The following is a 55,360-nucleotide window of genomic DNA, read 5'->3' as shown; positions in this document are numbered from 1 at the left end:
CAAGGCTACCGCGGTTTGGTTGGTGGATAACACCACGCTAACCTTTAAACAGATTTCTGATTTTTGTGGCTTGCACGAACTAGAGGTCAACGGCATCGCTGATGGCGAAGTGGCCCAAGGCATTAAAGGATTCGACCCGATTGCCAACAATCAGTTGACAGCCGAGGAGATTAAAAAGGGTGAAGACAGCCCATTGTACAAGCTACAATTGATGTTCAATGCCGCCGCCGAAGGCGAGCAAAAGCGCCGCGGCCCGCGCTATACGCCTTTGTCAAAACGCCAAGATCGCCCCGCATCTATCCTATGGTTGGTTAAATTCCACCCAGAGCTATCCGATGGGCAGATTTCCAAACTGGTTGGCACAACCAAGCCAACAATTCAGGCCCTGCGTGATCGCAGCCATTGGAATATCGCCAATATTCAGCCGATCGATCCCGTGGCACTTGGCCTGTGTAAACAGATCGAGCTAGACGCCGCCGTTCAAAAGGCCGCCAAGAAGGCCGCCAAAGATGGCGTAGCCATTAGCGATGAAGAGCGTTCGAAGCTGGTGAGCACCGAGCAGTCATTGAGTATGGATACGGAGCCAAAAATGCCAGCCAGCATGTCTGGCCTTGAGAATTTCTCGCTGGCGCAAGAAGAGCCCAACAAGGAAGAGGCGATCCTGGACGCCGAGAGCTTGTTTAATCTACCGGCCAGCGACGACGAGGACTAGGCAAACAGATCGTGGATCAGTCACATCCAACATGGGGGGTTGTTACCACGGTTAAGACAACACGTGATGTGTTGGAAAAATTTATTGCCTATCATCTTGATTTGGGGGCAGATCACATTTGGGTTTTCTTTGATGATCCAAATCTGGTCTGCCCCCAGTCGTTTCAACACCTGCCACAGGTCAGCACGATAATCTGCGATCAGACCTATTACCAAAGCCATGGCCGCACGGGCGCCGAGCGGTTAGAATTGCGCCAAAGCTTTAATGCGCAATTGATCCGCAGAACCTGCGCGTTGGATTGGCTGTGCCATATTGATGTAGATGAGTTCGTGGTGACGGATGGGAATGTGGGGGCATATTTGGCGGCTATCGCGCCCAGCGAAATCGCCCTGCGTCTGAACCCCTCAGAGGTGTTGTCTACGCCCGCAAATGCTCCCCTGCCAGCGGGGCAATATTATTGCAAATCCCCCGTGCCCAAGGGGCGTGATGATTTGGCCGAGGATATCTATGGTGAATATGGCGCGGTGGTTCCTCAAGGGTTTCTAAGTCATCGAATCGGTAAATTGTTTCTACGCACATCAACCAAAAATATCATCCACCGCATTCACAATATTTATCACCGCCGCCCTGGGCAGGAGCCGCAGATCATCGATGATTTGCCCAGCAATTCTACCCTGCGGCTGGTACATATGCATGCGCCCAATTGGCAGGCATGGCGGGGGCATTTGGATTGGCGCCACGCGGATGGTGCGTATCGCGCCGATTTGGATCATGCGGGGAACCAGCTGAATGCGGTGCTAAACTTGCTGAAAGCCGAGGCAGGAGAGGCGGGTTTGCGCGCTTTTTATGATGCGATGCATTTGGCCACGCCAACGTTGTTGTCAAATTTAGCGAATGCAGATTTGTTGCGTGTAGAGACCTTGGATTTAGATCAAAAACAGGCACGGTATTTTCCGAATTCGCCCTAGTGAACGGCACTGTCCAGTGGGTCGATCAGAGTGCGGCCACCGTCTACGGTAATGATTTGGCCGGTGACGAAACTGGAACTGCCAGAGGCTAGAAACTGCGCCACCTCGGCCACTTCGCGCGGTTGTGCTATGCGCCCCAAGGGGGTGGCCTTGATCATATTCCCGCGCAAATCTACGTCGTCTTCTAGCACATAGCCTAGGTTTGCGCTCTCGACGGAACCGATGGCGATGGCGTTTACGTGGATCTGTTTTTGGGCAAAGCTCACGGCCAAGGATCGGGTCATCTGGTTCAATGCCGCACAGCTAACGGAATAGGCTAACAGCGATGGGTGGGTGCGTTCTGATGCGATAGAGCTTAGGTTTACGATTGTGCCTGCGGATCCGGTGTTTTCATCCTCTTCAGCCTGCTGGATCATGCGTTTTGCCACCAATTGACTTAGACGTAGGTTAGACAGAACATTCTGCTGAAACAAATCTTCGAATCCATCGGCAGAGGGCTCTAGCGGGTTAGAGGCCGTCACTTGGCGTGATGCATTTATCAAGATATCGACCCGATCATAGGCGTCGATGGTGGCGGACAATAGGTTTGCTAAGGTCAATTTTTGGCGTAGGTCGCCAGCGAAATAACCCACATCCTTGAAATCTTTGCACAGTTCTTTGGCCTCGCTTTCTAGTTTATCCTCATCGATATCAGCCATCATGACATTTGCGCCTTGTGCCGCGAAATGCTGAGCAATGGCCAGACCAATCCCGTTGGCCGCACCAGTTATGATGGCAGTTTTACCAGAGATAGAAAACGACATGGCGATTCCTTGTTGTTGATCGCAGGCTAGCGGATTACTGCGCGCGCTGCGCTTTTGGTTTTTGGGGGCGATCTGCGCGGATCACCTTGAACTGTGGGGTTTCTTGCAGAATTTGGCTGTTGATGAAACAGGCCTCTAGCGTAGACTCGTATGCCAGTTGCCTATTGGCAACCATCCATAATTGGCCTTTTGGCTTCAACAGCTGAGCGGCGCGTTGAATAAAGGCGCGACCAATTTCGGGATCCGCAAGGCGGCTGTTGTGAAACGGGGGGTTCATCACCACAAAATCAAGGGGCGGTGTTTTGAATTCGGTGGCGTCCTGCCAGTGGAAGGATGCGCGGGTATCGGTGACATTTAATCTTGCGCAGTCTAGAGCGTTTAGATCGGCCTCGACCAAATCTAACCCCAAGATTTTAGGGTATTGCGCTAGTATCTTGGTAGAAAGATAGCCCCAGCCCGCGCCAAGATCGGCACCGCGCCCAGCCAATGTTTTGGGCAGGTTATCCACCAAAAGACGCGATGCGGGATCGATATGATTGGCGCTGAAAACACCTGCTTGGGTCATGAACCCATCTTTGTTTTTGCTGGGGATCAGGGTGTCTTGCCATTGTGCCACGGGGTTTTCTGTGCCTGTCCTAGTAAACCAGAATGCCTTGCCGTGGGCCTTGGAAACTACTCCGTCAATTTCTAGCAGTTTGCGCAGATTCTTAAGGTGGCTTTCTATACCATCGGTTTTTGCGCCGTTCACCAAAATCAAACCACCCTGTGCCACATGATCAATCGCGCGCGCGATCAGTGCCTGTGTTTGAGGCTTGAATCTGGTGATCTCGACGACTGCGATATCCTGCCCGCGCGGTAAATCCTCGCCACAATGTAGGCCTAGTGCGGACAGCTGGTCACAATATGGGCGAAAGCTCTGCTGGCAATGCGGTGAGGGCAGGTCTGGGTATTTATGGGGCTGGGCGTTAAGCACCAGTGCATTTTCTATAGGTGCAGAGATTTGATCAAGGGCCAAGGATAGACGAATGTCGTGGGTCATAACGGGGGCTGGGCCCTATTCCTTTTCCATGGTGCATTGCAGGGGGTGCTGTTGCTGGCGGGCCAGTTCCATTACCTGCATGACTTTGGTTTCTGCCACATCGTGGGAAAACACCCCCACCACGGCCATGCCTTTTTTGTGCACGGCCATCATCAACTCGTGGGCCTGTGTGCTGTTGATGCTGAAGAACCGCTCTAGCACATGGATCACAAATTCCATTGGGGTGTAGTCATCGTTTAACAGGATCACCTTATACATCTTAGGTTTTTCTGTCTTGGGGCGGGTTTTGGTCGCCAATCCCAAATCGTCGTCTGGGTCTTGGGCCATTATGATCTTTGCAAGGTCTGACATGTTGAGGAATCACCGGTCATTCAAATTAAGCGTAACTATATATCGCCCAGAGGGTATTGATAAAGAGACAAGATGCCCAACATCAATCCCATAACTTGTGCCGTAGCTCCCTATCAGCACCCTATATCGTGGTGTGGCCTTGTTACGCCAGTGCTAATGGATTGAAAAATATTCTGTTTTCGCAAATCGAGTTGCGTGCTACAGATTATTCTATAACAGAGTCGCGGTAAAAATTGCGACCACAGGCAGTAGACAAGATATCGGGGTTAACCGATGCAAATTCAGGCATTTCGCGGGGCAGTTCTCGCAACAATTCTCATGTTTTTTTCCGGCATTTCGCTGGCCGCACCCTATGCGGCATTGGTGATGGATGCGCGCACTGGCGAGGTTTTGCATTCGCGCAATGCTGATACACGGCTGCACCCAGCATCTCTGACCAAAATGATGACGCTGTATATGACCTTTAAGGCCGTAGAGAGCGGGCAATTGCATCTGGATCAAAAGATCAAGGTCACAAAACATGCGGCATCAGAGCCGCCATCGCGCTTGGGTTTGAAGGCGGGAATGAAAATATCTGTGCGCCATCTGATCCGCGCGGCGGCTGTGAAATCCGCCAACGATGCCGCCACGCTGTTGGGCGAGGCGATCGCAGGGTCTGAGGCGAATTTCGCCAAGCGCATGACCGCACAGGCCAAGGCGCTGGGCATGAGCAAGACCAGCTTTAAGAACGCCCATGGGTTGACCTCTTCTGGGCATATGTCCACGGCGCGTGATATGGCGTTGTTGGGGCGGCGAATTATGTATGATTTCCCTGATTACTATAATCTATTCTCACGGCGCAATGCCGATGCGGGTCTGCGGGTTGTACCCAATACCAATCGTAAACTGTTGGCCAATTATCGCGGGGCGGATGGTATCAAGACCGGCTATACCAATGCGGCTGGATTTAATTTGGTGGCCTCGGCGCAGCGCGGCAACAAGCGTGTGATCGTGGCGATGTTTGGTGGGCGGTCATCTGCCACACGCAATGCGCGGGTGGCAGAATTACTGGATATGGGATTTAACCGTGTGCCTAATCGCTATGCGTCTAATGCTATGCCTGCGACCCCTACGCGGGGTGCGCGATTGGCAGCGGCGGCACCTGTTCCAGATAGTCTCACGTTGAAAGCGCCGCGCGCGCCCAGCTTTGCCTCGCGCCCTAAATCGCGTCCAGCCTTTGATGATGGGCCGCTATTGGTTGCAAGCGCATCGCAAGACGATCTAGAAGCGCAAATTCTAGCAGCGGCACAAGCGCAGGCAAACTCGGCGGCGAAACTGGCTGCCAAGGCCGAGCAAGAGGTTGCTGTTGCCCCTGCAAAGCGGCCCGAATTACACGCCAACAACAGCGCACAGGCCGCATTGGATACCGAAACAGCTATCGTAAATTCCGTAGCATTGGTTAGCGCAACCGCTGGGTATATAGAGCCAGAACCAGAAGTGCGCCGCATTGTAACACGTCAAACCGGTGCGCAGGGCGGCGGATGGTCGGTGCAGTTGGGCGCATATGGATCACGCTACAAGGCGGAGAAGATTTTGCTGCGTACGGCATTGGCTGATCTACAGGCTCTGTCTGGGGCTTTGCGTAAAATTTCCCCTGCACAGATCGATGGACGCACAATGTATCGTGCGCGTTTTGTGGGGATCAGCAGCGGCAGTGCGCAGCGCGCCTGTGCACGCCTGAATGCGCGTAATCAGCCCTGTACGGCGATTGGCCCGGGGGCCTAGGGGCTAGAACCCTAGGCTAAAATCCGCAAGGTTAAGTTCGGTCATCAGATCGCGCAGCTCTTGGCGGGCGGCCACGTTCGAGAGACTAGAGGCCAGTTTGGTGGCGGATTGCGGATCAGCCACTGTTAGGCCTCTGGGGAATAATTCCTTAAATACCACACGGTCGCTAAGGCCTGGACACAGGCGAAACCCAATCCGCTTGGATAGATTATCCAAGGCTTCTGCGACTTTGCGTTTATTGTGCATGTTTTGGGATGCCAAACGGTTACGCGCCACCACCCAATCTATGGGCTTTCCACGGGCCAAACTGCGCGCCTTGCGGGCATCCCAGACCATTTCGGAATAGATCGAAGGGCCTTTGACCTGATTGGTTTCGCCATCAAGGCGGGCCAACAGATCAAAATCGATAAAGCTATCGTTCATCGGCGTCACCAATGTATCCGATGCCGCGTGGGCCAGTTCGCTGAATCGCGTCAGGGCGCCCGGGCAATCGATCAACACAAAATCATTTTGCTCTTTGAGCGCGGCAATGCGGGTTGCAAACTCGTCGGCCTCCCAGTTCTCGCCAGTTTTGGTTAGGTCAAGTTCCCCGATCTGGGCCATAGGAAGAGCAAGGTTCTGGGCCGCACTATGGGCTGCGCGATTTTCGAAGAATCGCTGTAGAGACAGCTGACGCAGATCCAAATCCAGCACGCCAACCCGTTTGCCACTTTGTAATAGGGCACAGGCCACATGCATGGACAGCGTGGACTTACCCGCGCCACCCTTCTCATTTCCAAATACGATTAAATGGGACATTGTACCTGCCTTTTTTGGGGTGTTTTGTCTTATGTTTTGACTGAATTCAATATGATAATCTACACCATAAGAACCCTCATTGGTCATTTTTCGTGACGGCAATGCCCTATTTTTCTGTATCATGTTCGGTGACTATAATTGGTGGGAAATTTAACCAGATCGTTGAATCCCTTGGCGGTAAAACACTGAGGCCCATCACTCTTGTTATAACACCGTAGCGGATGTCCGGGTGGTGAAGAACCAGCTGGTTTTCAACCACCGCGAAGCCAGCGGCGCTCAACGATACCCCAAGCACATGATCTCTGACATTTATCAGTAATGCCCAGAAAGCAGTGGTGTGTGATCAAGTGCCTTCTGTGAATAAGGTAGTTGTGTTATAGTATTTATAAATAAATGGGGTTCAAATGCGATACTTTGTAATAATTTTCGCGCTGTTTTCCGGCGCCCAATCTGCGTTATGCGATACAGAGCGTGGGATCCAGCTGTACAATAATTCGAAATATGCCGAGGCTGAACAACAGTTTCTGGGCCCAGTGGCGGCAGGGGATCCGGTGGCAATTCGATATTACGCGAATATGCTGTACACTGGGCGGGGCGTGGCCATCGATCGATTTAGGGCCAAGCAGTTGTTACGTGATGCCTATGCGCAAGGGGATCGGGCCTCAGGGGTATATCTGGCGGGGTTGTTGACAGAATTTATGTTACATTTTGGCAGAGATGAGCAACCCGCCGATGAGATAGCTCGCCTGAAAGAGGCCACAGCTCTTTATGAGGAAACCTATACCGGCCCCAACGGGCAAAAACCGGCCACAAAAATTGTGAACAATGCCTCCTCTACCAAGGGCGTAGTACAGCCCAAAGAGAGCATCCTAATTTGGTTCGAACGGGCAGTCCAAGAGGGGCACGGCGATTCAGCTTGGTTTTTGGCACAGGCGCATGGCAACGGGAATGGCGTGCCGAGGGATATGGGAAATTCGTTTTATTGGGCCGAATTCGCGGCATTTTTGGGACACGCAGAGGCACAAGCCGTGGTGGGGCAGGCCTATATTGAGGGACGCTTCGATGCGCCCAACCCCGCCTTTGGTATGGGGTTGATCATGCAATCTGCCAAAGAGCGCCACAACCCGGCGATGCTGATGGTGGCCGAGTATTATGCCAGTGTAGAGCAGAATTTCGGAATGGCATGGCGGGTTCTGCATCTGGCCTATGATCGTGGTATGGAAAAGAGCGAACGATCAAAACGCCTAGAAGATTACTTGCGCGGCGAATATGGCAACAGCCACGCTGAGTCTATCGACGATTATGCATATAGTGGATATTTCGAGACGCTGATTCAAAAGACCGAGCCCGATTACATTGCCGCAAGAGATTTGTTTAGCGCACGCATCAGGCCATTCACAAAATAGCGCCGCGTGATGGTGTAATAAAAAACGCCGCTGATTTCAACGGCGTTTTGAAATTTTTCACTGTGGTTTGGATTAAAATCCAAGACCAGCGTATTTGTTTTTGAATTTTGAAACACGTCCGCCAGCATCCATCAGTTTTTGGTTGCCGCCAGTCCAAGCTGGGTGCGCAGAGGGGTCAATTTCCAGCGCCAATACGTCGCCTTCTTTGCCGTATGTTGAACGCGTTTCGTATGTTGTACCGTCTGTCAACTTAACAGTGATCATGTGGTAATCAGGGTGCAAATCTTTTTTCATTGCTCTGTTCCTTATTTCTTAGGACGGTAGTTTGTCTTCTCGGCGATACGAGCAGACTTACCACGACGCTCACGCAAGTAGTACAATTTCGCGCGACGCACACGGCCACGACGTACAACTTCGATGCTGTCGATGTTTGTGGAATACAGCGGGAACACACGTTCTACGCCTTCACCAAATGAGATTTTGCGAACAGTGAAAGATGCGGCAATAGTGTCGCCACCTTGGCGCGCAATGCAGACACCTTCGTAGTTCTGTACACGAGAGCGAGAGCCCTCGGTCACTTTGTAGCCAACACGGACAGTATCACCTGCTTTGAAATCAGGGATATCTTTGCCCAAGCTTGCAATTTGTTCAGCTTCTAGCTGTGCAATCAAGTTCATAACGTTTTCCTTTACGCGTCTTTATGACGGTTTTGATTTTTCTACCCAATTGCTCTTGGTCTTTATCCGGGTCCGCAATGCGCCCGCCAGAGATAGGATCGACGTTTCATTTTTGGGAATGTTTCCCATAAAACCAGCCGCTGAACGCGGTCTTTGCTGGATCAGGGCAAAAGAAATCCCATCACGCGGCAATCGGTTATACAACAGACAAGCCCGCCACCGGCGACTCGCATCACTGGTAACTGGGGTCGTATAGGCGTAAAATTGCTTGGGATCAAGGGGCGCTGGGTGGTTTTCGATGCGCTTCTTTTGGATATTTTAAAGATTTGGATCGGGGCCTTTACGCCTGATTTGTGGTTATGTGTCCTTGCGGGCCTGATAGGCCTTCCACATGTCTGGGCGGCGCTCTTTTGTCAGCTTCTCTGCCATGCCGCGGCGCCACTTATCCACGTTTCCGTGGTGCCCTGACAAGAGAACCTCGGGGATTTTACGCCCCTGCCATTCTGCGGGTTTGGTGTATTGAGGATGTTCCAGCAATCCGTTGGAGTGGCTTTCGTCTACGGTGCTATCGGCATTGCCCAGTACATTGGGCAGCAGGCGCACCGTGGCATCGATTACTGCTTGGGCGGCGATTTCACCGCCCGTCAACACGAAATCGCCCAGCGATACCTCTTGGACATTGTATTCCTCTAGCACACGCTCATCTACGCCTTCGAACCGACCGCAGAGAATGGTCATGCCCTGTGCTTGGGAAAATTCCTGTGCCATAGCTTGTGTCAAAGGTTTGCCGCGCGGGGACATATAGACCACGGGCCATGCCTTGGGGTCGACAGGCGTTGCGCGGCGTGCATCAGCCAAGGCGGCGCCGACCACGTCAGGTTTCAGCACCATGCCAGCGCCACCACCGGCAGGGGGATGATCCACATCCTTGTGTTTTCCAATGCCATATCCGCGCAACTGGATTGTTTCCAATTGCCACAGCCCATCTTGTAGCGCCTTACCCGTGAGAGAACGATCCAGAACTCCGGGGAAGGATTCAGGAAACAGGGTGATGACCTTGGCTTTCCACACACCGACGATATCGGGTGTATTGGTCATTAACTCGCGGGCGCGCAGTGTCGGGCGGATAGCCAAACGGCCATGGGATTTGTTTGTCTTGCTCATGGGCGGTGTTTAACCAAAAGAGAGGGGGCTGTCTAATGCCTTGGGGTGGGGGATTTTAGGATGCGCTCCTTGCGCCGCTTTAGTTCGGCCTTGTCTTTGATCTGGCGGTTCAGTTGTAGGAACTGTTGCTGTAGATCGGCGGATTGGCCTGTATTGGCGGGGCGGTGGATGGGCTGTAGGGTTTCACGGATATCATCGGGCAGAGAGATCAATTGCAGAAGTGCCTCGGCGGGGCCGAACCTGTGGGTGCCATAATCTTCTAGTGCTACGCTGATCAATTCTACGGGTGCGATTTTTCGGGCCAACACTTGTGCTTGCTTGGCGGGGCTTTGCAGATTTTTCAGGCTGGTGCGGAATGTATCGAAATCATCGACGAGGCGCCGAGAACGTAGCAGATGGCCGTACACCGATTTAATCCACGGCTCTTTATCCCGGGTTGTCATCAGATAGGTGATGCGCGTTTCGGGGCCAAAGCGGCGGAGTAGCTCTTGGATTATCACCCGTGCCAAGGCTGCGCTGGGTGGGCCGTAGGATTTCACCAATCCGCCATGCCACTTACGATGGCCGGGCATATTGCCAGCGAAGGTTTCGCGCGACAGCACAATCACTGGGTCTGGATCGATCTGAGCAAGAAAGCGGCGAAACGAGCGGCGAAATCGGTACAGCCGCCAAGGAAAGGGGCGTTGCGCATAAATGCGGGCATTGGCTCCGGCGGATAGGAAATCTGCCTTGCCATAGTAGCTGCAATAGGGTCGCAGGGTCTCTTTGTTGCGGTTCATAAAATTTTGCAGGCTGGTGGTGCCGGTTTTATGATAGCCCGCATGTACGATGACCAATGGGCCTGTGGGGCGACTGGGCATCTGGTGCACTAATCTAGGTCGACATAGGATGTGGCCTGTGGCTCTTGGGCCGATACCTCGTTGGGCATATCAACAATTACCTTACCCGCAGCCAAATCCACCGTGGGGACCGCCACCTTGGTAAAGGGGATCAGCACAGGGTTTTTCTGGCCCTTGGCCTGAATTTCTAGGAAATCCCCTGCGCCGTGATCGTGCACGGCCAAGACATGACCCAGACTAACCCCCCCTGTGTCCAGCACCGATAAACCGATCAGGTCAGAGTGGTAAAATTCATCATCTGGCAGGCTGGGCAATACATCGCGTGGGGCAAAGAGGGATATCCCCTTTAGGTCTTCGGCCTGATCGCGGTAGCGAATGCCCTCGATGCGTACTGCGAACCCGCCCTTGATTGGGCCGATGAATTTTAGCTCGAATTGTTGGGTTCCGTCCTCGGTGCTTAGGGGGCCATAATCGGCGATGGCGGCAGGGTCTGCACAGAATGATTTCACCCGCAGCTCTCCTTTGATACCAAAGGCGCCAATAATTGCGCCTACACAAATGCGGTCTTGGTTGCTCATCGTGAATTGCCTCTGAAAATCTGCACGGTTGCCTTCCTTTTTCGAACAATTCGCGCAAAAATACCAGAGCCAATAGCGCCCTTGATTGTGGGACTAGCGCTTGATCAAGGTGCTGGGCTGTTGGGCGCGCTGTTCCCAGCCTGCGGTTTCTAATTCTGGTGTTTCGGTATCCTGTGCAGCGATGCCAAGGCATAGATAGCCAACCAAGGCCCAATCCGCGGGCAGGTCTAGGTCACGGCGCAATTGATCAGGATCTAGAATGGATACCCAGCCAAGCCCCAACCCATGGGCGCGAGCCAGCATCCAAAAGCTCATGATCGCGCAGACGACGGAATACCGGCGCATTTCGGGCATGGTATTGGCCCCTAGGCCAGCGCCCTTGGGGGTGGTCTCGTCACAAAAAACCGCCAGTTGAATTGGTGCATCCTGCATGCCGGTCAATTTTAGTGATGCATAAAGTTCTGCGCGCGATCCGTCATAGCCTGATAGGGCGGTTTGATTGCAAGCTTTGAAGTTTTCCAATGCTTTGGCGCGGGCATCTGGACTGCGTAGGTCAACAATACGCCAAGGCTGTGATAACCCCACCGAAGGGGCGGTATCAAATGCGGCCAAACAGGTGGCCAATATGTCTTCGTCCACGGGATCTGTGGTGAAATGGCGCACATCGCGGCGCCATTCCAGTAGCTGTCTCAGCTCTGCTTGGAAATCCGCCCCGAAATCTGGGGCGGTATCCATGCGGGACTGTGATTTACTCTTCTGCAGGAGCTTCAGCGGCCGCTTTGGCTGCTTCTTCTGCTTCGGCTTTAGCCGCTGCTTTTTCTTCCACGCGTTCCTGAGCTTTCTTGCCCAATTTCGCTTTGTTTGGGTTGTTGCGCTCGGTCTTTGGCAATGTGCCATCGGCCTCTAGGAAGCGAGCAACGCGGTCTGTTGGCTGTGCGCCTTCGTTCAACCAGTACTGAACGCGTTCCATGTTTAGCTGTACGCGGTCTTCGCTGTCTTTTGCCAACAATGGGTTGTATGTGCCCAATTTTTCAACATAGCGGCCATCGCGTGGCATGCGGCTGTCTGCGGCAACTACGCGGTAGAATGGACGTTTTTTTGAACCGCCTCGGGCGAGTCTGATTTTCATAGCCATGATATTTCTCCTAAAAAGCTAAATGTGGGGAATTCCCCAGTTATTTCTGTTGTTTCTTGTGGTGTTGGATAACTTCGCTGATGATAAAGTTTAGAAACTTTGTCGCGAATTTCGGGTCGAGATCGGCGCGTTTTGCCAGATCTTCGAGACGATCGATTTGTTGCGCTTCGCGCTTGGGGTCGGATGCGGGTAGGTCGTAGGTGGCCTTTAACTTGCCGACGGATTGCGTGTGTTTGAAACGTTCGCCCAATGTATAGATCAAAATGGCGTCGAGACGGTCAATGCTCTCGCGGTGCTCTTTTAGGATCAATGCGGCTTTCTCGGAATAATCGGTCATGGTGCCTCCGGTTTTGGGTGTCTGTAGATCCAGCATGTTTCACCCTTGTAGGGCTGGGGGGCTGTTTCATCGCGCTGGGCCCCTAGTTTTTCCGCAAGAGCAGCAGAGCGCAGATTGCCAGCGCCAACATAGCTGACAATTGTATCCCAACCTAAAACGCCGTAAGCATGATCAATGGCGGCACGGGCCGCCTCGGTGGCGATGCCTGTACCCTCTAGAGCAGGGTCAAAGACCATCCAGCCGATCTCTTTTTCGGGCCAGTCTGCGGGGGTCCAAGGGCCGATCATGGCCAGCGCGGTATCATCACCCTTGCGGGTGACAATCCACATCCCATAGCCAAAGATCGCCCAGTGTCCCATTTCGGTGGCGAATGTGCGCCATGCTTTGCCCAGATCAAATGGGCCACCAATACCCTTCGCGCGTTCAGACAGGGCAAAGGGGCGAAAGGCCTCCCAGTCCTGTGGTACTGGCGCGCGCAGGATCAATCGATCCGTGCTGATATCTGGTGTGGGGGTGATCATCTATTTCTTCTTCCCGAAACCAGATAGGCCGGGGGGCAATTGCAATCCGCCACCGCCAAGACCCGGAAGGCCGCCCGGAACAGCACCTGGGGTTTGGCCCAATTGCTTCGCGGCTGCTTCCATTTGCTTGGGGTCAATGTTGCCCATATCGGGCATGCCGCCTGCTGGCATGCCGCCACCCTTGCCGAACATCGCGCCCATGGCCTGTTTCAGCATGCCGCCTTTGCCCATCTTTTTCATCATGTCCGCCATCTGACGGTGCATTTTCAACAGCTGGTTCAGCTCTGATACCTCTAGGCCCGCACCGCGTGCCACGCGTTTTTTACGGCTGGCTTGCATCAGTTTTGGATTGGCGCGTTCTTTTTTAGTCATTGAATTGATTAATGCGATTTGGCGGGCGAAAACCTTTTCGTCGATACCACCGGCATCATCGATTTGTTTTTGCATTTTCTTCATGCCGGGCATCATGCCCATGATGCCTTCCATGCCGCCCATTTTGGACATTTGTTCCAGTTGCGCTTTCAGGTCGTTCATATTGAACATACCTTTTTTCATGCGCTTCATCATCTTTTCGGCCTGTTCGACCTCGATAGATTCTTGGGCCTTTTCCACCAAAGAAACGATATCGCCCATGCCCAAAATACGGCCCGCGACACGCTCTGGGTGGAATTCCTCTAGGGCGTCCATCTTCTCGCCAAGGCCCACGTATTTGATCGGGCGACCGGTAACCGCGCGCATGGACAATGCCGCCCCGCCGCGGCCATCACCATCCATACGGGTTAGGACGACGCCTGAAATACCGATGCGGGCATCAAAATTTTCGGCGGTATGTACGGCGTCTTGGCCTGTTAGGCCGTCGACCACCAATAATGTCTCGCGGGGGCTGGCGACATCGCGTACCGCCTCGACCTCGGCCATTAGTTCATCATCAATAGACAGGCGCCCAGCCGTATCCAACATGAATACATCATAGCCACCCAATAGGGCCTGTTGTTTGGCGCGCTTTGCGATTTTTACAGCATTCTCGCCTTTGACGATTGGCAAAGTGTCCACGCCGATTTGGGTGCCTAGAACCGCCAACTGTTCCATGGCCGCGGGGCGTTGGGTATCCAGAGAGGCCATCAAGACCTTCTTGCCGTTTTTCTCGGTCAGTCGTTTGGCCAGCTTTGCGGTGGTGGTGGTTTTACCTGAACCTTGCAAACCAACCATCAAGATCGGAGCAGGCGGGTTATCGACCTTTAGTTCACCCGCATTGGCATTGTCGCCCGCCAAAAAATGCACCATTTCGTCGTGGACGATTTTCACTACCTGCTGGCCGGGAGTTACGGATTTGGTTACCGCTTGGCCCGTTGCCTTGGCCTGAATTGCCTTTACAAAATCACGTGCGATTGGCAAGGAAACATCGGCCTCTAGCAGGGCAACACGCACCTCGCGCAGGGCAAGGGAGACATCCTCTTCGGATAGGGCACCCTGTTTGGTAAGTTTGTCAAAAACGCCGGACAGGCGATCGGATAGATTCTCGAACATATGTCTGGCTCCTTTAGCCGATAGTGTTAGCCAAACCACAAGCGCACCAGTGGGCGAAACTCGCTGACTGGTGTCGATCCTAGGACCGGAAGTTTGGCACTTCCAATGATTAGATGTGCATGTACGCGGCGAAGACCCGAGAGTCAAGACATCCGAGATGTGGAGTGTGTTTGGGATTAAGGGCTGTGAAAGTGGCCATGGCAGTGTATACGCCAGCAGAGTTCAACGGGGTATTCATCCCGCAATGATAATAGGATGTGTGAAAATGGCCGATAAATCAGAAGACAAGCCTGTGAAGAAAACCATGAAGCAGATGTTAGAGGAAAAGGCTAAGCATCAGCCGCATTACCAAACGTTGAAAAATACGGTAAAAGGGCGCAAGGGTATCCATAACAAAAAGAACCCATGGGACGATCATAACAAAGCATAAAAATAAATTGGTGCGTGTCGCCACGCACCAATCGAGACTATTCTGCGATCTTGTCTTGGGTTTTCAATTCAAAATCACTGGCATCGTGGCGCTCGTGCAATTGCTCGTGAGGTTCACCCCACGCACGGTTCACCATTTTTCCGCGCAAATACGCAGGGCGGTTCATTACCGTATCGGCCCAGCGGTTTACGTTTTTGTAGCTGGCGGTATCTAGGAATTCAGCGGCCTCATAGGTTAGGCCCTTGACCACCGATCCATACCAAGGCGCTGTTGCGATATCCGCGATGGAATAGTCATCGCCGGCCAAAAACTCGCGCTCTGCCAAATTGCGATCCAGAACATCCAGTTGGCGTTTGGCCTCCATGGCGAAACGGTTAATCGGGTATTCGAATTTTTCGGGGGCATAGGCGTAGAAATGACCAAAACCACCGCCCAAATAGGGGGCAGATCCCTGTAGCCAAAACAACCAGTTCAGCGTTTCGGTACGGCCTGCAGGGTCAACGGGCAAAAATGCCCCAAACTTTTCCGCAAGGTACAAGAGAATTGCGCCGCTTTCGAATACGCGTGTGCCTGTGGTGGTATCCATCAAGGCAGGGATTTTCGAATTTGGGTTCACATCTACGAACCCGCTACCGAATTGATCACCTTCTTGGATGTTGATCAACCATGCGTCATATTCCGCATCGGTATGACCCGCGGCCAATAGCTCCTCTAGCATTACGGTTACCTTCACGCCATTTGGCGTGGCCAGAGAATACAGTTGTAGAGGGTGTTTGCCGATCTGAAGCTCTTTGTCGTGGGTAGCGCCAGCGATTGGGCGATTGATACTGGCAAATTTCCCGCCGCATTCGGCATCCCATTTCCAAACCTTGGGGGGGGTGTATGACATAACATTCTCCTGTAAATTTAGACACATTGGTACCTATACCTGTGGGAATGGCAATGGGGGCGGGGGCTGATGTTGTCAATTTTCCGCGATGTGGCATGGCGATGCGCTGGGTTTGGGGGCGGAAAATGGGACATGGAAAAATAATGCAAAGCTTGAAATACTCGCAGAAACCCCAATATTAACCCTCAGCGCCATGAGCGCAGGAAAAAAAGGGGATAAACTATGATCAAAGAATTCAAGGATTTCATCGCCAAGGGCAATGTTATGGACATGGCGGTTGGTATTATTATTGGTGCTGCCTTTACGGCGATTGTTGGATCGCTGGTTGCTGACCTAATTAACCCGATTATCAGCCTATTCACGGGTGGGGTTGATTTCAGCGCCCTATATGCCGTTTTAGGCGAGGGTGACTATGCATCACTAGCCGCCGCAGAAGAGGCAGGAGCCGCGGTATTTGCCTATGGTCGCTTCATCATGGCCGTTATCAATTTCTTGGTCATCGCCTTTGTGGTCTTTATGCTGGTAAAGGCCGTGAATAAAACCAAGAAAAAAGAAGAGCCAAAGCCAGAGGCCCCAAAGGGCCCAACCGACAGCGAGCTGTTGGCCGATATTTTGAAGGCTTTGCAAAAATAAACCAAATGCCCATCGGGCAGTTGGCTGTGATTGGGCGCTCCTTTTGGGGCGCCCTTTTGTTTGGCAGGCGCTATATTTTTAGCGCAAGGTTTGGCGCGATTGTATCAATACCCAACGCTTTGCCCACCGCAAAATAGGTCAGCTTTCCTTGGTGGGTATTCAGGCCGTTCAACAGATGGGGGTCGTCTTCGCAGGCCTGTTTCCAGCCTTTGTCAGCCAGCGCTAAAACAAAAGGCATGGTGGCATTGCCCAACGCAATGGTAGAAGTCCGCGCCACTGCGCCAGGCATATTGGCAACACAGTAATGAACCACCCCATCCACCTCGTAGATCGGATCATCATGTGTGGTGGCGTGGGATGTTTCAAAACAGCCGCCCTGATCGATGGCCACGTCCACCAGCACGGCCCCTTGTTTCATGGTGGAAAGTTGTTCGCGGGTGATCAGTTGTGGGGCCGCCGCACCGGGCACCAGCACCGCCCCCACAACCATATCCGCCGTTTTAATCAGGTTTGCCGTGTTTTCGCGGCTGGCATAGCGGGTCTTGAATTTATCACCAAATACATCGTCTAGATAGCGCATGCGCGGCATTGACATATCAAGTACCGTAACATCGGCCCCCATACCCGCCGCAACGCGCGCCGCATGAGTGCCCACAACACCACCACCGATAACCACTACCTCGGCAGGGCCAACACCTGGAACACCGCCCATTAATGTACCGCGCCCGCCATTGGCCCGTTGCAGGGCCCAGCTGCCCACTTGGGGGGCTAATTTCCCCGCAACCTCTGACATGGGGGCCAAGAGGGGTAGGCCGCCGCTGGCATCTGTTACGGTTTCGTAGGCTATGGCGGTAACGCCCGCATCCAGTAAATCCAACGTTTGTTGTGGATCTGGTGCCAGATGCAGATAGGTGAACAGTAGCTGATTTTTGCGCAACATCTTGCGCTCTTCGGCTTGCGGTTCTTTGACCTTTACGATCATCTCGGCCTGTTCAAATAGCGCGGGTGCATCGACAATCAGTTCCGCGCCAGCGGCAAGGTATTCATCATCAGGGAAGCCTGCGCCCGCACCTGCACCAGCCTGAATTAGCACGCGATGACCTCGTGACACTGCTTCGGATACGGCGCTGGGAGTTAGGCCTACGCGATACTCTTGGTTTTTGATTTCTTTGGGGCATCCAATAATCATCACTTGCTCCTACTGTTGTGATTTTCAACATCATGGCAGGGAACCGGCAGTAGTGGATTGCAAAAATTTGTGCTAAATGTAAAAATCTTCGGAACTATACCGCTAATTAGTACCTTTATTAGAAGGAAATTCAATATTATGGAATTGGACGCTACGGATCATCGGATTCTACGGGATTTGCAGACCTCTGGGCGCTTGTCGAATGCTGATCTGGCCGAACGGATAAATTTGTCGGCCTCGGCCTGTCATCGTAGGGTGCAACGCCTGGAAGCAGAAAAGGTGATCAAAGGATATGTGGCGCTGTTAGATCCGCGCAAGGTGGATCGTAAAACCACCGTTTTTGTCGAGATCACATTGTCTGGTCAGGCAGACAGCATTTTGGATGCATTTGAAAAATCTGTGGCGCGTATTCCAGATGTGCTGGAATGCCACTTGATGGCGGGTACGGCGGATTACCTGTTAAAGGTGGTGGCCTCGGATACCGAAGATTTTGCGCGTATTCACCGCCAGCATCTGTCGCGTCTGCCGCATGTTAGCCAAATGCAGAGCAGTTTTGCCTTGCGCACGGTGTTTAAAACCACCGCTCTGCCGCTTAGCTGACGACAAACAGCATAAAATACAGAACGCCAAACCCGATGCTGACAGACCAAAGTGCCGAACGAAGGGCCAACCCAGCCGCGAGAGCGGCAAGTGCGGCCAACAGGCGCGGCGCATCCAGCGCGCCGCCCGTTGCCTCGGGCCAGACAACCAATGGTGCAACCAGTGCGGGCATAACAGCCACGGCTACATAATTCAGGTGCAGAGTGATCCAGCGGGGCAGTTTGCGATCGCCGATCAACCCCAAGAAGGAAAACCGGATCAAAAAAGTGCCAAGACCCAATAGGATGATAACGATCCAAATCGTACTGGTTTCGATCATGATTTTCCCCCGCGGCGCTTTAGAAACATCTCTGTTTGCACCCCTGCGATCATCGCAATGACCGAGGCAAGCAATAGTCCACTGCTGTAGGGCATATTCACAAACATCAGCGCACCGATCACAGAAACAACCGCCGCAACAAAATGCGGCAGGCTACGCATCAGCGGTGCAGATAGAGCGATGAAGCAGATCGGTATTGCAAAATCCAAGGCAAAGTAATCTGGGATAGTGGCACCAAAAACCGCACCACAGACCGATGCGATGACCCAGCCGATTACCAGCAATGTGGCGGAACCCAAATAGTATTGTGCCTTTTCCGCCCCCTTCATTTCTGGGGCATCTTCGAACTTTTTAATCGACAACGCAAAATTCTGATCAACCATGAAATAAGAGGTTAACAGGCGCATGCCCAGACGTTGGCCGCCCAAATGGGGGGCCAATGCGGCCGAATACATAACCATGCGCAGATTAACCGCCAGTGCTGCCAGTACCGTAATGAATAGGGGGGACTGTTCCACCATTAAAGAGGTGGCCGTGAACTGGGCCGCGCCAGCAACCACAATCAGCGACATGGCGATAACCGCCGTCAGATCAAAGCCTGCCTCGGATCCAACGACCCCCCACAACAATCCAAAGGGGATGATGATCAACAGAAACGGCACTGTGTCACGCAAGCCAATCCAATAGTAGGAATGCACCGATTGTGTCGGTTTGTTCATTTCAAGGTTCCAAATTTTCAGGTATATAGAGCGGCAACGCTAGGCCAATACTGGCAATGCGACAATGGAATTTTTGTAATGGTACAATACATACTTCAGCCCGACCCCACCGCCGCCGGCCTGACCCGCCGCCTGTCTGGCGTCGACCAAAATGGGGATACTCAACAGGTTAATGTGGTCGAAGAGCGGCCCCTGACCATTTTCCTAAATGGGCAAGAGATCGTTACCGCCATGACCATCGGGGATTATCCTGAATATCTGGCGATTGGCTTCTTGAAAAACCAGGGCATGTTGGCGGCGAAGGAGACGGTGCATGCGGTGGATTACGACCAAGAGCTGGAAACCGTGGTGGTACGCACCGATGGCACTACAAAATATGAAGAAAAGCTGCGCAAAAAGACCAGAACCTCTGGCTGTGCGGTGGGTACTGTTTTCGGGGATATGATGGAAGGGCTAGAGGGATTGCGCCTGCCCACCACGCCGTTGCGCGTCAGCTGGCTATATGCGCTGTCAAAAACCATCAATACCACCGACAGCCTGTATTTAAATGCGGGGGCAATTCACGGGACCGTTCTGTGCCAAGAGGACAGCCCGTTGGTCTATATGGAGGATGTGGGCCGGCACAATGCGGTGGATAAAATTGCAGGTTGGATGCATCAAACACAGGCAAATTCAGCGGACAAAATCCTGTATACAACGGGGCGATTAACATCCGAGATGGTGATTAAATGCGCGCTGATGGGGATACCCGTTTTGGCGTCGCGTTCTGGGTTTACTGCATGGGGGGTTGAGATTGCCAATCAAGTGGGCCTGACGTTGATCGGGCGGTTTCGCGGCCAGCGGTTTATGTGCCTGTCTGGCCAAGAGCGATTGATTTGGGATGGGGCGCATGACTGATCCGTTGGGGGTAGTACTGGCGGGGGGGCAATCGCGGCGCATGGGCGATGCGGATAAGGCTCAGATGCGCTATCCTTGGGGCGCGCGATTGGTGGATCATGCGGCGGATCGATTGGCAAGACAAATACCGTGTGTCGCCGTAAACAGCACGATTGATTACACTACGGGCCATGCGTGGATTCGCGACAGTATCGCGGATTTTGCAGGGCCCCTGGCCGGGGTGTTGGCGGGGTTAGATCATGCCGCCGCCAAGGGCTTCTCGCGGATTGTGACTGTATCTGTGGATGCGCCGTTTTATCCAACAGACTTGGCGGCATCCCTGTGCGCAGAGGCTGGGCCTATTGTCTTGGCCAAATCCAGCACTGGCGAAAAGGGGCGTAATCTGCAACCTACCTTTGGGGCTTGGGATGTGGATCTGCGCCATGATCTACGCCGCGCTCTAAATGGCACAACGCGCAAGGTTTTGGCATTTGTCACCCAGTATGAATGGCAAACGGTTGAATGGGATACCGAGGATTTAGATGTGTTTTTCAATGCAAACCGCCCTGAGGATCTGCTAGAGGTGCATCGCTTGGCCTCGCTTTATTCAGGTGAATGGGAATGAAACAGAAAATCTTTGGCATCACCGGCTGGAAAAATTCCGGCAAGACAGGACTGATGGAACGTTTGGTCGCGCATATAACTGGGCTGGGGTATACGGTGTCTACGATCAAACATGCCCATCATTCATTTGATGTGGATCACCCAGGGCGCGACAGCTATCGTCACCGCGCCGCCGGTGCATCCGAGGTGATGCTGGCTTCTAAGAACCGCTGGGCATTGATGCAGGAATTGCGTGGCGCACCTGAGCCGAGCTTTGATATGCTCTTGGCGCAGATGGCGCCGGTGGATTTGATTTTGGTCGAAGGGTACAAACGCGAGAGCCATGCGAAGCTGGAATGCTATCGGGGAGTGGTCACGGATGCCTTGCGCGCAGGCGATGATCCCACGATTTGCGCTGTGGCCAGCGATGTGGCGCTAGATATCGACATTACACAGTTTGATCTGGATAACACCGCACAGATTGCCGCGTTTATCCTAGACCACCAAGGGCTATCAAAATGAAACCACCCCCATTGCGCGATGATTGTTTTGCCATGCCACGCGGCGTTGATTGGACACCTGTGGATCAGGCCTTGGCGCAGTTGCGCGCAGTGTTGCGGCCGGTAGTGGCGCAACATGATGTACCGCTACACGGGGCGGTTGGTGATGTTCTGGCGGCGGATGTGATCGCGCCTGCGGATCATCCCCCCTTTATGAATGCGGCGGTTGATGGTTACGGGTTTAATCACGCCAACCTCCCTACAGGGGAAGAAATTGCGTTGCCGCTGGTGGCGGGGCGCTCGGCCGCGGGGCAGGTGTATAGCGGCACAGTGCCTATGGGTCACGGGGTTCGTATTCTTACGGGGGGGGCGATTCCGCAGGGGGTTGATACTGTGATTTTACAGGAAGATGTGAACCTTGACGGGGATCACATCTATTTTCGCGCGGGCCTAAAGAGGGGGGCGAATACTCGCCCCAAGGGCGAAGATATCACCAAGGGCGCGGTTGTTCTGCCCAAAGGTCGTAAGCTGTCGGCAGTTGATATTGGGGTTTTGTCGAGTGTGGGCGTGGCCAGGGTGCGTGTTTTTCAACGCCTACGTGTTGGGGTGCTGAGCACGGGGGACGAGCTGGTGGACAGCGCGACACCGAAGCAAAAGGGCCAGATTTTTGATGCCAATCGTCCGATGTTGCTAGGTGCTCTGCGCCAGTGGGGCTACGACGCCGTTGATCTGGGTATCCAAGCGGATGATAGGGGCGTTATTCGCCAAGCATTGAATCATGCCGCGCAACAGGTGGACGTGATCCTAACCTCTGGCGGGGCCTCTGCGGGCGACGAGGATCACATATCAAAATTATTGGGTGATGAGGGTAATCTGCAAAATTGGCGTATTGCGATCAAGCCTGGACGTCCGCTGGCGCTAGCGCTGTGGCGGGGTGTTCCTGTGTTTGGCCTGCCGGGGAATCCGGTTGCGGCGATGGTCTGTGCGGCGCTGTTTGCTTGGCCTGCGTTTTGTGCCCTATCAGGGCAGGGCTGGCGTCAGCCGCAATCTTATTTCGCGCCGGCGGCATTTAGTAAAAACAAAAAAGATGGGCGGCGAGAATACCTGCGCGCGCGGCTGAATGATGCAGGTGATGTCGAGGTTTTTGCATCCGAAGGCTCTGGGCGGATTTCAGGGCTAAGCTGGGCTGATGGGCTGATAGAGCTGGGGCATGGGGCAGAGAATATTCAGCGGGGCGATCTGGTAAAATTCATCCCCTTTGGCAGTCTGTCCACCTAGTCGAAGGCGCCACCAATACGGGCCAAGATCATAAACACCCGCGCCGAACGTGTATCGGCAAGGTCGGTGATCTCGTGATTTTTCAGCTGTGGTTCATAATCAAACAACATGCGATCAAACATCTGTAGAAAATAATGCGCATGTTCACGGAAATCTGGATCGGTTTTCATTCTGGCTCGGGTAATGGCCAAAACGGCCTTGTCACGGGCCCCGCCAACGGTCGTTACGGATTTGCCCCGCGCGCCTTTTGCAAAATCGCGCCATGCAGATGCGACGGGGCGATCGGGTGACAGATCATCCATAAATATCCCATCAGAGGTCAGCATCGACATCACGCGCTGGGCATGATCCAGCATTTCGCGCAATTTGCGATCCTCCATTGCGCGGCGCAGGGCACGAAACCCATCCTTGTCTGCAGAGCCATTTGGAAAATTAATTGCCTTGATCAAATCGGCCACCGGCATGGGGGGGAGCTCTTTTTGGGCGGCGGTTGCGCTAAAAGGTAGGGCGATCTGCACCTCGTCTTCGCTGGTTTGAAAATCGCCAAAGACCGTTTGGGTTAGATCAAGTACCTCTGGGGGGGCGGTATTCCCCTTGGCCAGCGCCTGAAGGCGCTTGTCATTTTGCACGGTCATTTCAGCGATCAGTTTTAGCTGAGACATGATCTGCGCTGTTTCAACCGTTGGTTCTGGTGTGTGCGACTGTTGGGGAATATTGCGCAGATTTTGTGAAATTTGACCTAGTTCGCGGCGCAAAATTTTGGCCTCGGATTTTAGTTTCTGTGCCGTACCAGCGGTGACAGCCACTGTCCAAATCAAAACCAGTGGCAGGATAATGGTTAACAGCGTCAATAACCCCACCAGCGGGGTGTTAAACGCATCTGCGATGGCTTGGCCGCTGATCAAGAAAAACAACACCACCAATACAGCCCAAATCATGCTGACAACGACACCGATAGTGATGGCGGCTGGAATGACTATGGGCTGTTTTTCGGACATGCGTAGGGCGCTAGATGTATTGAACGGTCAGAATTTCGTAATCCTTAACGCCACCGGGGGTGCGAACCTCTACGCTGTCGCCTTCTTCTTTGCCGATCAAGGCGCGTGCAATAGGGGAATTGATATTCAATAGGTTCCGTTCAATATCGGCCTCTTGCTCACCAACGATCTGATATGTTTTCTCGGCATCGGTTTCCTCGTCAACCAATGTGACGGTAGCGCCAAATTTAACCGAGCCGGACATTTTTGTTACATCAATGACCTGTGCCTTGCCAATTAGGGCATCCAGTACTTTGATTCGGCCCTCGATGTGGCTTTGTTGCTCGCGCGCGGCGTGGTATTCAGCGTTTTCTGATAGATCTCCGTGTTCGCGGGCTTCGGCGATGGCGCGGATTACCGCGGGCCGATCAACGGATTTCAATTGTTTTAGTTCATCATCTGCGGCCTTAAAGCCTGCAGGAGTCATTGGAATTTTTTCCATAGGGGAAACTCTTTGCTACTCTTTTTAAGGGGCTAACATAAATTCACGAATTGTAACTGGCAAGGCATCAAATAAGTTGAGGAATATATTCGAATAACGACAAAAAACGTGGAGTTATCATTGTTTCGGTTTTAGATATCTGATTATTGTGCGTAAATTGTAAGATTGACGAGCTAGGAGGTTACCATGAGCCAGATCGAACGAGAATCAATGCCCTATGATGTAGTGATCGTTGGGGCGGGGCCAGCGGGGCTGTCTGCGGCGATCCGTTTAAAGCAAATGAATGCCGATTTGGATGTTGTTGTTCTGGAAAAAGGATCCGAGGTTGGTGCACATATCCTGTCTGGCGCGGTGTTGGATCCGGTAGGGCTGAACAAGCTGATCCCTGATTGGAAGGAAAAAGGCGCGCCGATTTCTGTGGCGGTGAAAGAGGATAATTTCCTTAAGCTCAGTGAAACTGGCGCGACGAAATTGCCCAATTTTGCCATGCCGCCGCTGATGAACAATCACGGAAACTATATCGTATCCATGGGTAATGTATGCCGTTGGTTGGCCGAACAAGCCGAGGGCATGGGCGTAGAAATTTTCCCAGGCATGGCCTGTTCCGAACTGGTTTTTGATGACAGTGGCGCGGTCAAGGGTGTGATTGCAGGGGAGTTTGGCAAAAACCCAGACGGCACCCCCAGCAGCAGCTACGAACCCGGTATGGAGTTGCATGGAAAATATATCTTCCTATCCGAAGGTGTGCGGGGGTCCCTGTCCAAGCAAGTGATTGCGAAGTATAATTTAGATGCAGAGTGCGACGTTCCCAAATTCGGTTTAGGGATGAAAGAGATTTGGGAAATAAAGCCTGAAAACCACAATGAAGGCGAGGTTACCCATACAATGGGATGGCCATTGGGGGATCAAGCAGGTGGCGGGTCTTTCTTGTACCACATTGATAACAATCAGGTTTATGTCGGATATATCGTTGATCTGAATTATAAGAACCCACATCTTTTCCCCTATATGGAATTCCAACGCTGGAAGCATCATCCAAAAATTGCCAAGGTACTAGAAGGCGGTAAACGCGTGGCATATGGTGCGCGTGCGGTGACTAAGGGCGGGTTGCAATCCATCCCTCAGGCCGCATTCCCAGGAGGCGCATTACTGGGTTGTTCTGCGGGGTTGGTGAACCTGCCGCGTATTAAGGGCAATCATAATGCAATGTTGTCGGGTATTGCCGCTGCAGAGGCTGCGGTAGCGGCTCTTGCTGATGGGCGCGCCAGTGATACATTATCCGCTTATGATGCGGAGTTGCGCAGCGGGCCGGTGGGCCAAGATTTGAAAACCGTGCGCAATGTAGCGCCCCTGAACAGCAAATTTGGACCCAAGCTGGGGATGATTTTGGGGGGCTTTGATATGTGGTGTCAGACGCTGCTGAAATTCAGCTTCTTTGGAACCGTAAGTCACGGGAAAACCGATGCTGAAAGCACCGGCAAGGCGGCGGATTATGCACCGATCGAATATCCTAAACCCGATGGCAAGCTTAGCTTTGATCGCCTGACCAACGTCAGCTTTTCGGCAACGAATCATGCTGAGGAACAGCCTTGCCATCTGCAATTGGCAGATCCGGAGCTGCCGATTTCTGTTAATTTGCCAGAATTCGCAGAACCTGCACAGCGGTATTGCCCAGCAGGGGTTTATGAGGTTATCCGCAATGACGATGGGTCGGATCCACGGTTTCAAATCAACGCGCAGAACTGTGTGCATTGCAAAACCTGTGACATCAAAGACCCATCTGGCAATATTACTTGGGCAACACCACAGGGCGGCGAAGGCCCCAATTACCCAAATATGTAGACCACACGGGCGATAACATTGTTGGTATATTTACGATTCTCGCGTTGTCTCAGGCAACGCGGGGCGCTACGTTTCCTGTAAATCGCGGGGTGCCTATGAATAAATTTTTGAAATCAACAATACTGACTTTGGCAATGATTGCTCCTGCGCAAATGCAAGCACAGGGCTTGGCCGGGGCATATCTATCTGGCTCATCCGCCAGCTATCGCAGCGATTACAAAGCGGCGCGCCATTACTTTACACTGGCCTTGCAGAAGGACCCCGACAATAGTTCCTTGGTGCAAAATGCCATGTTGGCGGCCTTGGGGATGGGCGAGTTAGATGCTGCATCTGAACTTGCTCGTCGCCTTGATGATCCAAATCATGTGAACCAGCTAAGGTCGTTGATCTTGCTGGCTGATGCCCTGCGTATGGAAGATTTTGAGCGGGCGGCGGTTGTTTTAGCGGATGCCAAAGAAGGGTTAACCCCGATTCTCAGCGACTTGATCGCTGGTTGGATAGAGCTGGGGCGCGGGAAAATGGGCGCGGCGATTGCGGCCTTTGATGCGATGGATACCCCAGAGACCCTGCGCTTGTTTGGCCAATATCATAAATCTTTGGCGTTGGCCGCGGTTGGGGATTTCGAAGAGGCGGATCGCTTGCTAACGGGCGATGAGCGGGGAAGTTTGCGTCTGTCACGTGGTAGCCTATTGGCACATACGCAGATTATGGCGGAGCTTGGGCGCAAGGACGAAGCGCTAGAGCTGTTGGATTCTGTGTTACGCGGGGGCCAAGACATAGAAATCGAAGCTTTGCGCGCCGCAATCGCTAATGACAGCTCGCACTACAATTATATCACCACCGCCCGCCAAGGTGCGGCCGAGGTGTTTCGGATGCTAGCGGGGGTACTGGCAGGGCCAGATAATCAACAATCCAACCTGTTGTATGTGCGCATTGCACAGGCTCTGCGCCCAGACAATGGCGAAACAACATTGTTGGTTGCGGATATTCTGCGCGCGCTAGAGCAAAACGAGCTGGCGATCGAGACCTACGCCACGGTGCCTATCGACAGCGCACATTATTTGGATGCAGAATTTGGCCGCGCCGATACATTGGTTCAATTGGGTAAAGGCGATGCGGCGGTCGAAGTTTTACGCAGCCTTACGCGCAGCCACGGCGATAATCCCCGCGTGCACATGACGCTGGGGGATATCCTGCGCGTCGCGGGCAAGTATAGCGCATCTCGGGCCGCCTATGACCAAGCGGTTAAGATGATTAAAGAACCCGCCCGCAATCACTGGTTTTTGTTCTACGCCTTGGGTGTTTGTAACGAGCGGTTGGATAATTGGCCCCGCGCCGAAATGAACTTTAACCGCGCGCTAGAGCTGGAGCCCAATCAACCAGATGTTCTCAATTATCTAGGGTATTCATTGGTTGAAAAGGGGCTGGATTTAGAGCGCGCACAACAATTGATCGAAGATGCGTTAAAAGCCCGTCCAAACAGCGGCGTAATCACCGATTCTCTGGGCTGGGTGCGCTATCGTTTGGGCAAGTTTGAAGCCGCGGTAGAGCCCATGGAAATGGCAGTAGAGCTGTTGCCTGACGACCCTGTGGTCAATGATCACCTTGGGGATGTCTATTGGAAGGTCGGGCATAAACGCAGGGCTGAATTCCAATGGCGTCGCGCTCTATCGTTTGAACCAGAGGCCAAGGACGAGAGCCGCATTCTCCTAAAGCTAGAGCTGGGTCTGGACGAAGTGTTAGACCGCGAAGCCAAAAAAGAAGTCCAAACCGGTGCACAATAAGCGGATCGCCCGCGCCAAGATAAACCTGAGCCTGCATGTGGTGGGTCAGCGTGAGGATGGCTATCATCTGTTGGACAGTATTGTGGCCTTTGCCGATTTTGGTGATGAGTTAACCTTTGCTCCCGCTGAAAAGCTTGACTTACGGATCAGCGGCCCGTTTGGTTCGGGGCTGTCTGATGGCAAGGATAATCTGATATTGCGCGCCGCACAGCGGCTGTCAACGGGGCAGGGTGCACAGATTGATCTGCTTAAAAATCTGCCTGTGGCGTCAGGGATCGGGGGGGGATCAGCAGATGCCGCCGCCACCCTGCTGGGCTGTGCTGAGCTGTGGCGGATGCCAAATAGTTTCGATTTTGCCCTGGATTTAGGGGCTGATGTCCCTATCTGTCTGCGTTCACAAACCCTACGAATGCAGGGGATCGGGGATGTGATTTCCCCTCTTTGGTGTTTGCCTGCCCTGCCAATGGTGCTGGTAAACTCAGGAGATGCGGTATCAACACCAGAAGTGTTTTCCCGCTTGCGCAGCAAAGAGAATGCACCACTTGGCAAGATGCCAAACGCGGAAATGACCATAGGCGCGGCAGTCGCGTGGATTGCACAGCAACGCAATGATTTAGAACAGGCCGCAACAGATATCGTGCCACGCATTGCCGATGTACTGGCAACGCTACATGGGAGCGGGGCAGAACTGGCGCGGATGTCTGGATCTGGGGCCAGTTGCTTTGGTTTGTATCCAAGTATCGATGCGGCGGAAATGGCCGCGATGGAAATATCAAAACGGCAACCTAATTGGTGGGTGCGTGCGGGGGTTCTGGGGGATTAAACCGCGCGGCTAACCACATAATCGGGCAATGCGATCAAGGTATCACGGATCTCGGATTGTGGCAGGACTTCCAGCGCAGATTTAGATTTTTCGGCCCAGAACGTGGCATCCGCACGGGTGGCATCGATTACGCCATATTTCGCGATAATCTCCAAGGCCTGTTCCAGATCACCGTCGCGCTGATCGCCTTTGGCGATTGTACGTTTCCAAAAGTCCAGCTCAGACGCATCGGATTGTGCCAGCGCCTTGATCAAGGGTAGGCTCATTTTCCGTTCGCGGAAATCATCGCCCACGTTTTTACCCATGGTGGCCGCATGGCCGGAATAATCCAGTAAATCATCCGCGATTTGAAAGCTGATTCCCAATGCATCGCCATAGCTTTCTAATGCCGAGACGATCTTTTCATCCGCACCAGCAATTACCCCGCCAACCTTGCAGGCCGCAGAGAATAGGGCGGCGGTTTTACCGCGCACAACCTTGATATAGGTATCCTCGGTTGTTGCCAGATCTTGGGCCACAGTTAGTTGCAGAACCTCGCCTTCGGCAATTGTGGCCGATGCATTGGCTAAAATATCCAAAACCCGCATATTGCCCGTTTCAACCATCAACTGGAAAGACCGCGAGAACAGATAGTCGCCAACCAAAACAGAAGATTGATTGTCCCACAATAGATTGGCGGTGGGGCGGCCACGGCGCTGTGCGCTTTCGTCTACGACATCATCATGTAGCAGGGTTGCAGTGTGGATAAATTCCACCGTCGCAGCCAAGTGGATGTGATAGGGTGATTCATTGTTGCACAAAGCAGCAGAGGCCAACGTCAACATGGGGCGCAATCTTTTTCCGCCGGCATTCACCAAATGGGCAGTGACCTCGGGGATGCGCGGTGCGTTTTCAGAGGCCATGCGCGCCTGGATCAATTCATTCACTGCGCCCATTTCATCAGCCAGAATTTGACCCAGCCGGTCATGTGGTTTCGGTGCAGACATTTTATCCCCTAACATATTCGTGTGGCCCCTCGACAGGCGATGCTTATCACGGTTAATTGGCAGTATGAAAGAACTACTTCGCACCAACGACCCGACTATTGTAACCTTTGTCACGGCTCTACTTAAGGCTGAAGATATAGAGTGCTTCGCATTGGACGTCCATATGAGCGTCCTTGAGGGGAGCATAGGCATAATGCCGCGCCGTTTGATGGTGGCGGATGCGCATTTGTTTATGGCCGAGGCGATTTTGCGCGACAATAATGTTGAAATGTCGCGTGTATGAATGACCCCGAGCATACGCGCGATGCATTCTTGGGTGGGGCGGTGCAGATAACACAGCCACGCCAAGGGTATCGTGCTGCGACAGATCCAGTTTATTTAGCGGCGGCCGTGCCTGCAAAGGCGGGTGATTGCATATTGGATGTTGGGTGTGGTGTTGGTGTGGCCAGCCTGTGTTTGGCGCACCGTGTGCCTGAGGCTAGAATCACTGGGCTAGAGTTACAGCCATCTTATGCGAAACTGGCCCAGGAAAATGGGCTTAGGGATGTGGTTATAGGGAATTTGGCCGCAATGCCTGATGGTCTGCGTGATACCAGCTTTGATCATGTGATGACAAACCCGCCGTTTTTCAGTGCCAGCGATCATTCCCTACCCGCGTCCAAGGGAAAAGCGATGGCGCATATGGAAAGTATGGATTTGGGGCGGTGGATATCGCTTAGCCTGCGGCGGCTAAAGCCTAAGGGGAGCTTTAGCATCATTCATCGGGCCGATCGGTTGGGCGAAATTCTAACTGCGTTGGAGAAAAGTTGTGGCGATATTCGGGTTTTACCTATTGCGCCGCGTAGTGGGCGTGCGGCCAAGAGGGTTTTGGTCAGAGCGCGGAAGGTCAGCCGCGCGAGATTACAGATTTTTGCGCCCTTTGTTGTGCATGAGGGTGCGGATCATGGCGTGGATGGAGATGATTATTCACAAGATGCGCAAGCGGTTCTGCGCCATGGAAAGAGTTTGCTAAGCAAATTAACAGATGCTTAAGCCTTGCGCGGTTTAGTGGATTGGTGCCACAGGAAGTTTTCAGCCCATTGAAACGTTTTTGTAAAAAACACGTGACAGAAACTGTGCTTTGTGGCCCACTGTTGCTAGGTGCGGTTTCGCGCTTAGGTAGTTATAGATAAAGAGGAGAATAAAATGACAGTGAGTTCCCATGTGACTGAGCTGAAGAAGAAACACGCCAACCTCTCTAGCCAAGTAGAAGCATCACAGCGAAATCCGGCCGCTGATACGCTGGAGCTTAGCAATCTAAAACGGGAAAAGCTGAAGCTGAAGGAAGAAATTAAACGATTATCAAGTTAAATATGGCGCCTTAGGGCGCCTTTTTTATGCATTTACGGCCTTGCGGTACATGGATTCTGTCCACTCTGGAATGATTTCGGGCATACCGATATGATAGCCTTGTAGGCAATCCACCCCTAACTTTTGCAGATACTTGAGCTCTTCCTCGGTTTCTACGTGTTCAGCAACGGTGAACATATCAAACTGTTTAGAAATGAGAATCAATGCCTCGGTCAGCACCTGATTGTCAGGATCTTGGTCAATATTGCGAATGAACTGTCCATCAATTTTCACTATGTCAAATTGGAAATCCTTGAAGAACCGAAATGCGGTGTAACCAGCACCGAAATCATCAAGCGCAAAAGATATCCCATAGCGATGCAGATCGGCCATAAAGCTGGTGACCAATTCTGGTACCGCCATGGCGCTGGATTCGGTGACCTCTAGGATCAGGCGCTCGGCGACTGTTTTATCGGCCTCCATGCCTTGGTGCAGGGTTTGGATCCATTTTGGATAGCCTATACTGCGGGCCGACATATTTATGGATAGGCGCAGGGTTGGTTCCTCGGCGAGGGCGCGCAGGCCTAATTCTAGGGCGTGGCAATCCAATATTCGCCCCAGTTCCATTGTTTCGACAACGGGCATGAAATCCTTGGCCGCGACCACCTGTTGCATGCCATCCAATACCCGCACCAAACCTTCGTAGAAGGCAGGTTTTTCTGGATGTTTGGCATGAACCACGGGCTGATAGGCCAACATGACATGTTTGTTTTTAATCGCCCTACGGACAGTTTCCAGTATAGGTTCGTTATCTTTGCTGGCCGCATATTCCAGCGGGTCTGCGGGGGCGGTAGGGATTTCGAACAAGTCAGGGGTTCTCACGCGACAGTCTCCGTTAGTTGGTTACACAGAATTTAGAACTGTTCTCCTAAGAGCGTATTAACTGTTCTCATTTTGTTCAAATTTGTATAAAGGTGTAATGATATGTGTAGAGAGCTAGTTTATAAGGATATTTCATGACACAAGGATGTACATGGTATGGTGAAGATCCAATTTATATAAAATACCACGATCATGAATGGGGCGTGCCGGAATATGATGGGCGCGCGCTGTGGGAAAAACTGGTTCTAGATGGATTTCAGGCGGGGCTTAGCTGGATAACGATTCTTAAAAAGCGTGACGCGTTCCGCACGGCATTCGCTGGCTTTGATCCGGTGAAGGTCGCCGCCTTTGGCGACGATGATGTGGAACGTTTGTTGCAGGATGCAGGGATCGTGCGCCACCGCGGAAAAATTAATGCGGCGATCAAGGGAGCGCAGGCCTATCTACAGATTGAACAAGAGATCGGGTTCTCCAAATATTGCTGGGATTTTGTTGGCGGTGCGCCGATCCAGAATAATTTCACATCCTTGGATCAGGTGCCAACTTCAACCCCGCTGTCCACCGCATTCTCTAAGGATTTGAAAAAACGCGGATTTAACTTTTGTGGGCCCACGATCGTCTATGCATGGATGGAGGCCTGTGGTATGGTGAATGATCATATGGTCGGCTGTCCCCAGCATAAGGCTGTTCAGGATTAGTCCCCAGAGATGGCATCGATATGCAGCAGATAGGCCGCGATAGCGGTGCGATCGGATGCGGGTAGCAGGGCCATGTTCTCCTGAACCGATACCATTGATCCCCCTACTACATCAAATTCTGGAGTGAAGCCTGTTGCTAGGTATTCTGCTATTTCCTCGGCTGACCATGTCAGGGCGTGGGGTGTGATATTCGGAATGCGTCCTGGACCATCGGGATTTTGGCCGCCTGCCAGCCACTTACCCATCAGCAATCCGCCAAGTGGATTACGCGGCGTATGGCATTCTGCACAATGCCCCGCACCCTCTACCAAATATTGTCCGCGCGCCAAAATTGGATCATCAGGGATTTCTGCCACAAACCCATCGCGCATGAACAACAGCTTCCACCCGCCCATCGCGCGGCGAATGTTGAACGGAAAGCCAACTTGATGTGGCGCGCTGGGCACGGATGATTTTGGAAGGTTTTGCAAATAGCTGTGCAGGTCTACGATATCTTGTGGGCTCATTCGCGTATAGGATGTATAGGGAAAGGCCGGATAATAATGCGCCCCATCTGGTGACACCCCGCGTTGCATGGCATTGGCCAGATCCATCACCGACCAGCCACCGATACCCTCATCACTGGGAGAGATATTTGGGGCGATAAAGGTTCCAAAGGCGGTTTCAAAGTGGATGCCGCCGCTGAGGATCATCTTGTCGTTGCCCTTGGCCTTATGGGCTGCATGACAAGAAGAGCATCCAGATGCGGCAAATACCAATGCGCCATTTTCGAGGTTTGGGGTTGCTTGGTCAAATGGGGCGGGATCTAGAAATTTGGGTGCTGTTAGGACCCATGCGGCTAAAACGCTTAGCACCACAAAAATCAACAGCGATTTTGCAAATTTTCTCATATCTAGTCCCTGGATTGAACAGCTGTTGGGATTTAGACTACATGATTTTTGTGAACTCACAATATTGTGTTATGATTTTGGGGTTTTGTTTGCATTAGCTGTGCCGTAAGGTTTGATAAACTTGCTAGGAAAAGTTCATGTTATTACCCATTAAGCTGTCTTTGTTCGCCCCAACCGCGCTGATGGCATTGCTGGCGGTTCAGCCGGTGAAGGCTGAGATGACTTCGGAAGAGGTCAAGAAGTTGGCGCTAGAAGCGATCATGGAAAATCCACAGATCATCATGGATGCAGTGGCGCTATTGCGTGAGCAAGAGGCCGCCGAGACCGAGGCCGCACAGGCACAGGCAATGCTGGATAACAAGGAATTGCTGACACAGGATGCAAATGCACCGGTGCTGGGCAACCCTGATGGGGATGTAACCATTGTGGAATTTTTCGACTATAACTGCGGTTATTGTAAACGCGCTGTGCCAGCCCTACAGGCGTTATTGGACGAAGACCCCAATATCCGCCTTGTGTACCGCGAATTCCCGATCCTGTCCGAGGGATCCGTTGTCGCGGCGCGGGCCTCTTTGGCTGCACGCAAGCAGGGGAAGTATGATGATTTCCACTGGGCGTTGATGGCGGCTCGGTCATTGGATCAGGCATCTGTGATGCAGATTGCTGAACAGGTTGGTTTGGATGTGGAACAGCTGGCTGTGGATATGCAGGCAGACGAGATTGACGAACATTTGGCCACCAGCCGAGAGCTGGCAGCTGCGATGCAATTTTCTGGTACGCCATCCTTCGTTATCGGTGATAGCATTGTGCCGGGGTTTGTCCCGAAAGAGGCAATGGAAGAGATGATCGCAGAAGCGCGCGCCGCGACACAGTAATTTATGGCGATTGTCGGAAATCAGTCTCTATTGCTTGAATTCCCAGCCGCGCCGCTGTAACACAGCCCTTGATCAAGTAAAGGAATACCTTATGGCGAGTATTAATCCCCTGCAGTTTGCACAGCAAGTGCGCGCAGAAGTGTCCAAAGTTGTTTGGCCGACGCGTCGGGAAACAGTGATTACCACAATTATGGTTTTCATCATGGCAACGATCGTGGCGATCTTTTTCACATTGGTGGATTTGATTATTAAGGCTGGATTGTCAGGAATTATTGGCTAAAGCCCTTGAAAACATTGGTTTTCAACGGTATCAGCCCGTATCAATTGGTGAATGGCGTGCGACGATTCGGTATGCGCGCCGTTTTCTTATCAGTTTAGCATCGATTAAGGTGCTGATTTTAAAGATTTTCTGGGCGGGTTTTCTGCTCGAGTAAAGGCGCAACGTAGCATGGCAAAACGGTGGTATTCAGTAAGTGTTCTTTCGAATTTCGAAAAGAAGGTTGCTGAGCTGATCAATGAAGCGGTTATCCAAGAAGGCTTGGAAGACGAAATCGAACAGGTTTTGGTGCCTACCGAAGAGGTGATCGAAGTGCGCCGCGGTAAAAAGGTAACGGCCGAGCGTCGCTTTATGCCTGGCTATTTGTTGGTGCGCATGGAAATGACCGAGCGCGGATACCACCTGATTTGCAATATCAACCGCGTCACTGGGTTTTTGGGCCAGCCCGGCAAGCCCAGCCCGATGCGTGACAAAGAGGTTGCCTTTATCCTGAATCAAGTTGAAGAGGGTGCCGAGAACCCACGCAACCTGATCACATTCGATATTGGCGAACAAGTGAACGTAACTGACGGCCCATTCGAGGGCTTCGCCGGCATGGTCGAAGAGGTGGATCAAGAGAATTCACGCCTGAAAGTGACCGTATCAATTTTCGGACGGGCAACGCCTGTTGAATTAGAATTCACGCAGGTTAATAAACAAACCTAAGTGACGACTTCGTGGGAGGCGCGCGCCACGCGTGGCGCAGACCAGACCACGACCAAACAGCCCCGCGGCACGCGGTCTTGGGGCGGATAAAAAGGAGGCCATTATGGCTAAAAAAGTAGCTGGCACAATGAAACTGCAGATCCCTGCAGGCGCTGCCAACCCCTCACCACCCGTAGGCCCAGCATTGGGTCAACGCGGCATCAACATCATGGAATTCTGTAAGGCGTTCAACGCTAAAACACAGGAATTGGATAACGGTGCGCCTTGCCCGACAGTTATCACATATTATGCTGATAAATCTTTCACTATGGATATCAAAACGCCACCTGCGTCTTATTTCCTAAAGAAAGCTGCCAAATTGAAATCTGGCGCCAAAGAGCCTAGCCGCGAAATCGTTGGTTCGGTTACTGAGAAGCAAATCCAAGAAATCGCAGAAGCGAAAATGAAGGATTTGAATGCGAACGACATCGAAGCGGCTAAATTGATCATCAAAGGATCAGCACGTTCGATGGGTATCGAGGTGAAAGGTTAAGACTATGGCGAAACTAGGTAAAAGAACCACTGCTGCTAAGGCGGCATTTGAAGGCCAAGCAAACCTGTCCATCGCGGATGCGGTTGCCTTGATCAAAGCTAATGCGAATGCAAAATTCGATGAAACCATCGATGTTGCGGTAAACTTGGGTGTTGACCCGCGTCACGCTGACCAAATGGTACGCGGTGTTGTTTCCTTGCCAAATGGCACAGGTAAAACAATGCGCGTTGCTGTTTTTGCACGTGATGCGAAAGCTGACGAAGCGAAGGCCGCGGGTGCAGACATCGTTGGTGCAGAAGACCTGATGGAAACCGTTCAGGGCGGCACAATCGATTTCGATCGTTGTATCGCAACACCTGACATGATGCCGGTTGTTGGTCGCTTGGGTAAAGTACTTGGCCCACGTAACCTGATGCCAAACCCCAAGGTTGGTACCGTGACTATGGATGTGAAAGCAGCCGTAGAAGCAGCCAAAGGCGGTGAAGTTCAGTTTAAGGTAGAAAAAGCCGGTGTTGTACATGCTGGTTTGGGCAAGGCATCTTTCTCTGCTGAGAAATTGGCCGAGAACGTGCAAGCATTTGTAACTGCCGTACAAAAAGCACGCCCAGAAGGTGCTAAAGGTACATATGTTAAGAAAATCGTCCTAAGCTCTACAATGGGCCCTGGAGTTACGCTTGACGTTGACGCCGCGATTGCTGGCTAAGGTATCGTAAATACAGATTTGAAAAGGCCCTCGCAGAAGCGGGGGCCTTTTTTGGTTTGGGGTTTTTCTTATCTGTATTTCGTGTTACGAACGCCGTTCATAGAGGGGATCTCAAATGAATATACGTGAAGAACGGCGCAGGGTTCTCAGGGAGAAACTCATTGATATTGCTGAGGCAAAGATCGCAGCCGATGGGCTGGCATCTGTTTCTGCGCGCTACTTAAGTGGCGAAGCTGGATGTGCATTGGGGGCCATATATAACATCTTCGATGACCTGAATGAGTTGTTCCTAGCGGTTAACTTGCGAGGGTTTCAGAGAATGGCCGAATATGTGCAGGGTGCGGTGGATGTCCATGCGGGTGGATGCGAGCAACTGAATGTTATGGGACAGGCCTATCTGCAGTACGCACTGGATAATACGCAATCATGGCGCGCTCTATTCGAGGTAGATTTACCTGAGGGGCAGGATATTCCCGAATACTACCAAGCCAGCCTTCTAGGTTTGCTGTCGTTCATTAAGGATCCGGTTCGGCTGATTTACCCCTGCCGCGCGGATGAAGAGATTGCCCTGATCGCCAACACTATATTTTCTAGCATTCACGGAATTGTTCAGCTTGGTGTACAGCGGCGCGTTTCGGTTCTGGATCAAGAGCATCTGGTTCAAATGATTTCATTTATCACGTTTCAATTGCGTGACGCTGCGTAAATCTGAACGATGTTCATTTTTGTGATTGAACATCGTTCATGTTTGCTCTACACAGTCCATATGAACGTTGTTCAATATGGAGATTGTAATGTTAGAAATATTAAAAACCTTGATTTCTGGTGCCAATGCGCAGGCCCAAGGCCATTTGGAAAGTAAATACTCGATAGAGTTGATCAATCAAAAGATCCGAGAGTCTGAGGCAGAGTTGAATGCGGCCAAGTCAACATTGGTTACGTTAATTCAGCGTCAAAGAATCGAGCAAAAGCAATGCGACACAGTAAAAAATCGCAAACAAAGCCTAGAGGTGCGCGCAAAGGATGCCTTGATGTTAGGTCGCGAGGATTTGGCAGCGGAAGCCGCAAAGGGTATTGCGGATCTGGAGAATGAGTTGTCAGTTCGCCAAGAAACGGCATCGCGGGTTTCTGGACGAATAGAGCGTTTGCGAACCTCCTTGGATACTATGGCGCGCCGCCTTGTGGATCTAAAGCAAGGCGAAATTGCTGCGCGTGCTTATCGGAACGAAGCAGATGCGCAGCGCGGTTTGAATAAGGTCTTGGGTGGTAGCAACAGCTTTGCTGATGCCGAAGTCCTAATTGGCAAGGTGCTAGACGAAACCGATCCTTTCGAGCAGGCAGAAATACTTGAGAAAATAAACTCTGATCTGACCACCGGTGGGATCGAGTCGCGCCTCGAGGCTGCGGGTATTGGCGACAGCGGCAAAGTAACCGCGTCAGAGGTATTGGCGCGTTTGAAATCTAATTGAAAATTGAAGGGATAGAAAAATGAATTCTACAACAAACCAAACATTGATTATCGGATTGAATGCAGTCGGCGTAATCGCCGCATATGTTCTGTTGGGTGCATCTTTGTACTTATCTACGGATGTGCCACTTGCCACCAAGGGCTATTGGGGGATGGCAATCCTATTGTTGACCATTAGCCTGATCAACGTGGTTAAGTACCGTTTTGATAGCATAGCAATGGAGGATCGTATCAATCAGTTAGAGGCTGCTAAGAACGAGAAAATCCTTGCGGGCTTTGTGAATGAGGTTGATAAATAATCCGGTGACCTATCGGGGGTGTGGTCTCGGATGCGACGATTTTTAGGGTTGCTGGTATTTGAATTCAAATCTGGTTTCGTAAATCCCCATTAACCCCTTCACAACCCACGGTTTCCCCCCTATACAACCCTCACGACAAAGGGTGCGCGATTCGCGTGCCCTTTTCGTACTGTCCAAGATGGTGGGTGTTGCTACAAACAACATAATTCCTGCCTGAGATGGGAACCGAGTATTTCGCCTTCGGGTGGTTTTGCGCGGGGACCGTAATGAGGACCCTAACTGCTGGCCCTGTACCTATGGGTTGGTGAAAATGAGCCGGGGGGCGCAAGTCCCCTAATTTTGGAGAAACACTGTGGATAGAGCCCAAAAAGAAGCCCTGGTCGATGAACTAGGCCAAATCTTCACGGACTCTGGTGTTGTTGTAGTATCTCACTACGCCGGCATTACAGTTGCAGAAATGCAAGACTTCCGCGCGCGCATGCGTGAAGCGGGTGGTTTTGTACGTGTTGCCAAAAACAAGCTCGCCAAAATCGCTCTTGAAGGCAAGCCATGCGAAAGCATTTCAGGCATGTTGGATGGAATGACTGTTCTTTCTTACTCAGAAGATCCGGTTGCCGCTGCGAAAGTAACGGAAGCCTATGCCAAAGATAACGAAAAGCTCGTTATCCTTGGGGGTGCTATGGGTGAGAATGCATTGGACCGCGCTGGTGTTAAGACCGTTGCTGCCATGCCATCTCGCGAGGAGCTTATCAGCTCTATCGTTGGATGTATTGGTGCTCCTGCCTCTAACATCGCTGGTGCAATTGGCGCGCCTGCTTCGAATATCGCATCCCTTGTGGAAGCGGTCGAAGAGAAAGCTGCATAAAGCAAACGTAATATCGGTGTCGTGATTGCGGCATCACTGGAAACAGAACTAAAAACTGAACTGGAACATATCAAATGGCTGATATTAAAAAACTTGCAGAAGAAATCGTAGGTCTTACGCTTTTGGAAGCTCAAGAACTGAAAACATTGCTTAAAGACGAGTATGGCATCGAGCCAGCTGCTGGCGGCGCTGTTGTAATGGCTGCTGGTGGCGACGCTGGTGGTGCTGCTGCAGAAGAGAAAGACGAATTCGACGTAATTCTGAAATCTGCAGGCGCTAAAAAGATCAACGTGATCAAAGAAGTTCGCGCGATCACAGGTCTTGGCCTGAAAGAAGCTAAAGAGTTGGTAGACGCTGGCGGCAAAGCCGTTAAAGAAGGCGCTTCAAAAGCTGAAGCTGAAGAAATCAAAACCAAGCTTGAAGAAGCTGGTGCTGAGATCGAACTGAAGTAATTCAGCGGGCGGTAACGCCCAGATTTTTAGGCTGGCCCTGCGCAAGTGGGGTCAGCCGAACCTGTCTTTTCAGGGGCCTCTTGCGATATCATCAAAGGAGACCCCTTAAAAGACACGGTTCATTCGGGAGCGATGGGTGGCACCATGGCAAGAATAGGATGAACAGTGGCTCATGTGGCCAAATTGTATGCGATGCCCGCGCAATACAAGGAGGTGGACATTAGAAAAGGTGAAGACGAGCATGGCTCAGACGCATTCAGGTATTAAGCGTATCCGCAAGTATTATGGTAAAATCCGTGAAGTATTGGATATACCAAATTTGATTCAGGTTCAGAAAAGCTCTTATGATCTGTTTTTGAAATCTGGTGATCAAGCCGAGCCGTTAGACGGCGAAGGTATCAATGCAGTATTTCAATCTGTATTCCCCATTAAGGATTTCAACGAAACAGCTGTGCTGGAGTATGTGAAATATGACCTAGAGAAGCCCAAGTACGACGTTGAAGAGTGTATGCAACGCGACATGACCTATGCGGCACCTCTAAAGGTTACTTTGCGTTTGATCGTGTTTGATGTGGACGAAGATACAGGCGCGCGTTCTGTAAAAGACATCAAAGAACAAGATGTGTTTATGGGTGACCTGCCTTTGATGACCCCAAATGGTACCTTTGTGGTAAACGGTACCGAGCGCGTTATCGTATCTCAAATGCACCGCTCGCCTGGTGTGTTCTTTGATCATGATCGCGGTAAAACGCATTCATCGGGCAAATTGTTGTTCGCATCACGGATCATTCCATATCGTGGCTCTTGGTTGGATTTTGAATTCGACGCCAAGGATGTGGTTCATGCACGTATTGACCGTCGTCGTAAATTGCCAGTTACGACACTGTTGTATGCGTTGGGTCTGGATCAAGAAGGTATTTGCGATGCCTATTATGATACGGTGAACTACAGCTTCGATAAGAAGAAAAATTCATGGAAAACCAAATTCTTCCCAGAGCGCGTGCGTGGCACAAAGCCAGTAGAAGATATTGTGGATGCAAAAACGGGCGATATTATTGCAGAAGCAGGTAAAAAGGTAACCCCACGTACGGTTAAGAAGCTAATCGAAGAAGGCACCGTTACCGATGTATTGGTTCCATTCGAAGGCATCTTGGGCCGTTATGTAGCCAAAGATATCATCAACGAAGAAACCGGCGAAATTTATGTAGAAGCTGGCGACGAGCTGACTGTTGAATATGACAAGAACGACGAGATTTCCGGCGGCACCATCCCAGCATTGCTTGCGGCTGGTGTGACCGAGGTTCCGACGCTTGACATCGATAACGTGAATGTTGGCCCCTATATTCGCAACACAATGGCGATTGATAAAAACCTGGGCCGCGATACGGCCCTGATGGATATCTACCGTGTGATGCGCCCGGGCGAGCCGCCGACCGTTGATGCGGCGTCTGCCCTGTTTGATACATTGTTCTTCGATTCAGAGCGCTATGATCTGTCTGCCGTTGGCCGTGTGAAAATGAACATGCGTCTGCAACTAGATGCCGAAGATACACAGCGTACCCTGCGCAAAGAAGATATCATCGCCGTCATTAAGGCCTTGGTTGATCTGCGCGATGGTAAGGGCGATGTGGATGATATCGACCACCTTGGTAACCGTCGTGTTCGCTCGGTTGGTGAGTTGATGGAAAACCAATACCGCGTAGGTTTGTTGCGCATGGAACGCGCGATCAAAGAGCGTATGTCGTCGGTAGAAATCGACAACATCATGCCACAAGATTTGATCAATGCAAAACCAGCTGCTGCTGCGGTACGTGAATTCTTTGGCTCTAGCCAGCTGTCACAGTTCATGGACCAAACCAACCCCTTGTCAGAGGTCACGCACAAGCGTCGCCTATCTGCGCTTGGGCCAGGTGGTTTGACCCGCGAACGCGCTGGTTTTGAGGTGCGCGATGTGCATCCAACACACTATGGTCGTATGTGCCCGATTGAAACACCCGAGGGGCCAAACATTGGTTTGATCAACTCTTTGGCAACATTCGCACGTGTGAACAAATATGGCTTCATCGAAACACCCTATCGTCGTGTAGATGACGGCAAGGTAACGGATGATGTTCAATACATGTCCGCAACCGAAGAAATGCGCTACACGGTAGCGCAGGCAAACGCGACATTGGATGCCGCTGGTAAGTTCGAGAATGAATTGGTGTCTACCCGTCAGGGCGGCGAGTTCATGTTGAACCAACCAGACAACATTGATTACATCGACGTTAGCCCGAAACAGCTGGTGTCTGTTGGTGCCTCTTTGATCCCATTCTTGGAAAACGACGATGCTAACCGCGCGCTAATGGGTGCCAACATGCAACGTCAGGCCGTTCCATTGCTAAAGGCTGATGCGCCTTTCGTAGGAACGGGTATCGAGGAAATCGTAGCACGGGATTCAGGCGCGGCCTTTACCGCGCGCCGCGGTGGTATCATCGACCAAGTCGACGCCATGCGTATCGTTATTCGGGTAACGGATGAAATGGAGGCAGGCGACCCCGGTGTTGATATTTACCGTCTGCGCAAATTCCAGCGTTCTAACCAAAATACATGTATCAACCAGCGCCCCTTGGTGAAGGTTGGCGATCGTGTATCTGCTAACGAAGTGATTGCCGATGGCCCCTCTACCGATATTGGTGAATTGGCGCTTGGTAAAAACGTGTTGGTGGCCTTTATGCCATGGAATGGGTACAACTACGAAGACAGTATCCTGATTTCAGAACGCATTGTTAAAGACGATGTATTCACATCCGTACACATCGAAGAATTCGAAGTAGCGGCTCGTGATACCAAGCTTGGCCCAGAGGAAATCACCCGCGATATTCCAAACGTTGGCGAGGAAGCTCTGCGTAATTTGGATGAGGCTGGTATCGTGTATATCGGTTCCGAGGTTGGCCCTGCGGATATTCTGGTTGGTAAAATCACCCCCAAAGGTGAAAGCCCGATGACCCCAGAAGAGAAGCTATTGCGCGCCATCTTTGGTGAGAAAGCATCCGATGTGCGTGACACATCCTTGCGTTTGCCACCGGGGGATTATGGTACTGTTGTAGAGGTTCGCGTTTTCAACCGTCATGGTATTGAGAAAGACGAGCGTGCGCTACAGATCGAGCGCGAAGAGGTGGAAACACTGGCCCGTGACCGTGATGACGAAGTCGCAATTCTGGATCGCAACACCTATGCCCGCCTAAAGGCTGTATTGTTGGGTAAAACAGCAGTTAAGGGCCCCAAAGGGGTAAAAGCTGGATCAACCATTGACGAAGAAATGTTAAACGCATTGTCTCGTGGCCAGTGGTGGCAGTTGGCATTGGAAGACGAAACTGATGCCGCAGGCGTTGAGGCGTTGAACAAGCAATACGATATCCAAAAAGGCGCGCTAGATGCCCGTTTTGAGGACAAAGTAGAGAAGGTTCGCCGTGGCGATGATCTGCCTCCGGGTGTGATGAAAATGGTCAAAGTGTTTATCGCCGTGAAGCGCAAGCTACAACCGGGTGATAAAATGGCTGGTCGTCACGGAAACAAAGGTGTTATTTCCAAGGTTGTTCCAATCGAAGATATGCCATTCTTGGCTGATGGTACGCATGTTGATGTGTGTTTGAACCCACTGGGTGTGCCTTCGCGGATGAACGTTGGTCAGATCCTTGAAACCCACATGGGTTGGGCATCTCGTAACCTTGGGAAATCCATCGAGCGTTCCTTGGCTGAATATCGCCGCTCTGGTGATATGACCCCTGTTAAGGATGCGATGCGCACGGCCTACGGCGATGATCTATACGCAGAAATCATGGAAGACATGGATCAGGATCACTTCCTAGAGGCCGCGGGCAACGTGACCGAAGGTGTGCCAATCGCGACCCCTGTTTTTGATGGTGCGAAAGAAGCTGATGTAAACGACATGCTGATGCGTGCTGGTTTGGATACATCTGGTCAATCTGTCTTGTTTGATGGACGCACAGGCGAGCAATTCGCGCGCCCAGTGACCGTTGGTGTGAAATACATCCTGAAACTTCATCACTTGGTGGATGATAAAATCCACGCCCGTTCAACGGGACCATACTCTCTGGTGACCCAGCAACCTCTGGGCGGTAAAGCTCAGTTCGGTGGTCAGCGCTTCGGTGAGATGGAAGTTTGGGCACTAGAAGCATACGGCGCGGCATATACGCTGCAAGAGATGCTGACAGTGAAATCAGACGACGTTGCGGGACGTACCAAAGTGTATGAAAGCATTGTTAAGGGCGACGATAACTTTGAAGCAGGTGTTCCAGAAAGCTTCAACGTTTTGGTCAAAGAAATCCGTTCACTGGGCCTAAACGTCCAGTTGCTGGATGCGGAGAGCGAGTAAGCCTCCGGGCTTACTCATTAGGAAATCGAGATTAGGATCTAAAACATGAACCAAGAAATCACGAACAACCCGTTCAACCCCGTCCAGCCGCCCAAGACATTTGACGAAATTCAAATTTCCTTGGCGTCCCCTGAGCGGATTTTGTCATGGTCTTTCGGCGAGATTAAAAAGCCTGAAACCATCAACTATCGTACCTTTAAGCCAGAACGCGACGGATTGTTCTGTGCACGCATCTTTGGCCCGATCAAAGATTACGAATGTCTATGTGGTAAATATAAGCGCATGAAATATCGCGGCGTTGTCTGCGAGAAATGTGGTGTTGAGGTTACTTTGCAAAAAGTACGCCGCGAACGCATGGGTCATATCGATCTGGCATCTCCAGTGGCGCACATCTGGTTCCTTAAATCATTGCCATCGCGCATTGGTTTGATGCTGGATATGACACTGCGTGAGCTAGAGCGCGTTTTGTATTTCGAGCAATACGTTGTAATCGAGCCTGGCCTAACTGACCTGAATTACGGACAAATGATGTCCGAAGAAGAGTTCATGGAAGCCCAAGATATTTACGGCGAAGATGCGTTCAATGCTGGTATCGGTGCAGAAGCGATCCGCGAGATGTTGTCTAACATCGATCTAGAAGCCGAGGCAGATCAGCTGCGGGATGAATTGGCTGTTGCCACTGGTGAGTTGAAGCCAAAGAAAATCATCAAGCGTTTGAAAGTTGTGGAAGCGTTTATCGATTCAGGCAACCGCCCAGAGTGGATGATCATGACTGTTCTGCCGGTGATCCCACCAGAATTGCGCCCCTTGGTGCCACTTGATGGTGGCCGTTTTGCCACCTCTGACCTGAACGACCTTTATCGTCGTGTGATCAACCGGAACAACCGTTTGAAACGCCTGATCGAGCTGCGCGCACCTGATATCATCGTGCGTAACGAAAAGCGTATGTTGCAAGAGTCTGTAGATGCCTTGTTCGATAACGGCCGTCGTGGTCGCGTGATTACGGGTGCCAACAAGCGTGCGCTGAAATCATTGTCAGACATGCTAAAGGGTAAACAAGGCCGTTTCCGTCAAAACCTTTTGGGTAAGCGCGTTGATTTCTCTGGTCGTTCGGTGATTGTGACCGGCCCAGAATTGAAATTGCATCAATGTGGTCTGCCCAAGAAGATGGCGCTAGAACTGTTTAAGCCGTTTATCTATAGCCGCCTAGAGGCACGAGGGCTGTCATCCACCGTAAAACAAGCTAAGAAAATTGTTGAAAAACAACGCCCAGAGGTTTGGGATATCTTGGACGAGGTGATCCGCGAACATCCTGTGATGCTAAACCGTGCGCCTACATTGCACCGTTTGGGGATCCAGGCGTTCGAACCTGTACTGATCGAAGGTAAGGCCATTCAGCTGCACCCGCTGGTTTGTTCTGCGTTTAACGCGGATTTCGATGGTGACCAAATGGCGGTACACGTTCCACTGAGCCTCGAGGCGCAGTTGGAAGCACGTGTATTGATGATGTCTACCAACAACGTTCTGTCGCCAGCAAATGGTAAGCCAATCATCGTTCCCTCTCAGGATATGATTTTGGGTCTGTACTACATCACCTTGCAACGTGATGGTATGCTGGGCGAAGGCATGACATTTGCCAACCCCCAAGAGGTCGAGCACGCGCTTGATAACGGCTTGGTGCATCTGCATTCAAAGATCACCTGCCGTATGGAGCAGGTGAACGAAGAGGGCGATATCGTTTGGGAACGTTTCGAAACCACCCCTGGACGCGTGCGCCTGGGTGTTAAATTGCCTCTAAATGCAAAGGCCCCATTTGATATCGTGAACCGCTTGGTTCGTAAGAAAGAAGTCTCTGAAATCATTGACGTGGTCTACCGTTACTGTGGTCAGAAAGAATCTGTGATCTTCTGTGACCAGATCATGACCCTTGGTTTCCGCGAAGCGTTTAAGGCTGGTATCTCCTTTGGTAAGGATGACATGGTTATTCCTGACACCAAGTGGACATTGGTAAATGATACGCGTTCACAGGTGAAAGAGTTCGAACAGCAATATATGGACGGCTTGATCACACAGGGCGAGAAATACAACAAAGTTGTTGATGCTTGGTCTAAATCATCCGACGCCGTTGCGGATGCGATGATGGGTGAGATTTCTGCGATGCGTGTTGAAGATGGCGCCGAGCAGGAACCAAACTCTGTTTACATGATGGCGCACTCTGGCGCGCGTGGTTCGCCTGCGCAGATGAAGCAGCTGGGTGGTATGCGTGGATTGATGGCCAAGCCGAATGGTGAAATCATCGAAACACCAATTATCTCGAACTTTAAAGAGGGTCTGACAGTGTTGGAGTATTTCAACTCTACGCACGGCGCTCGTAAAGGTTTGGCGGATACCGCTCTTAAAACTGCGAACTCGGGTTACCTGACCCGTCGTTTGGTGGATGTTGCACAGGATTGTATCGTTCGCGAATGGGATTGTGGCACCGAGAAATCAATCACGGCCCGTGCGGCGGTGAATGATGGCGAGGTTGTTTCATCCATGTCAGAACGTATCTTGGGCCGTGTATTGGCCGAAGATGTGATCCACCCCAAAACAGAAGAGCTGTTGGGCAAGAAAGGTGATCTGGTTGACGAACGTCAGGCAGATATCATCGATGCGGCCAACTTGGTCTCTCTGCAAATCCGTTCTCCTCTGACATGTGAGCTGGAAGACGGTATTTGTGCGGCCTGTTATGGTCGTGATTTGGCCCGCGGTACCCAAGTGAACCCAGGCGAGGCGGTTGGTATTATCGCCGCGCAGTCTATTGGTGAGCCAGGCACACAGCTGACAATGCGTACATTCCACATTGGTGGTATTGCGCAGGGTGGCCAACAGTCGTTCCAAGATGCATCCCAAGACGGTAAAGTCGAAATTCGCAACTCCAATATCTTGGTGAATGCAGATGGCGATCAGGTTGTTATGGGACGTAACGTTGAACTGGTGATCATCGATGAGAATGGCCAAGAGGCTGTGACCCACAAAATGGATTACGGTACCAAGGTTCTGGTTAAAGATGGCGCCAGCATCAAGCGCGGTGACAAGCTGTATGAGTGGGATCCCTATACATTGCCGATCATCGCTGAAAAGGCCGGTGTGGCTAAATTGGTTGATTTGGTTTCAGGTATCTCGGTACGTGATGAAACCGATGACGCCACAGGTATCAGCCAGAAAATCGTATCTGATTGGCGCTCAGCACCCAAAGGTTCCGATCTGAAGCCATCTATCATCGTAGCAGATCCTACGACGGGTGATCCGATGCGCAACGATGCGGATAACCCTGTGCAATATGCCATGTCTGTGGATGCGATTTTGTCAGTAGAGGATGGTCAAACCATCGCCGCTGGTGATGTTGTTGCGCGTATCCCACGCGAAGGCGCCAAGACAAAGGACATTACCGGTGGTTTGCCACGGGTTGCGGAATTGTTCGAGGCACGTCGTCCCAAAGATCACGCGATCATCGCCGAAATGGATGGTTATGTGGAATTCGGTCGTGACTTCAAAAACAAGCGTCGCGTGAACGTGGTTTCTGCAGATGATCCAGAAGTGAAAACAGAATACATGGTGCCTAAGGGTAAGCACATTCCTGTCCAAGAAGGTGATTTCATCCAAAAAGGTGAATACATCATGGATGGCAACCCTGCGCCGCATGACATTCTGAATATTCTAGGTGTAGAGGCGCTGGCCGATTACATGATCGACGAAGTTCAAGATGTTTACCGCCTGCAAGGTGTTAAAATCAACGACAAGCATATCGAAGTGATTGTGCGGCAGATGCTTCAGAAATGGGAAATCACCTCTAGTGGTGGCACAACATTGCTGAAGGGCGAACAGGTCGATAAGGCCGAGTTCGACGAAGCCAATACCAAGGCAGTTGATGCAGGTCGCGAACCAGCAACCGGCGGTCCAATTCTATTGGGTATCACCAAAGCGTCGCTTCAAACACGTTCGTTCATCTCGGCGGCATCTTTCCAAGAAACCACTCGTGTCCTAACGGAAGCGGCAACCAAGGGTAAGAAAGACAAACTGATCGGTCTAAAAGAGAACGTGATTGTTGGTCGCCTTATCCCTGCTGGTACAGGTGGTGCTACGCATCAGATCAAACGCGTTGCGGCAGATCGCGATGCGGTGATTATCGAAGATCACCGCAAGTCAGCCGAGGAGGCGACTGCGCTAATGGCTCCTGCGGCCAGCGATGTTGATGCAAACCAAGTGTTTGGTGATGCCGGCGAAGAGGTGCTGGGCGAGGACATCATGGTTGATTTCGGCGCCGGTGGCGATGGTACAGATCAGCCGATCTGATCGAAATAAAATTAAGGCCCCGCACCAATCGCGGGGCCTTTTTTTTGCCGAGAGTCTGGCCGAAACAGATCGGCAAGCTAGGGTTTGCGCGTTTGTTTTTACGTGAATCTAGCTCACTGATCCGTTTGGGGCGGCGCATCCCCGCGATTCAGCGCTGTTTCCAGAGCATCTGCGTCAATGCCAAAACGCGCGCGTAGCCGCTTTTTGGTGTGGGCGGTTATCGCTGGTAGCTCGGCACATTCGCTCAACAGCATGCGTGAATCGTTAAAATTATTAAAGCTGCGCACAAACATTTCCTGACGCGGATCCACATGCACCTGCATGAAATCGTCCAACCGATAATGCCCCCAGGCAAAGCTGGATTTATTTACCTGTGGAGGAAGAAATACAGCCTGCGAAATTCCGGTTAGTTTTATTTTGCGGGGCTGAGCGCGTAGGTTCTCATGAGATGTTTCCAGTAGGATACCCTTACTGAAATCTAGACCCGCCTTGCCATCCGCCTCAAATGCTTCTTGGCATTCGGGGAATAGTTGCTTGGTTAGTTGAACAAAGTCGCACGCCACCGCATCGTCATCATCTATGCGAAAATGCGCCACTGCATCCACCGCCATATCCTTGTAGGGGGCAATGGCCTTGCGCATTGCCTTGGCGTGGCCTTGGGGTGGGCGGATATCAACGGCAATTTGAGGGATATCCTTGATTAAATGAAACAAACGCTCGAGATAGATTTCTGGCAGGGCCATGCTGGTGACGATAACGACCAAGAAATCCGGATCTGTCTGCGCACGCAAACTGGGTAGGGTGATATGCTCGAACAAAGTAAATCGCTCGTCCATGCGTTTTGGGTCAAACAGGAACTGGCGCCTTTTCTCCAAATCATCAGAGGAATAAGCAAAGCCGCCAGAGCTGTCGTAGGAAAACCGACAAATGCCCAAAGCTTGGATATTAGTCATTTTGGCCAAACCCATGTGGGCGCGGTGCAAAGCCTAATGCCCCATTCAATGCGTGTAGATCGATATGAAATCTGCGCTGTAACACATCACTGAGGTCGCGCTTAGCAGGCTTGAATTTACCTGTTTTGTTACGCGTCCAGCGGCAATCGTTAAACGCATTTACACTACGTACGAACATATGTTTTGTGTCATCCGTCTCAAAGGGCATGTATTCGGCCAATCGGTGGTGAACATAATTCAGCACCGATGTTTTGGCATCGGGGGGTAAATATATCACCAATCCCGCAGTGGCCAGATTTTGAACACAACGACGTATGCGCAGATGATCCTGAGCGCTATCTAGGAAAAACCCTTGGTTGAAATCTAGTCCACACATCTGGTGTTCATCGAATTGGGTCGCACAGCGCGCAAATCCAGCCTTGGCGCGGGCGATGAAATCTAGGGCCACCGCATCGTCATCATCTAACCGAAATTGGGCCACAGCATCGGCGGCGGGATCAATATAGGGGGCCATTGCGTGTTTAACCGCCCAAATATGATCCTCTGGTGAGCGCGCGGCGATGGCGATCTGAGGAATACCATCAACCAACTGCATCAAGCGTTCCAGATAGACATCCGGCATATCTGCGCTGATCAACAACACAATGGTGAAATTTGGGTCACTTTGGGCACGCAAGGAGCGCAGGGTCACATGCTCGAACAGTGCAAAGCGTTCTTCGATCCGCGCGGGTTGGAACAAGTACTCGAGACGCTGTTCCACACTGGCATGTTCCACCTGAAACCCACCAAGGGCCACATAGGAAAACCGGATTATGCCAAGTGCTTGAACCTGTTTCATCTACGCATATTTAATCGGCGCGCGCCCGGTTTCAAGCAAATTCAGAACCTGATCGCCCTGAACAACCACTGCTGACAGAACGTCGCCATATGCGGCACCCGTGTCGATATTGATGCGGTTGATGTAGCGGCTGACCTCGGGCACAATTGTATGCCCGTGAATAATCATCTTTTCCGCTGGTGCTGGGTTTTCCAGCCAGTTCTTGCGAATCCACAAGAGATCATCCTCGGATTGTTCATTCAGCGGGCGATCCAAATTGATCCCCGCATGGCAGAAGAAAAAATGATCGGTCTCGAATGACAGTGGTAGGTTTTTAATGAAATCCAAATGCGCCTGTGGTACGGCGATTTTCGCCTCTTGCAATAGGGCCTCTTTATCCAGCGGGCCCTCTGGCGCGACCTCAATGAAATAAGAGCGCAGTGTATCCCGCCCGCCCATCCGCGGTGTCAGCCAATCATAATCTGGGCGCAGGTTTGCATCCTTGCGATTATAATCCTCGAAAAACCATTGAAACAGCCGATCATGGTTGCCCTTTAGAACGATCCAAGGTTCCCCACGTTCGATCCCAGCCATCAGATAGTCAATCACGCCTTTACTGTCTGGGCGCCGATCCACCAGGTCGCCGATGTGAATGATTTTGTAATTCTCTACCGCATGTCGAGAGATATCTTCGGTAATTCTGGCGTGGATCTGTTTCAATTGAACGAGATCGCCGTGAATGTCGCCTATTGCGTAAAAAGTATCAGTCATATGCTGTGCCTAGCCTTCTGATTGCGCAAGAGCAAGGGTTGGTGTTTGGGATTGCTTGTACATTAGATGCAGGGTGGTTAAACATTCGATGGATTTAAGAGAGTTTGATTTGTGCGGTTTATTGTTCACAGCTTCATAATGTCGATCATTTCGACGCCTAGCCTACTGTGGGACAAGTTCTTTCTTGAGTATAAGCTGGAAATTAAGTCCATGATTGGGGCAGTTGCCATATATTTACTGGCTGCCTTTCTCTACCATCACAATCCAACAGTTTCCACGATGGTGGTTATCGTATTTTTACTGGCATCTATTGGGGTGGTTGTGCCACAGGTGGCCTATCGCATTGCTTCGTTCCATTCCATGCTGAAATTCATGAACATGGCATCCAGATTTGATAAAGATGCGGTGACCTCTGAAAACTTGAAATCAACCTTTACGCAGGTGCCTCTTTATATGGCTTTAACGGGTCTGATCTGTGGGGTTTTGTTCTGGATATACGGTGCGGACTATATGCGTGTGTTTTTCAGTGACCCAAGACAGTTTTGGGACATAGAGATGGAGCGCTTGTTGGAATTAAAGGTGCCTGCATTTGTCGTTGCGCTTGGGGGGTATGTATTGCTGTCGCCGGTCATACAGGCGGTTCTGGCGGTGCCAACTGCTGCGGCAGCATACGGGGCGGATCCAGTGAACAGGTCGTTTGGCGGGTTTTGGGGGGTGGGCCATCGAGCTGTGACTATCCTGCTCAGTAATCTGATCTGGAAAGGAATTCTATTTGCGCTGATTTGGTGCGTGGTGAACCACCAAACCCAAGGAGCGGCGGCTGAAATACTGGGGAAAATATATTCTGAAACCGTGGAGGTCGGGGACATAGACCCCATAGCCGCGGGGCTGAAACAAGAAATAGAATCGTTTGTGGCGGAGCTGCAACGCGAAATGGCGGCCACTGAGAGTGATGATATTCTGTTTGCGTGTATTGCCCTTGTTCACTGGATTGTTGGCGGGCATTTGTTTGCGGCTGGTGCCTGTATGGCCTTTCGCGAGCATCTGGTATGGGTGGATCAACAAATCGCGAAAAATATCCCCAGCGCACAAGAATTAGAACAAAAGGCGCAAAAGCTGAGCCACAATGCCAGAAAGCTATGGCAGAGCCGGATGCCAGATCGATAGAGGCGCCACATTTGATAACAGATTTTGCGAAGTGCTTGGGCGCTGTTGACACCTAAGGCGACTCCGATTATAGCCGCGTTACCTGATGACCAGAGTCTGCTCTGGGCGTCATACAAGCCAAAATTTGGCGGTCATGATCCAGGCCTTTGCCTTGATCCTCTGGAATTTATCGTTGCGAGCTAATGAGGGTTCGGGGCGGTGTCGGGTGCATGATCAGAGATCATGTGCCTATTTATGTTTGAAACGGTCATATGGGGAACCCTAATGCCAACTATACAACAGCTGATCCGCAAGCCGCGCCAGCCAAAAATCAAACGCTCTAAGTCTCAACACCTAGAGTCATGCCCGCAAAAACGCGGTGTATGTACACGTGTTTACACAACAACACCTAAGAAACCGAACTCTGCGATGCGTAAAGTTGCGAAGGTTCGCCTAACAAATGGTTTCGAGGTTATCTCTTACATCCCCGGTGAAAGCCACAACCTGCAAGAGCACTCTGTTGTTCTGATCCGCGGCGGCCGTGTAAAAGATTTGCCCGGTGTTCGTTACCACATCCTACGCGGTGTGTTGGATACCCAAGGTGTTAAAGATCGTAAGCAACGTCGTTCGAAATACGGCGCGAAGAAACCGAAATAAGGGTAGTATATTATGTCTAGACGTCACGCAGCGGTTAAACGCGAAGTTCTACCTGATGCCAAATACGGCAACACGGTTCTGACTAAATTTATGAATAACTTGATGCTGGATGGCCGCAAATCTGCCGCCGAGCGTATCGTATATGGTGCACTTGATCGCGTAGAAGCGAAAATCAAACGCGCACCCGTAGAAGTTTTCGAAGAAGCATTGGAAAACATCAAGCCAGCGGTTGAGGTTCGTTCTCGCCGTGTGGGTGGTGCTACGTACCAAGTTCCTGTTGAAGTGCGCACTGAGCGTCGCGAAGCATTGGCCATTCGTTGGTTGATCAAAGCGTCTCGCACACGCAATGAAAATACCATGGAAGAGCGCCTGGCCGCTGAATTGCTCGATGCAATCAACAGCCGCGGTTCTGCCGTGAAGAAACGTGAAGACACGCACAAAATGGCCGATGCTAACAAAGCATTCAGCCATTACCGCTGGTAATAAAGAAAAGGTCGTAAGCAGATGGCACGCGAATATCCTCTCGAACTATATCGTAACTTCGGCATCATGGCACACATCGATGCAGGTAAGACTACTTGTTCCGAACGTATCCTGTACTACACGGGTAAAGAGCACAACATTGGCGAGGTGCATGATGGCGCCGCGACTATGGACTGGATGGAACAAGAGCAAGAGCGCGGTATTACCATTACCTCTGCTGCGACCACCACATTCTGGGAACGTACCGAAGATGGTACAACACCAGAAACACCTAAGCACCGCCTGAATATCATCGACACACCAGGCCACGTTGACTTCACTATTGAAGTTGAACGTTCTCTGGCTGTTTTGGATGGTGCTGTTTGTGTTCTTGATGCCAACGCAGGTGTTGAGCCTCAAACAGAAACTGTTTGGCGTCAGGCTGATCGTTACAAAGTCCCTCGGATGGTTTTTGTAAACAAAATGGACAAAATCGGCGCGGACTTCTTTAACTGTGTGCGTATGATCGAGGATCGTACTGGTGCGGTTGCTGTTCCTGTTGCTTTCCCAATTGGTGCCGAAACAGAGCTGGAAGGCTTGGTTGATTTGGTAACTATGGAAGAGTGGCTGTGGCAGGGTGAAGACCTTGGCGCATCTTGGGTGAAGGCACCGATCCGTGACAGCTTGGTTGACCAAGCTGACGAATGGCGCGCCAAATTGGTTGAAAACGCCGTAGAGCAAGACGACGATGCCATGGAAGCCTACCTAGAAGGTAATGAGCCCGATGTTGCGACATTGCGCAAGTTGATCCGTCAGGGGTGCTTGTCTATGTCATTCGTTCCTGTGTTGGGCGGTTCTGCGTTTAAAAACAAAGGTGTTCAGCCCTTGTTGAACGCGGTTATCGATTATCTACCATCACCTTTGGACGTTGTTGACTACATGGGCTTTAAGCCAGGTGATGAAGACGAGGTTCGTGATATTGCCCGCCGTGCGGATGATAACATGGCATTCTCTGGCCTTGCGTTTAAAATTATGAACGACCCGTTTGTTGGCTCATTGACGTTCACACGTATCTATTCCGGTACGTTGAACAAAGGCGACACCATGCTGAACTCTACCAAGGGTAAAAAAGAGCGTGTTGGCCGGATGATGATGATGCACTCTATTGATCGCGAAGAGATCACAGAAGCATTTGCAGGCGATATTATCGCGTTGGCGGGTCTGAAAGACACAACAACCGGTGATACAATCTGTGCTGTGAACGAGCCGGTTGTTCTAGAAACAATGACATTCCCAGATCCTGTGATCGAGATTGCCGTTGAACCAAAAACAAAAGCTGACCAAGAGAAAATGTCTCAAGGTCTTGGCCGTCTAGCTGCCGAGGATCCATCCTTCCGGGTTGAGACAGATCTAGAATCTGGTCAAACCATCATGAAGGGCATGGGCGAATTGCACTTGGACATCCTTGTGGATCGTCTGAAGCGTGAATTCAAAGTGGAAGCCAACATTGGTGCGCCACAGGTTGCTTATCGTGAGACAATTTCTCACGAAGCTGAAATTTCTTATACACATAAGAAACAATCTGGTGGTTCTGGTCAGTACGCTGAAGTTAAGATGATGATCATCCCAACTGAGCCTGGCGAAGGTTACTCGTTCGAATCTAAAATCGTTGGTGGTGCTATTCCAAAAGAATACATCCCTGGCGTTGAAAAAGGTATCGAATCTGTAATGGACTCTGGTCCACTTGCTGGCTTCCCAGTGATCGACTTTAAGGTTGAGTTGCTGGACGGTAAGTTCCACGATGTTGACTCGTCGGTTATGGCCTTTGAAATTGCTGGTCGCATGGGTATGCGCGAAGGCATGAAGAAGGCTGGAGCGAAGATGCTTGAGCCAATCATGAAGGTAGAAGTGATCACCCCTGAAGAATACACAGGCGGTATCATCGGCGATCTGACTTCACGTCGCGGCCAAGTTCAGGGTCAAGAGCCTCGCGGCAACGCGATTGCGATTGATGCGAACGTGCCATTGGCAAATATGTTCGGGTACATTAACAACCTACGTTCCATGTCCTCTGGACGTGCGAACTTCACCATGCAGTTCAGCCACTACGAAGCTGTTCCAAGCAATATCTCTGAAGAAATCCAGGCGAAATTCGCCTGATCTGAAACTAACAGGTCAGGCATAGCCGACCGAATTTAACCTAGGAGGCCCTAGTTATGGCAAAAGAAAAGTTTGAGCGTACAAAACCGCATTGCAACATCGGCACAATTGGCCACGTTGACCACGGTAAGACAACA

60 protein-coding genes and 1 pseudogene (1 of these 61 cut by a window edge) are annotated in these 55,360 nt (G+C 51.5%); 35 read left to right on the top strand and 26 right to left on the bottom strand.

Going from position 1 to position 55,360, the window contains the following annotated elements; translation table 11 throughout:
* Both QQL62_RS10980 and QQL62_RS10975 read left to right on the top strand, forming a co-directional pair.
* On the top strand, window positions 1-712 hold the 3' portion of the coding sequence (locus QQL62_RS10980) for a DUF1013 domain-containing protein (protein ID WP_284378990.1). It extends 20 nt beyond the left edge of the window; the window shows 712 of its 732 coding nt (coding positions 21-732); its start codon lies off the left edge, out of view; the stop codon is at window positions 710-712.
* A gap of 11 nt (window positions 713-723) precedes the next feature.
* Complete coding sequence (locus tag QQL62_RS10975) at window positions 724-1,680, top strand: glycosyltransferase family 2 protein (protein ID WP_284378989.1); 957 nt, start codon at window positions 724-726, stop codon at window positions 1,678-1,680.
* Here QQL62_RS10975 and QQL62_RS10970 read toward each other — a convergent pair.
* Genes QQL62_RS10970 through clpS form a run of 3 tightly spaced genes read right to left on the bottom strand, consistent with a single transcriptional unit; the run spans window position 1,677 to window position 3,873 of the window.
* The gene (locus tag QQL62_RS10970; RefSeq protein ID WP_284378988.1) at window positions 1,677-2,483 is read right to left on the bottom strand and encodes an SDR family NAD(P)-dependent oxidoreductase; all 807 of its coding nucleotides are present in this window, start codon (window positions 2,481-2,483) and stop codon (window positions 1,677-1,679) included. The genes QQL62_RS10975 and QQL62_RS10970 overlap by 4 nt on opposite strands.
* A gap of 34 nt (window positions 2,484-2,517) precedes the next feature.
* Window positions 2,518-3,522, bottom strand: a complete 1,005-nt coding sequence (locus QQL62_RS10965) for a class I SAM-dependent methyltransferase (RefSeq protein ID WP_284378986.1) — start codon at window positions 3,520-3,522, stop codon at window positions 2,518-2,520.
* Between the two features lie 15 nt (window positions 3,523-3,537).
* Window positions 3,538-3,873, bottom strand: a complete 336-nt coding sequence (clpS, locus tag QQL62_RS10960; protein WP_284378983.1) for an ATP-dependent Clp protease adapter ClpS — start codon at window positions 3,871-3,873, stop codon at window positions 3,538-3,540.
* A gap of 318 nt (window positions 3,874-4,191) precedes the next feature.
* On the opposite strand from clpS, the gene QQL62_RS10955 reads away from it, so the two are divergent.
* A complete protein-coding gene (locus QQL62_RS10955; protein ID WP_284378980.1) occupies window positions 4,192-5,637 on the top strand; it encodes a D-alanyl-D-alanine carboxypeptidase in 1,446 nt (481 codons plus the stop codon).
* A gap of 3 nt (window positions 5,638-5,640) precedes the next feature.
* Here QQL62_RS10955 and QQL62_RS10950 read toward each other — a convergent pair whose 3' ends face one another.
* Window positions 5,641-6,435, bottom strand: a complete 795-nt coding sequence (locus tag QQL62_RS10950; protein WP_284378978.1) for a division plane positioning ATPase MipZ — start codon at window positions 6,433-6,435, stop codon at window positions 5,641-5,643.
* A gap of 404 nt (window positions 6,436-6,839) precedes the next feature.
* Between QQL62_RS10950 and QQL62_RS10945 the strand changes: the two genes are divergently transcribed.
* Window positions 6,840-7,841 carry a tetratricopeptide repeat protein gene (locus tag QQL62_RS10945; protein WP_284378976.1) on the top strand — a complete coding sequence of 334 codons (1,002 nt, stop codon included), beginning with the start codon at window positions 6,840-6,842 and terminating at the stop codon, window positions 7,839-7,841.
* Between the two features lie 72 nt (window positions 7,842-7,913).
* On the opposite strand, the gene rpmE is transcribed toward QQL62_RS10945, so the two are convergent.
* The 10 genes from rpmE to ffh all read right to left on the bottom strand — a co-directional run bounded on the left by rpmE (window position 7,914) and on the right by ffh (window position 14,619).
* Entirely contained in the window at window positions 7,914-8,135 is a 222-nt protein-coding gene (rpmE, locus tag QQL62_RS10940; RefSeq protein ID WP_284378974.1) for a 50S ribosomal protein L31, read from the bottom strand.
* An 11-nt stretch (window positions 8,136-8,146) separates the two neighbouring features.
* Complete coding sequence (gene rplS / locus QQL62_RS10935; protein WP_284378971.1) at window positions 8,147-8,518, bottom strand: 50S ribosomal protein L19; 372 nt, start codon at window positions 8,516-8,518, stop codon at window positions 8,147-8,149.
* A gap of 357 nt (window positions 8,519-8,875) precedes the next feature.
* Window positions 8,876-9,682, bottom strand: a complete 807-nt coding sequence (gene trmD, locus QQL62_RS10930) for a tRNA (guanosine(37)-N1)-methyltransferase TrmD (protein WP_284378969.1) — start codon at window positions 9,680-9,682, stop codon at window positions 8,876-8,878.
* 32 nt (window positions 9,683-9,714) lie between these two features.
* Window positions 9,715-10,542: a hypothetical protein gene (locus QQL62_RS10925; protein ID WP_284378967.1), complete on the bottom strand. Its 828-nt coding sequence runs from the start codon at window positions 10,540-10,542 to the stop codon at window positions 9,715-9,717.
* Between the two features lie 8 nt (window positions 10,543-10,550).
* Window positions 10,551-11,099 (bottom strand): ribosome maturation factor RimM, encoded by a 549-nt coding sequence (rimM, locus tag QQL62_RS10920; RefSeq protein ID WP_284378965.1) that lies wholly within the window; start codon window positions 11,097-11,099, stop codon window positions 10,551-10,553.
* 93 nt (window positions 11,100-11,192) lie between these two features.
* The gene (gene bluB, locus QQL62_RS10915; protein ID WP_284378963.1) at window positions 11,193-11,834 is read right to left on the bottom strand and encodes a 5,6-dimethylbenzimidazole synthase; all 642 of its coding nucleotides are present in this window, start codon (window positions 11,832-11,834) and stop codon (window positions 11,193-11,195) included.
* Window positions 11,835-11,847: 13 nt separating this feature from the next.
* On the bottom strand, window positions 11,848-12,234 hold the full coding sequence (rpsP, locus tag QQL62_RS10910; protein WP_284378959.1) for a 30S ribosomal protein S16: 387 nt from the start codon (window positions 12,232-12,234) through the stop codon (window positions 11,848-11,850).
* 40 nt (window positions 12,235-12,274) lie between these two features.
* Complete coding sequence (locus QQL62_RS10905; protein ID WP_284378954.1) at window positions 12,275-12,571, bottom strand: chorismate mutase; 297 nt, start codon at window positions 12,569-12,571, stop codon at window positions 12,275-12,277.
* Window positions 12,568-13,092 (bottom strand): GNAT family N-acetyltransferase, encoded by a 525-nt coding sequence (locus tag QQL62_RS10900; RefSeq protein ID WP_284378952.1) that lies wholly within the window; start codon window positions 13,090-13,092, stop codon window positions 12,568-12,570. The genes QQL62_RS10905 and QQL62_RS10900 overlap by 4 nt, the downstream gene beginning before the upstream one ends.
* Complete coding sequence (gene ffh, locus QQL62_RS10895; protein ID WP_284378950.1) at window positions 13,093-14,619, bottom strand: signal recognition particle protein; 1,527 nt, start codon at window positions 14,617-14,619, stop codon at window positions 13,093-13,095. It abuts the gene before it with no gap.
* Window positions 14,620-14,884: 265 nt separating this feature from the next.
* Here ffh and QQL62_RS10890 point away from each other — a divergent pair, with 265 nt between their 5' ends.
* A complete protein-coding gene (locus tag QQL62_RS10890; RefSeq protein ID WP_284378948.1) occupies window positions 14,885-15,049 on the top strand; it encodes a hypothetical protein in 165 nt (54 codons plus the stop codon).
* A gap of 37 nt (window positions 15,050-15,086) precedes the next feature.
* Here QQL62_RS10890 and yghU read toward each other — a convergent pair whose 3' ends face one another.
* Entirely contained in the window at window positions 15,087-15,938 is an 852-nt protein-coding gene (yghU, locus tag QQL62_RS10885) for a glutathione-dependent disulfide-bond oxidoreductase (RefSeq protein WP_284378946.1), read from the bottom strand.
* Between the two features lie 222 nt (window positions 15,939-16,160).
* On the opposite strand from yghU, the gene mscL reads away from it, so the two are divergent.
* Window positions 16,161-16,571, top strand: a complete 411-nt coding sequence (gene mscL / locus QQL62_RS10880) for a large conductance mechanosensitive channel protein MscL (protein ID WP_284378944.1) — start codon at window positions 16,161-16,163, stop codon at window positions 16,569-16,571.
* Between the two features lie 70 nt (window positions 16,572-16,641).
* On the opposite strand, the gene ald is transcribed toward mscL, so the two are convergent.
* A complete protein-coding gene (ald, locus tag QQL62_RS10875; RefSeq protein ID WP_284378941.1) occupies window positions 16,642-17,760 on the bottom strand; it encodes an alanine dehydrogenase in 1,119 nt (372 codons plus the stop codon).
* A gap of 138 nt (window positions 17,761-17,898) precedes the next feature.
* Between ald and QQL62_RS10870 the strand changes: the two genes are divergently transcribed.
* Window positions 17,899-18,360 carry an Lrp/AsnC family transcriptional regulator gene (locus tag QQL62_RS10870; protein WP_284378939.1) on the top strand — a complete coding sequence of 154 codons (462 nt, stop codon included), beginning with the start codon at window positions 17,899-17,901 and terminating at the stop codon, window positions 18,358-18,360.
* Here QQL62_RS10870 and QQL62_RS10865 read toward each other — a convergent pair.
* Complete coding sequence (locus QQL62_RS10865) at window positions 18,353-18,679, bottom strand: AzlD domain-containing protein (RefSeq protein WP_284378937.1); 327 nt, start codon at window positions 18,677-18,679, stop codon at window positions 18,353-18,355. The two genes, QQL62_RS10870 and QQL62_RS10865, sit on opposite strands and share 8 nt — an antisense overlap.
* Window positions 18,676-19,398, bottom strand: coding sequence for an AzlC family ABC transporter permease (locus QQL62_RS10860; RefSeq protein ID WP_284378935.1), 723 nt, complete (start codon window positions 19,396-19,398; stop codon window positions 18,676-18,678). The genes QQL62_RS10865 and QQL62_RS10860 overlap by 4 nt, the downstream gene beginning before the upstream one ends.
* 78 nt (window positions 19,399-19,476) lie before the next feature.
* Here QQL62_RS10860 and fdhD point away from each other — a divergent pair, with 78 nt between their 5' ends.
* From fdhD to QQL62_RS10840, 4 genes are read left to right on the top strand one after another with little or no spacing between them, the layout of a single operon-like run.
* Window positions 19,477-20,295 (top strand): formate dehydrogenase accessory sulfurtransferase FdhD, encoded by an 819-nt coding sequence (gene fdhD, locus QQL62_RS10855; RefSeq protein WP_284378933.1) that lies wholly within the window; start codon window positions 19,477-19,479, stop codon window positions 20,293-20,295.
* Window positions 20,288-20,899 (top strand): molybdenum cofactor guanylyltransferase, encoded by a 612-nt coding sequence (gene mobA / locus QQL62_RS10850; protein ID WP_284378931.1) that lies wholly within the window; start codon window positions 20,288-20,290, stop codon window positions 20,897-20,899. The genes fdhD and mobA overlap by 8 nt, the downstream gene beginning before the upstream one ends.
* On the top strand, window positions 20,896-21,399 hold the full coding sequence (mobB, locus tag QQL62_RS10845) for a molybdopterin-guanine dinucleotide biosynthesis protein B (protein ID WP_284378929.1): 504 nt from the start codon (window positions 20,896-20,898) through the stop codon (window positions 21,397-21,399). The genes mobA and mobB overlap by 4 nt, the downstream gene beginning before the upstream one ends.
* On the top strand, window positions 21,396-22,655 hold the full coding sequence (locus QQL62_RS10840; protein ID WP_284378927.1) for a molybdopterin-binding protein: 1,260 nt from the start codon (window positions 21,396-21,398) through the stop codon (window positions 22,653-22,655). The genes mobB and QQL62_RS10840 overlap by 4 nt, the downstream gene beginning before the upstream one ends.
* Here QQL62_RS10840 and QQL62_RS10835 read toward each other — a convergent pair.
* Together QQL62_RS10835 and greA are read right to left on the bottom strand one after the other, a co-directional pair.
* Window positions 22,652-23,653, bottom strand: coding sequence for a hypothetical protein (locus QQL62_RS10835; RefSeq protein ID WP_284378923.1), 1,002 nt, complete (start codon window positions 23,651-23,653; stop codon window positions 22,652-22,654). The two genes, QQL62_RS10840 and QQL62_RS10835, sit on opposite strands and share 4 nt — an antisense overlap.
* A gap of 10 nt (window positions 23,654-23,663) precedes the next feature.
* On the bottom strand, window positions 23,664-24,134 hold the full coding sequence (gene greA / locus QQL62_RS10830) for a transcription elongation factor GreA (RefSeq protein ID WP_284378920.1): 471 nt from the start codon (window positions 24,132-24,134) through the stop codon (window positions 23,664-23,666).
* A 186-nt stretch (window positions 24,135-24,320) separates the two neighbouring features.
* Between greA and QQL62_RS10825 the strand changes: the two genes are divergently transcribed.
* The 3 genes from QQL62_RS10825 to QQL62_RS10815 all read left to right on the top strand — a co-directional run bounded on the left by QQL62_RS10825 (window position 24,321) and on the right by QQL62_RS10815 (window position 28,583).
* The gene (locus QQL62_RS10825; RefSeq protein WP_284378916.1) at window positions 24,321-25,976 is read left to right on the top strand and encodes an electron transfer flavoprotein-ubiquinone oxidoreductase; all 1,656 of its coding nucleotides are present in this window, start codon (window positions 24,321-24,323) and stop codon (window positions 25,974-25,976) included.
* Window positions 25,977-26,071: 95 nt separating this feature from the next.
* The gene (locus QQL62_RS10820; RefSeq protein WP_284378914.1) at window positions 26,072-27,760 is read left to right on the top strand and encodes a tetratricopeptide repeat protein; all 1,689 of its coding nucleotides are present in this window, start codon (window positions 26,072-26,074) and stop codon (window positions 27,758-27,760) included.
* Complete coding sequence (locus QQL62_RS10815; protein ID WP_284378913.1) at window positions 27,750-28,583, top strand: 4-(cytidine 5'-diphospho)-2-C-methyl-D-erythritol kinase; 834 nt, start codon at window positions 27,750-27,752, stop codon at window positions 28,581-28,583. The genes QQL62_RS10820 and QQL62_RS10815 overlap by 11 nt, the downstream gene beginning before the upstream one ends.
* Here the strand turns inward: QQL62_RS10815 and QQL62_RS10810 are convergent.
* Window positions 28,580-29,569 carry a polyprenyl synthetase family protein gene (locus tag QQL62_RS10810; RefSeq protein ID WP_284378911.1) on the bottom strand — a complete coding sequence of 330 codons (990 nt, stop codon included), beginning with the start codon at window positions 29,567-29,569 and terminating at the stop codon, window positions 28,580-28,582. The two genes, QQL62_RS10815 and QQL62_RS10810, sit on opposite strands and share 4 nt — an antisense overlap.
* Before the next feature lie 64 nt (window positions 29,570-29,633).
* On the opposite strand from QQL62_RS10810, the gene QQL62_RS10805 reads away from it, so the two are divergent.
* The 3 genes from QQL62_RS10805 (at window position 29,634) to QQL62_RS10795 (ending at window position 30,919) form a co-directional block, all read left to right on the top strand.
* Window positions 29,634-29,852 (top strand): putative signal transducing protein, encoded by a 219-nt coding sequence (locus QQL62_RS10805; RefSeq protein ID WP_284378908.1) that lies wholly within the window; start codon window positions 29,634-29,636, stop codon window positions 29,850-29,852.
* Window positions 29,849-30,601: a tRNA1(Val) (adenine(37)-N6)-methyltransferase gene (locus tag QQL62_RS10800; RefSeq protein ID WP_284378905.1), complete on the top strand. Its 753-nt coding sequence runs from the start codon at window positions 29,849-29,851 to the stop codon at window positions 30,599-30,601. Before QQL62_RS10805 ends, QQL62_RS10800 begins: the two co-directional genes overlap by 4 nt.
* 153 nt (window positions 30,602-30,754) lie before the next feature.
* Window positions 30,755-30,919: a YdcH family protein gene (locus tag QQL62_RS10795; protein ID WP_284378903.1), complete on the top strand. Its 165-nt coding sequence runs from the start codon at window positions 30,755-30,757 to the stop codon at window positions 30,917-30,919.
* A 24-nt stretch (window positions 30,920-30,943) separates the two neighbouring features.
* Here QQL62_RS10795 and QQL62_RS10790 read toward each other — a convergent pair whose 3' ends face one another.
* Complete coding sequence (locus QQL62_RS10790) at window positions 30,944-31,780, bottom strand: EAL domain-containing protein (protein ID WP_284378901.1); 837 nt, start codon at window positions 31,778-31,780, stop codon at window positions 30,944-30,946.
* A gap of 134 nt (window positions 31,781-31,914) precedes the next feature.
* Between QQL62_RS10790 and QQL62_RS10785 the strand changes: the two genes are divergently transcribed.
* Complete coding sequence (locus QQL62_RS10785) at window positions 31,915-32,478, top strand: DNA-3-methyladenine glycosylase I (protein ID WP_284378899.1); 564 nt, start codon at window positions 31,915-31,917, stop codon at window positions 32,476-32,478.
* On the opposite strand, the gene QQL62_RS10780 is transcribed toward QQL62_RS10785, so the two are convergent.
* On the bottom strand, window positions 32,475-33,368 hold the full coding sequence (locus QQL62_RS10780) for a cytochrome c (RefSeq protein ID WP_284378897.1): 894 nt from the start codon (window positions 33,366-33,368) through the stop codon (window positions 32,475-32,477). The two genes, QQL62_RS10785 and QQL62_RS10780, sit on opposite strands and share 4 nt — an antisense overlap.
* A 137-nt stretch (window positions 33,369-33,505) precedes the next feature.
* On the opposite strand from QQL62_RS10780, the gene QQL62_RS10775 reads away from it, so the two are divergent.
* The 12 genes from QQL62_RS10775 (at window position 33,506) to rpoC (ending at window position 48,257) form a co-directional block, all read left to right on the top strand.
* Complete coding sequence (locus QQL62_RS10775; protein WP_284378895.1) at window positions 33,506-34,243, top strand: DsbA family protein; 738 nt, start codon at window positions 33,506-33,508, stop codon at window positions 34,241-34,243.
* Between the two features lie 91 nt (window positions 34,244-34,334).
* The gene (secE, locus tag QQL62_RS10770; RefSeq protein ID WP_284378892.1) at window positions 34,335-34,523 is read left to right on the top strand and encodes a preprotein translocase subunit SecE; all 189 of its coding nucleotides are present in this window, start codon (window positions 34,335-34,337) and stop codon (window positions 34,521-34,523) included.
* A 168-nt stretch (window positions 34,524-34,691) separates the two neighbouring features.
* The gene (gene nusG / locus QQL62_RS10765; RefSeq protein ID WP_284378889.1) at window positions 34,692-35,225 is read left to right on the top strand and encodes a transcription termination/antitermination protein NusG; all 534 of its coding nucleotides are present in this window, start codon (window positions 34,692-34,694) and stop codon (window positions 35,223-35,225) included.
* Between the two features lie 103 nt (window positions 35,226-35,328).
* Window positions 35,329-35,757, top strand: a complete 429-nt coding sequence (gene rplK, locus QQL62_RS10760) for a 50S ribosomal protein L11 (protein WP_284378887.1) — start codon at window positions 35,329-35,331, stop codon at window positions 35,755-35,757.
* A 4-nt stretch (window positions 35,758-35,761) separates the two neighbouring features.
* Window positions 35,762-36,460: a 50S ribosomal protein L1 gene (gene rplA / locus QQL62_RS10755; RefSeq protein WP_284378884.1), complete on the top strand. Its 699-nt coding sequence runs from the start codon at window positions 35,762-35,764 to the stop codon at window positions 36,458-36,460.
* Between the two features lie 115 nt (window positions 36,461-36,575).
* Entirely contained in the window at window positions 36,576-37,166 is a 591-nt protein-coding gene (locus QQL62_RS10750; protein WP_284378882.1) for a TetR/AcrR family transcriptional regulator, read from the top strand.
* A gap of 88 nt (window positions 37,167-37,254) precedes the next feature.
* Window positions 37,255-37,929, top strand: coding sequence for a PspA/IM30 family protein (locus QQL62_RS10745; protein WP_284378880.1), 675 nt, complete (start codon window positions 37,255-37,257; stop codon window positions 37,927-37,929).
* Window positions 37,930-37,948: 19 nt separating this feature from the next.
* The gene (locus tag QQL62_RS10740) at window positions 37,949-38,227 is read left to right on the top strand and encodes a hypothetical protein (protein WP_284378877.1); all 279 of its coding nucleotides are present in this window, start codon (window positions 37,949-37,951) and stop codon (window positions 38,225-38,227) included.
* A 352-nt stretch (window positions 38,228-38,579) separates the two neighbouring features.
* A complete protein-coding gene (rplJ, locus tag QQL62_RS10735; protein WP_284378876.1) occupies window positions 38,580-39,092 on the top strand; it encodes a 50S ribosomal protein L10 in 513 nt (170 codons plus the stop codon).
* Window positions 39,093-39,166: 74 nt separating this feature from the next.
* Window positions 39,167-39,544, top strand: a complete 378-nt coding sequence (rplL, locus tag QQL62_RS10730) for a 50S ribosomal protein L7/L12 (protein ID WP_284378874.1) — start codon at window positions 39,167-39,169, stop codon at window positions 39,542-39,544.
* A gap of 241 nt (window positions 39,545-39,785) precedes the next feature.
* Complete coding sequence (gene rpoB, locus QQL62_RS10725) at window positions 39,786-43,922, top strand: DNA-directed RNA polymerase subunit beta (RefSeq protein ID WP_284378872.1); 4,137 nt, start codon at window positions 39,786-39,788, stop codon at window positions 43,920-43,922.
* A 45-nt stretch (window positions 43,923-43,967) separates the two neighbouring features.
* A complete protein-coding gene (gene rpoC / locus QQL62_RS10720) occupies window positions 43,968-48,257 on the top strand; it encodes a DNA-directed RNA polymerase subunit beta' (protein ID WP_284378870.1) in 4,290 nt (1,429 codons plus the stop codon).
* A gap of 113 nt (window positions 48,258-48,370) precedes the next feature.
* Here rpoC and QQL62_RS10715 read toward each other — a convergent pair whose 3' ends face one another.
* Genes QQL62_RS10715 through QQL62_RS10705 form a run of 3 tightly spaced genes read right to left on the bottom strand, consistent with a single transcriptional unit; the run spans window position 48,371 to window position 50,798 of the window.
* Window positions 48,371-49,210, bottom strand: a complete 840-nt coding sequence (locus tag QQL62_RS10715; protein WP_284378867.1) for a glycosyltransferase — start codon at window positions 49,208-49,210, stop codon at window positions 48,371-48,373.
* Window positions 49,203-50,048, bottom strand: a complete 846-nt coding sequence (locus tag QQL62_RS10710; protein WP_284378865.1) for a glycosyltransferase — start codon at window positions 50,046-50,048, stop codon at window positions 49,203-49,205. Before QQL62_RS10710 ends, QQL62_RS10715 begins: the two co-directional genes overlap by 8 nt.
* Window positions 50,049-50,798, bottom strand: a complete 750-nt coding sequence (locus QQL62_RS10705; protein ID WP_284378862.1) for a metallophosphoesterase — start codon at window positions 50,796-50,798, stop codon at window positions 50,049-50,051. It lies immediately after the preceding gene.
* 138 nt (window positions 50,799-50,936) lie between these two features.
* Between QQL62_RS10705 and QQL62_RS10700 the strand changes: the two genes are divergently transcribed.
* The 5 genes and pseudogenes from QQL62_RS10700 to QQL62_RS10680 form a co-directional block, all read left to right on the top strand.
* Window positions 50,937-51,965 (top strand): hypothetical protein, encoded by a 1,029-nt coding sequence (locus QQL62_RS10700; protein WP_284378859.1) that lies wholly within the window; start codon window positions 50,937-50,939, stop codon window positions 51,963-51,965.
* A gap of 264 nt (window positions 51,966-52,229) precedes the next feature.
* Window positions 52,230-52,601: a 30S ribosomal protein S12 gene (gene rpsL, locus QQL62_RS10695; RefSeq protein WP_008035037.1), complete on the top strand. Its 372-nt coding sequence runs from the start codon at window positions 52,230-52,232 to the stop codon at window positions 52,599-52,601.
* Window positions 52,602-52,613: 12 nt separating this feature from the next.
* Entirely contained in the window at window positions 52,614-53,084 is a 471-nt protein-coding gene (rpsG, locus tag QQL62_RS10690) for a 30S ribosomal protein S7 (protein ID WP_284378852.1), read from the top strand.
* Between the two features lie 21 nt (window positions 53,085-53,105).
* Window positions 53,106-55,223, top strand: coding sequence for an elongation factor G (fusA, locus tag QQL62_RS10685; protein ID WP_284378850.1), 2,118 nt, complete (start codon window positions 53,106-53,108; stop codon window positions 55,221-55,223).
* 56 nt (window positions 55,224-55,279) lie between these two features.
* Window positions 55,280-55,360: pseudogene (locus QQL62_RS10680) on the top strand (GTP-binding protein); the annotation flags it as partial.

It is taken from the genome of Amylibacter marinus (genome assembly GCF_030160015.1).
GTDB lineage: Bacteria > Pseudomonadota > Alphaproteobacteria > Rhodobacterales > Rhodobacteraceae > Amylibacter > Amylibacter marinus.
The sequence above is the reverse complement of the archived record's forward strand: the minus strand, read 5'-3'. Positions and strand labels throughout refer to the sequence as shown.

What these genes read in the sequence shown, in the direction of transcription:
- QQL62_RS10925 (WP_284378967.1), bottom strand. Translation starts at nt 10,542, where the DNA reads ATGCCCAGTCGCCCCACAGGCCCATTGGTCATCGTACATGCGGGCTAT.
- QQL62_RS10945 (WP_284378976.1), top strand. Translation starts at nt 6,840, where the DNA reads ATGCGATACTTTGTAATAATTTTCGCGCTGTTTTCCGGCGCCCAATCT.
- QQL62_RS10955 (WP_284378980.1), top strand. Translation starts at nt 4,192, where the DNA reads ATGTTTTTTTCCGGCATTTCGCTGGCCGCACCCTATGCGGCATTGGTG.
- bluB (WP_284378963.1), bottom strand. Translation starts at nt 11,834, where the DNA reads ATGGATACCGCCCCAGATTTCGGGGCGGATTTCCAAGCAGAGCTGAGA.
- rimM (WP_284378965.1), bottom strand. Translation starts at nt 11,099, where the DNA reads ATGAGCAACCAAGACCGCATTTGTGTAGGCGCAATTATTGGCGCCTTT.
- QQL62_RS10840 (WP_284378927.1), top strand. Translation starts at nt 21,396, where the DNA reads ATGAAACCACCCCCATTGCGCGATGATTGTTTTGCCATGCCACGCGGC.
- mscL (WP_284378944.1), top strand. Translation starts at nt 16,161, where the DNA reads ATGATCAAAGAATTCAAGGATTTCATCGCCAAGGGCAATGTTATGGAC.
- rpsG (WP_284378852.1), top strand. Translation starts at nt 52,614, where the DNA reads ATGTCTAGACGTCACGCAGCGGTTAAACGCGAAGTTCTACCTGATGCC.
- rpsL (WP_008035037.1), top strand. Translation starts at nt 52,230, where the DNA reads ATGCCAACTATACAACAGCTGATCCGCAAGCCGCGCCAGCCAAAAATC.
- fdhD (WP_284378933.1), top strand. Translation starts at nt 19,477, where the DNA reads ATGGTACAATACATACTTCAGCCCGACCCCACCGCCGCCGGCCTGACC.
- rplL (WP_284378874.1), top strand. Translation starts at nt 39,167, where the DNA reads ATGGCTGATATTAAAAAACTTGCAGAAGAAATCGTAGGTCTTACGCTT.
- rpoC (WP_284378870.1), top strand. Translation starts at nt 43,968, where the DNA reads ATGAACCAAGAAATCACGAACAACCCGTTCAACCCCGTCCAGCCGCCC.
- QQL62_RS10800 (WP_284378905.1), top strand. Translation starts at nt 29,849, where the DNA reads ATGAATGACCCCGAGCATACGCGCGATGCATTCTTGGGTGGGGCGGTG.
- QQL62_RS10810 (WP_284378911.1), bottom strand. Translation starts at nt 29,569, where the DNA reads ATGTCTGCACCGAAACCACATGACCGGCTGGGTCAAATTCTGGCTGAT.
- QQL62_RS10700 (WP_284378859.1), top strand. Translation starts at nt 50,937, where the DNA reads ATGTCGATCATTTCGACGCCTAGCCTACTGTGGGACAAGTTCTTTCTT.
- trmD (WP_284378969.1), bottom strand. Translation starts at nt 9,682, where the DNA reads ATGAGCAAGACAAACAAATCCCATGGCCGTTTGGCTATCCGCCCGACA.
- QQL62_RS10890 (WP_284378948.1), top strand. Translation starts at nt 14,885, where the DNA reads ATGGCCGATAAATCAGAAGACAAGCCTGTGAAGAAAACCATGAAGCAG.
- QQL62_RS10785 (WP_284378899.1), top strand. Translation starts at nt 31,915, where the DNA reads ATGACACAAGGATGTACATGGTATGGTGAAGATCCAATTTATATAAAA.
- yghU (WP_284378946.1), bottom strand. Translation starts at nt 15,938, where the DNA reads ATGTCATACACCCCCCCCAAGGTTTGGAAATGGGATGCCGAATGCGGC.
- QQL62_RS10745 (WP_284378880.1), top strand. Translation starts at nt 37,255, where the DNA reads ATGTTAGAAATATTAAAAACCTTGATTTCTGGTGCCAATGCGCAGGCC.
- QQL62_RS10740 (WP_284378877.1), top strand. Translation starts at nt 37,949, where the DNA reads ATGAATTCTACAACAAACCAAACATTGATTATCGGATTGAATGCAGTC.
- QQL62_RS10825 (WP_284378916.1), top strand. Translation starts at nt 24,321, where the DNA reads ATGAGCCAGATCGAACGAGAATCAATGCCCTATGATGTAGTGATCGTT.
- rplS (WP_284378971.1), bottom strand. Translation starts at nt 8,518, where the DNA reads ATGAACTTGATTGCACAGCTAGAAGCTGAACAAATTGCAAGCTTGGGC.
- QQL62_RS10965 (WP_284378986.1), bottom strand. Translation starts at nt 3,522, where the DNA reads ATGACCCACGACATTCGTCTATCCTTGGCCCTTGATCAAATCTCTGCA.
- mobA (WP_284378931.1), top strand. Translation starts at nt 20,288, where the DNA reads ATGACTGATCCGTTGGGGGTAGTACTGGCGGGGGGGCAATCGCGGCGC.
- QQL62_RS10780 (WP_284378897.1), bottom strand. Translation starts at nt 33,368, where the DNA reads ATGAGAAAATTTGCAAAATCGCTGTTGATTTTTGTGGTGCTAAGCGTT.
- QQL62_RS10950 (WP_284378978.1), bottom strand. Translation starts at nt 6,435, where the DNA reads ATGTCCCATTTAATCGTATTTGGAAATGAGAAGGGTGGCGCGGGTAAG.
- QQL62_RS10820 (WP_284378914.1), top strand. Translation starts at nt 26,072, where the DNA reads ATGAATAAATTTTTGAAATCAACAATACTGACTTTGGCAATGATTGCT.
- QQL62_RS10775 (WP_284378895.1), top strand. Translation starts at nt 33,506, where the DNA reads ATGTTATTACCCATTAAGCTGTCTTTGTTCGCCCCAACCGCGCTGATG.
- QQL62_RS10805 (WP_284378908.1), top strand. Translation starts at nt 29,634, where the DNA reads ATGAAAGAACTACTTCGCACCAACGACCCGACTATTGTAACCTTTGTC.
- rpoB (WP_284378872.1), top strand. Translation starts at nt 39,786, where the DNA reads ATGGCTCAGACGCATTCAGGTATTAAGCGTATCCGCAAGTATTATGGT.
- rplK (WP_284378887.1), top strand. Translation starts at nt 35,329, where the DNA reads ATGGCTAAAAAAGTAGCTGGCACAATGAAACTGCAGATCCCTGCAGGC.
- clpS (WP_284378983.1), bottom strand. Translation starts at nt 3,873, where the DNA reads ATGTCAGACCTTGCAAAGATCATAATGGCCCAAGACCCAGACGACGAT.
- QQL62_RS10860 (WP_284378935.1), bottom strand. Translation starts at nt 19,398, where the DNA reads ATGAACAAACCGACACAATCGGTGCATTCCTACTATTGGATTGGCTTG.
- mobB (WP_284378929.1), top strand. Translation starts at nt 20,896, where the DNA reads ATGAAACAGAAAATCTTTGGCATCACCGGCTGGAAAAATTCCGGCAAG.
- QQL62_RS10715 (WP_284378867.1), bottom strand. Translation starts at nt 49,210, where the DNA reads ATGACTAATATCCAAGCTTTGGGCATTTGTCGGTTTTCCTACGACAGC.
- QQL62_RS10905 (WP_284378954.1), bottom strand. Translation starts at nt 12,571, where the DNA reads ATGACCGATTATTCCGAGAAAGCCGCATTGATCCTAAAAGAGCACCGC.
- QQL62_RS10710 (WP_284378865.1), bottom strand. Translation starts at nt 50,048, where the DNA reads ATGAAACAGGTTCAAGCACTTGGCATAATCCGGTTTTCCTATGTGGCC.
- QQL62_RS10705 (WP_284378862.1), bottom strand. Translation starts at nt 50,798, where the DNA reads ATGACTGATACTTTTTACGCAATAGGCGACATTCACGGCGATCTCGTT.
- secE (WP_284378892.1), top strand. Translation starts at nt 34,335, where the DNA reads ATGGCGAGTATTAATCCCCTGCAGTTTGCACAGCAAGTGCGCGCAGAA.
- QQL62_RS10795 (WP_284378903.1), top strand. Translation starts at nt 30,755, where the DNA reads ATGACAGTGAGTTCCCATGTGACTGAGCTGAAGAAGAAACACGCCAAC.
- rpsP (WP_284378959.1), bottom strand. Translation starts at nt 12,234, where the DNA reads ATGGCTATGAAAATCAGACTCGCCCGAGGCGGTTCAAAAAAACGTCCA.
- QQL62_RS10750 (WP_284378882.1), top strand. Translation starts at nt 36,576, where the DNA reads ATGAATATACGTGAAGAACGGCGCAGGGTTCTCAGGGAGAAACTCATT.
- fusA (WP_284378850.1), top strand. Translation starts at nt 53,106, where the DNA reads ATGGCACGCGAATATCCTCTCGAACTATATCGTAACTTCGGCATCATG.
- QQL62_RS10900 (WP_284378952.1), bottom strand. Translation starts at nt 13,092, where the DNA reads ATGATCACCCCCACACCAGATATCAGCACGGATCGATTGATCCTGCGC.
- ald (WP_284378941.1), bottom strand. Translation starts at nt 17,760, where the DNA reads ATGATTATTGGATGCCCCAAAGAAATCAAAAACCAAGAGTATCGCGTA.
- QQL62_RS10970 (WP_284378988.1), bottom strand. Translation starts at nt 2,483, where the DNA reads ATGTCGTTTTCTATCTCTGGTAAAACTGCCATCATAACTGGTGCGGCC.
- QQL62_RS10835 (WP_284378923.1), bottom strand. Translation starts at nt 23,653, where the DNA reads ATGTCCGAAAAACAGCCCATAGTCATTCCAGCCGCCATCACTATCGGT.
- greA (WP_284378920.1), bottom strand. Translation starts at nt 24,134, where the DNA reads ATGGAAAAAATTCCAATGACTCCTGCAGGCTTTAAGGCCGCAGATGAT.
- QQL62_RS10865 (WP_284378937.1), bottom strand. Translation starts at nt 18,679, where the DNA reads ATGATCGAAACCAGTACGATTTGGATCGTTATCATCCTATTGGGTCTT.
- ffh (WP_284378950.1), bottom strand. Translation starts at nt 14,619, where the DNA reads ATGTTCGAGAATCTATCCGATCGCCTGTCCGGCGTTTTTGACAAACTT.
- nusG (WP_284378889.1), top strand. Translation starts at nt 34,692, where the DNA reads ATGGCAAAACGGTGGTATTCAGTAAGTGTTCTTTCGAATTTCGAAAAG.
- QQL62_RS10870 (WP_284378939.1), top strand. Translation starts at nt 17,899, where the DNA reads ATGGAATTGGACGCTACGGATCATCGGATTCTACGGGATTTGCAGACC.
- rpmE (WP_284378974.1), bottom strand. Translation starts at nt 8,135, where the DNA reads ATGAAAAAAGATTTGCACCCTGATTACCACATGATCACTGTTAAGTTG.
- rplA (WP_284378884.1), top strand. Translation starts at nt 35,762, where the DNA reads ATGGCGAAACTAGGTAAAAGAACCACTGCTGCTAAGGCGGCATTTGAA.